This is a genomic window from Phormidium sp. FACHB-1136, assembly GCF_014697375.1.
GTDB lineage: Bacteria > Cyanobacteriota > Cyanobacteriia > Phormidesmidales > Phormidesmidaceae > Nodosilinea.
The window spans coordinates 1-44,104 of the sequence record NZ_JACJRS010000047.1; the positions used below are offsets into that span (position 1 = coordinate 1).

The 44,104-nt window shown below is 53.9% G+C and carries 30 protein-coding genes and 1 pseudogene; 16 read left to right on the top strand and 15 right to left on the bottom strand.

All coding sequences use genetic code 11. From position 1 onward, the window contains the following. The 11 genes from H6G62_RS14925 to H6G62_RS14975 all read left to right on the top strand — a co-directional run. Positions 1-1,453: PAS domain S-box protein (locus H6G62_RS14925; protein WP_190496508.1), on the top strand; the 1,453-nt coding region annotated here is incomplete at its 5' end. 1,240 nt (positions 1,454-2,693) lie between these two features. After that, positions 2,694-7,823 carry a DUF4114 domain-containing protein gene (locus H6G62_RS27370; protein WP_347239362.1) on the top strand — a complete coding sequence of 1,710 codons (5,130 nt, stop codon included), beginning with the start codon at positions 2,694-2,696 and terminating at the stop codon, positions 7,821-7,823. A gap of 158 nt (positions 7,824-7,981) precedes the next feature. Further along, complete coding sequence (locus H6G62_RS14935; protein ID WP_190496510.1) at positions 7,982-8,524, top strand: hypothetical protein; 543 nt, start codon at positions 7,982-7,984, stop codon at positions 8,522-8,524. 118 nt (positions 8,525-8,642) lie between these two features. Next, complete coding sequence (locus tag H6G62_RS27890; RefSeq protein WP_190496512.1) at positions 8,643-17,234, top strand: LamG domain-containing protein; 8,592 nt, start codon at positions 8,643-8,645, stop codon at positions 17,232-17,234. A 144-nt stretch (positions 17,235-17,378) separates the two neighbouring features. Further along, on the top strand, positions 17,379-17,834 hold the full coding sequence (locus H6G62_RS14945) for a pentapeptide repeat-containing protein (RefSeq protein WP_190496513.1): 456 nt from the start codon (positions 17,379-17,381) through the stop codon (positions 17,832-17,834). A gap of 110 nt (positions 17,835-17,944) precedes the next feature. Further along, positions 17,945-18,310 carry a pentapeptide repeat-containing protein gene (locus H6G62_RS14950; RefSeq protein WP_190496515.1) on the top strand — a complete coding sequence of 122 codons (366 nt, stop codon included), beginning with the start codon at positions 17,945-17,947 and terminating at the stop codon, positions 18,308-18,310. 110 nt (positions 18,311-18,420) lie between these two features. Continuing rightward, entirely contained in the window at positions 18,421-18,750 is a 330-nt protein-coding gene (locus tag H6G62_RS14955; protein WP_190496517.1) for a pentapeptide repeat-containing protein, read from the top strand. An 80-nt stretch (positions 18,751-18,830) separates the two neighbouring features. Then, the gene (locus H6G62_RS14960) at positions 18,831-19,316 is read left to right on the top strand and encodes a pentapeptide repeat-containing protein (RefSeq protein ID WP_190496519.1); all 486 of its coding nucleotides are present in this window, start codon (positions 18,831-18,833) and stop codon (positions 19,314-19,316) included. A gap of 110 nt (positions 19,317-19,426) precedes the next feature. After that, positions 19,427-19,900, top strand: coding sequence for a pentapeptide repeat-containing protein (locus tag H6G62_RS14965; protein ID WP_242052043.1), 474 nt, complete (start codon positions 19,427-19,429; stop codon positions 19,898-19,900). A gap of 110 nt (positions 19,901-20,010) precedes the next feature. Next, on the top strand, positions 20,011-20,301 hold the full coding sequence (locus H6G62_RS14970; RefSeq protein ID WP_199325008.1) for a pentapeptide repeat-containing protein: 291 nt from the start codon (positions 20,011-20,013) through the stop codon (positions 20,299-20,301). Positions 20,302-20,532: 231 nt separating this feature from the next. Continuing rightward, positions 20,533-20,898: a pentapeptide repeat-containing protein gene (locus H6G62_RS14975; protein ID WP_190496525.1), complete on the top strand. Its 366-nt coding sequence runs from the start codon at positions 20,533-20,535 to the stop codon at positions 20,896-20,898. A gap of 327 nt (positions 20,899-21,225) precedes the next feature. On the opposite strand, the gene H6G62_RS14980 is transcribed toward H6G62_RS14975, so the two are convergent. Then, positions 21,226-21,882: a helix-turn-helix transcriptional regulator gene (locus H6G62_RS14980; RefSeq protein ID WP_190496527.1), complete on the bottom strand. Its 657-nt coding sequence runs from the start codon at positions 21,880-21,882 to the stop codon at positions 21,226-21,228. A gap of 407 nt (positions 21,883-22,289) precedes the next feature. On the opposite strand from H6G62_RS14980, the gene H6G62_RS28350 reads away from it, so the two are divergent. Together H6G62_RS28350 and H6G62_RS14985 are read left to right on the top strand one after the other, a co-directional pair. Beyond that, positions 22,290-22,415, top strand: a complete 126-nt coding sequence (locus H6G62_RS28350; RefSeq protein WP_277883030.1) for a hypothetical protein — start codon at positions 22,290-22,292, stop codon at positions 22,413-22,415. 436 nt (positions 22,416-22,851) lie between these two features. Next, the gene (locus tag H6G62_RS14985) at positions 22,852-26,574 is read left to right on the top strand and encodes a PAS domain-containing protein (protein WP_190496529.1); all 3,723 of its coding nucleotides are present in this window, start codon (positions 22,852-22,854) and stop codon (positions 26,572-26,574) included. 35 nt (positions 26,575-26,609) lie between these two features. On the opposite strand, the gene H6G62_RS14990 is transcribed toward H6G62_RS14985, so the two are convergent. From H6G62_RS14990 to trxA, 3 genes are all read right to left on the bottom strand, one after another. Beyond that, positions 26,610-27,227: a CP12 domain-containing protein gene (locus tag H6G62_RS14990; RefSeq protein WP_190496531.1), complete on the bottom strand. Its 618-nt coding sequence runs from the start codon at positions 27,225-27,227 to the stop codon at positions 26,610-26,612. 51 nt (positions 27,228-27,278) lie between these two features. Next, complete coding sequence (locus H6G62_RS14995; RefSeq protein WP_199325009.1) at positions 27,279-27,566, bottom strand: hypothetical protein; 288 nt, start codon at positions 27,564-27,566, stop codon at positions 27,279-27,281. 78 nt (positions 27,567-27,644) lie between these two features. Continuing rightward, positions 27,645-27,968 carry a thioredoxin gene (trxA, locus tag H6G62_RS15000; protein ID WP_190496534.1) on the bottom strand — a complete coding sequence of 108 codons (324 nt, stop codon included), beginning with the start codon at positions 27,966-27,968 and terminating at the stop codon, positions 27,645-27,647. Positions 27,969-28,054: 86 nt separating this feature from the next. On the opposite strand from trxA, the gene H6G62_RS15005 reads away from it, so the two are divergent. Together H6G62_RS15005 and H6G62_RS15010 are read left to right on the top strand one after the other, a co-directional pair. Further along, positions 28,055-28,453, top strand: a complete 399-nt coding sequence (locus H6G62_RS15005) for a recombinase family protein (protein ID WP_242052045.1) — start codon at positions 28,055-28,057, stop codon at positions 28,451-28,453. Positions 28,454-28,661: 208 nt separating this feature from the next. Continuing rightward, on the top strand, positions 28,662-29,876 hold the full coding sequence (locus H6G62_RS15010; RefSeq protein ID WP_190496536.1) for a CBS domain-containing protein: 1,215 nt from the start codon (positions 28,662-28,664) through the stop codon (positions 29,874-29,876). Positions 29,877-30,113: 237 nt separating this feature from the next. Here the strand turns inward: H6G62_RS15010 and H6G62_RS15015 are convergent, their stop codons facing one another. From H6G62_RS15015 to H6G62_RS15060, 11 genes are all read right to left on the bottom strand, one after another. Continuing rightward, on the bottom strand, positions 30,114-33,875 hold the full coding sequence (locus tag H6G62_RS15015; protein ID WP_190496538.1) for a PatA/PatG family cyanobactin maturation protease: 3,762 nt from the start codon (positions 33,873-33,875) through the stop codon (positions 30,114-30,116). Between the two features lie 200 nt (positions 33,876-34,075). After that, positions 34,076-34,243: a DUF5837 family cyanobactin class RiPP gene (locus tag H6G62_RS15020; protein ID WP_190496540.1), complete on the bottom strand. Its 168-nt coding sequence runs from the start codon at positions 34,241-34,243 to the stop codon at positions 34,076-34,078. 148 nt (positions 34,244-34,391) lie between these two features. Beyond that, on the bottom strand, positions 34,392-36,692 hold the full coding sequence (locus H6G62_RS15025; protein ID WP_190496542.1) for a TOMM precursor leader peptide-binding protein: 2,301 nt from the start codon (positions 36,690-36,692) through the stop codon (positions 34,392-34,394). A gap of 388 nt (positions 36,693-37,080) precedes the next feature. Next, on the bottom strand, positions 37,081-37,251 hold the full coding sequence (locus tag H6G62_RS27895; protein WP_242052047.1) for a DUF5837 family cyanobactin class RiPP: 171 nt from the start codon (positions 37,249-37,251) through the stop codon (positions 37,081-37,083). A gap of 402 nt (positions 37,252-37,653) precedes the next feature. Further along, on the bottom strand, positions 37,654-37,836 hold the full coding sequence (locus H6G62_RS27900) for a DUF5837 family cyanobactin class RiPP (protein ID WP_242052048.1): 183 nt from the start codon (positions 37,834-37,836) through the stop codon (positions 37,654-37,656). Between the two features lie 226 nt (positions 37,837-38,062). Then, positions 38,063-38,491, bottom strand: coding sequence for a DUF5837 family cyanobactin class RiPP (locus tag H6G62_RS28620; protein WP_347239363.1), 429 nt, complete (start codon positions 38,489-38,491; stop codon positions 38,063-38,065). 11 nt (positions 38,492-38,502) lie between these two features. Further along, positions 38,503-38,853: a hypothetical protein gene (locus H6G62_RS15040; protein WP_190496543.1), complete on the bottom strand. Its 351-nt coding sequence runs from the start codon at positions 38,851-38,853 to the stop codon at positions 38,503-38,505. A gap of 570 nt (positions 38,854-39,423) precedes the next feature. After that, positions 39,424-40,257, bottom strand: a complete 834-nt coding sequence (locus H6G62_RS27905; RefSeq protein ID WP_242052050.1) for a cyanobactin biosynthesis PatC/TenC/TruC family protein — start codon at positions 40,255-40,257, stop codon at positions 39,424-39,426. A 29-nt stretch (positions 40,258-40,286) separates the two neighbouring features. Then, positions 40,287-40,502 carry a cyanobactin biosynthesis system PatB/AcyB/McaB family protein gene (locus H6G62_RS15050; protein WP_190496545.1) on the bottom strand — a complete coding sequence of 72 codons (216 nt, stop codon included), beginning with the start codon at positions 40,500-40,502 and terminating at the stop codon, positions 40,287-40,289. 223 nt (positions 40,503-40,725) lie between these two features. After that, a complete protein-coding gene (locus H6G62_RS27910) occupies positions 40,726-40,929 on the bottom strand; it encodes a DUF5837 family cyanobactin class RiPP (protein ID WP_242052058.1) in 204 nt (67 codons plus the stop codon). Positions 40,930-41,076: 147 nt separating this feature from the next. Continuing rightward, the gene (locus H6G62_RS15060) at positions 41,077-43,008 is read right to left on the bottom strand and encodes a PatA/PatG family cyanobactin maturation protease (protein WP_190496547.1); all 1,932 of its coding nucleotides are present in this window, start codon (positions 43,006-43,008) and stop codon (positions 41,077-41,079) included. Positions 43,009-43,840: 832 nt separating this feature from the next. Here H6G62_RS15060 and H6G62_RS15065 point away from each other — a divergent pair. Further along, a pseudogene (locus tag H6G62_RS15065) lies at positions 43,841-43,993 on the top strand (IS1 family transposase); the annotation flags it as partial. Between the last annotated feature and the right edge of the window lie 111 nt (positions 43,994-44,104).

The window sequence follows — 44,104 nt, forward strand, 5'->3', positions numbered from 1 at the left end:
ACCGCTGTTTTGTGGCGACGAATTGTGGGGTCTGCTCAACGTTGCCGAAAGCACCCGCCCCCGCGATTGGCAGCCCGACGAAATTGAGTTGCTCCGCAACCTCACGACCCAGATCACGATTGCCATCCAACAGGCTTCCATCCACGAGCAATTGCAGGCTGAACTGCAAGAACGCCACCACATCGAAACCCAACTGCGCAAGGTCATTGAGGGCACAGCCGCCTTCACCGGGCAAGCGTTCTTTCCGGCCTTGGTGCGCCACATTGCCGAAGCCTTGGGCATTCGCTATGTGATGGTTTCCCAAGCCCTGGAAGCAGGGTTTCAGGTGCTCGCCTTCTATGCCGATGGCGAACGGCAGCCTCCCCTATTCTTGCCCTACGAGGCGGTTCCCTGCTGCCGTCAGTCGTTTCAAACGGGGCGCTGCTGTCATCCCGCCAATCTCCAAACCCTGTATCCCGACCATGACCTCTTTGCCGCATTAGATGCCGAAAGCTACCTGGGGGTTGGCCTGCGCAATGCAGCGGGGGAAGCCACGGGCAACCTCTGTATCCTCCACGACCGCCCCCTAGCGGATCCGGCCTGGACGGAAACCCTGCTCTCTATTTTTGCGGCCCGCGCCGGGGCCGAGCTAGAACGTCTGGTCACCGCCCAGGCGCTAGAACAACTCAACGCCGATCTAGAAACCCGCGTTGCCCAGCGCACCGCCGAACTGGTCGAACGGGAAACTCTTCTGCAAGACTTTTTAGACAACGCCAACGACCTGATCCAGATGGTGGATGTGAACACCGGGCGGTTTGAGTTTGTCAATCGGGCGTGGCGCGAGGGGTTGGGCTACACCGCTGCCGAGGTGGATCACCTGACGCTGTTTGATGTGTTAGCGCCCCACTGCATCGCCCATTGCCAACAGGCGCTCGAACACATGCGCGCTGGCACGATCACCCAACTGGAACAGGTGGAACTCACCTTTATTCACCAGTCGGGGCGGCCCGTGGTGGTAGAAGGCAGCATCAACTGTCGGCTTGAACGCGATGCCGAGGGAAATCAGCGCCCCCTTTCCACCCGCGCTATTTTGCGAGATATCACCGCCAAAAAAACTGCTGAACAAGCCCTGCGAGACACCGAAGCCAAATATCGCCAGATTATCGAAACCGCCCAGGAGGGCATTTGGATCATTGATGCAGAGGCAAGGCATCAATTTGGGAACGATGCCCTACTCAGGATGCTGGGCTACACCGCCGAGGAAATGGAAGGGCGCACGTTGTTTGATTTCTTCCCGCCCTCCTTACATCCCCATATCCAAGATCTGCTCCAACGGCGACAGTCTGGTATCTCCGAGGCCAACGAGGTGCCGTTTTTGCGACGCGATGGCACTACCCTATGGACGATCTCCTCGGCAACGCCCCTGTTTGATGCGGCTGGGCACTATGTTGGGGCGATGGCCATGATGGCTTAGTTTTAGCAGCGGAAAAATTGTGGTCGTTAAGACTGAAACTCTTATACAGCATGGGGTCTAGTCGCCAACACTGTCTGAACTGACTCAGCCTACGACTGTCCCAAATTAAACCCTAAATGGGACAGTCGAACACACAACCAACGTATTTGCGTTGTTTCAGCCCTGTGATGAGGAAACTACCAGGCCTCGTAAATGGGACAGTTCATCTTATCGGCCTACTAACGACCAGAATTTTTCTTCTGCTATGACCAAGCCGTATAGCTGTAACCATTTTGATTGAGACCCGTTCGGGCTGAGCCTGTCGTTGGCGTAGCCTCTCCAGCGGAGAAAGCCCATCACCCAGCCCCAGCCTAAAACCCTCCCCTTTCCCCAGGGGGGACGCATGGCGAACGGCAAGCTCAGGGCAAACGCACTGTCCTTGCCCTGACAAAGTTGGCTATCGCTATAGTTGTCAACCTGCGGAATTAGGCTTTACAAGTAAAATTAGGGAAATGTCATCAAAAAAGCTCAGCAAATACACGCAAATAATTATCTAAAAAAACCAAGTAATTCCTACCTATTCACCTAATTGGAATTATAAAAAGATGTTTATGGCAAATTTCGCTCAGGTAAAGTAAATTGCGATGCTTCCCCTTAATAAGGAAGATTACAGAGTAAAACTTAGGCAGCTAGGCACTAAGGGGATCTAGAACCTCGCCATGGTGTACCTCACGCCATCGAGAACCGCCATAGGCTAAATAATGTTTGGTGCAGTGGTGACTACCTGGACTGACAAAACTCGCTAGAACCCATATCTGTCAAAAGGTCAAGAGACCTGACCCCTACATGAAAGCAACACTGTAGGGGCGTAGTTTTCGCGCCCGATACAGAATCCTTTGTCAGTTAACTAGGGTGACTACTGGGCACCTAACTTAACTGGGTAACTGGGTTGGTTTTGTGTGTGCCTAGGTAGCCCTTGATCTCGTCTTGCCAGCCTGCAAGAACCGATACGTGCGTTAGGTGAGTTAAGTATTGTGAAACTTATGAAAATCGTCTAAACGCCTATGCAATATTGCGTATTGCACAACCTATTAAAGAGTATCTTTTGTAACTATTCTGAACTACGTGTTTAGACGCCTGCAAGAAATAAATGCTTGTTTTTCAGGGGTTTTATGGCCTTGATCGCTCCAATGGCCATGCTTCTTTCTGGTAGCACCTCGATAGCAGCACTATCCCTCATCCCGAAGGAGAAAACTTAGTTGTGTCTCAAATTAGTAGCTTTATCTTTCACACCCTAAACGCGGACGGCAGTATCTATGGAACGGGTTGCTTCTCCTACGAAGGGCCACCGGAAGGGGTAGATATCCAATACAACTCCGGCACCTCGGCAGGGGGAACCGCCAACAAAATGCGGTCTTTCTGGTACCACGACCCGGTGGTGGGCACCCTCGATATTAGTGCTCTGATTAACTTTAACTGGACAAATGGTTGGCAAGGGGCGCACTATCGCTTTGACTTCAACCTGTGGAACTTCCCCCAAAATAGCCACGGCCTCACGGCAGGCCAAGCTCAACCCAATCGTCTAGGGCCAATTTCCGGCCACCGGGGCAATGGGGACATTTCTGGCCAAAAGACTCTGCAATGGCCCAGCATAGCGCCCGCAACCGTGACTACGGGTAAACCAAAGCCTATACCGCCAACTAGATCTACAGAAGTTGATTTCGCCTTTGAATCAGGCTACTTCACAGTGGGAAGTCGGGGAGAAGTCACCATCGACTTTCTGTTTGATGGTGGCTACTACCAGGGTGAACTGGCAATGTTCAGCTTGGAGGAAATGGGCACAATTGAACTGGGATCAGAAGCCTATATTCGAGAGGCAGCACGACGATCACTGAGTAATACAAGCCTAGGCTATGTGGTGATTTCTGATCAGCGGGAAGCAGCGCGTTTCAGTGGATTATTACTCGGAGAAGGTAAGGACTGGAACAGTGGGGAGTATCTAGGGCCAAAGACGTTTCAGATGCGGGCTGGTGATCGCTTTGGCTTTATGCTGATCCCCCATGGCAAAGTACAACAAGTCTTTGAGAACCCCACAGCTACAGGAGCCCTACGTCCCCTATTTTCTATGGCTACGGCTACCCCCGATGACCTATTTGCCGTAGGTCAAATTGCCAATATTTTTGGGGATGGCAATATTTTTGCCTTTGAAGATAAGCGAGTTGATACTGGCTCTGATTTCGACTACAACGACATTGTCTTTCAAGTCCGGGGAGCCACGAGCAACACCCTAGCCATGCCCAGTCTTGTTGATCCCAGCAAAGATTGGCGCAGTACCGATTTTGGCCAAACCATCTATACCTATGCCATCTCCGTAACCGACCCAGACTCCGATGTTCTTGACTCCCAACCGTTCTGCTGCTGCCAAGCCTTTGTTGAAGAACAGGCGATCCCTAATGGTGGCGCTATTCCCGATACCAGTGGCACTTCCATTCCCGATGGTGGTGCTATTTCCGATGGCAATACTATTCCTAATTCCGAAGGAGAAAATTTAGCCGTGTCTCAAATTAGTAGCTTTATCTTCCACACCCTGAATCCTGACGGCAGTGTCTATGGAACGGGTTGCTTCTCCTACGAGGGGCCACCGGAAGGGGTGGATATCCAATACAACTTTGGCACCTCGGCGGGGGGAACCGCCAATAAGATGCTGTCCTTCTGGTACCACGACCCGGTGGTGGGCACCCTCGATATCAATGCCCTGATTAACTTTAACTGGACAAATGGTTGGCAAGGGGCGCACTATCGCTTTGACTTCAATCTGTGGAACTTCCCCAAAAATAGCCACGGCCTCACGGCAGGCCAAGCTCAACCCAATCGTCTAGGGCCAATTTCTGGCCACCGAGGGAATGGGGACATTTCTGGCCAAAAGACCCTGCAATGGGCCAGCCTAGCGCCCAATGCTCAACCATCCTGTTGCTGCCAAGCCTTTGTAGAAGGAAAAGTCATCCCTGGTGACGGAACGGTTCCCAGCAATATTCCTGATGGCGATAGCACGCCTAACACTAACGTCATCCCTGATGGCGGCGATACCCCCGGTGGTGGTGTCACTATCCCTGAGGCTCTGGTAGTAGGACCTGGCGGTACTCCCAGTGGCGAGGTTATCCCCGATGGTGGCGGCGATACTCCCGGTGGTAGTGTTACCATCCCTGAGGCTCTGGTAGTGGGGCCTGGGGGTACTAATCCTAATAGCGGCGGCACGATTCCTGACGGTGGCAGCCCTGTTCCCGATGACAGTGCTAATCCTAATCCCGAAGGAGAACCCTCAACCGGAACTCAAATTAGTAGCTTTATCTTCCACACCCTCAATGCTGACGGTAGTATCTACGGCACGGGTTGCTTCTCCTACGAGGGGCCACCGGAAGGGGTAGATATCCAATACAACTCCGGTACATCGGCAGGGGGAACCGCCAACCAGATGCGGTCTTTCTGGTACCACGACCCAGTGGTGGGCACCCTGGATATCAGCGCCCTGATTAACTTCAACTGGACAAATGGCTGGCAAGGGGCGCACTATCGCTTTGATTTCAACCTGTGGAACTTCCCCCAAAATAGCCACGGCCTCACGGCAGGCCAAGCCCAACCCAGCCGCCTAGGGCCAATTTCTGGCCACCGAGGGAATGGGGACATTTCTGGCCAAAAGACCCTGCAATGGCCCAGCCTAGCGCCCGCAACCGTGACTACGGGTAGCAGCCAAGCCCCCGATTCAGACTCTACCGACCCGACTGAGACCCTGGTGATTCCCCAGGTAGACCTAGTGGTGGTGATTGACAGTAGCGTGTCGATGAAGGACGAGGCGGCGGCCCTCAGTGCAGCGGTAGACACCGCCATTGCAGCGGCCCGCACCAGTTGTCCCTCAGACCTGCGGGTAACCTACCTAGGGATTGAAGGCGTCTTCAAAGAAACCTTGTTTAACCGGACGGTGCGCGATTACCTGACGGAAGTGGGTGCAGCGGAGTCAGACCTTCGAGGTCGTAAGCGGGGGACGGTGGCTGAGGGTGGAGCCCAAGAAGATGGGGCACGAGCCATTGAAGATGTCTCGTTGCACTTTGACTGGCGTGCCCATGCCGCGCGAACGGTGTTCTTCCTAGGGGACGAAGCGCTGGAAGGGGGAAATGAGAATGGCAAGCAGGATCAGGCCGACATCGAAGCAGCGACTCGGGCCATTGAGGTGGCCAGTGAAGCGGGGGTGCGGGTGCATACCTACCTGGGCACGTCCGGCGTCAAAGCCAGTGTGAAGCAAGCGATTCAGGCCGAGTATGCCCGTGTTGCCGAGCAGACAAAAGGTCAAGCCTTCACGTCTCAGGATTCGATTAGTGGCTTTGCGGAACTGCTAAAGACGATCATTTGTGGTAGCAAGCAACCGGTCAAGCCTCCCGCCCCAGCACCAGTCCCGGCTACGGAACCCTTCTGTTGTTGCCAAGCTTTTGTTGAAGGAAAAACTATTCCCGGTGGTGGCGGCGGTACTCCCGATGGCAGTAGCGGCACCCCCGATGGCGGCGGCGATACCTCCGGTGGTGTCACTATCCCTGAGGCTGTGGTAGTAGGGCCTGGGGGTACTAATCCTAATAGCGGGGGTACCCCCGATGGCAGCGGCTCTGTTCCCGATGACAGTGCTAATCCTAATCCCGAAGGAGAACCCTCAACCGGAACTCAAATTAGTAGCTTTATCTTCCACACCCTCAATGCTGACGGTAGTATCTACGGCACGGGTTGCTTCTCCTACGAGGGGCCACCGGAAGGGGTAGATATCCAATACAACTCCGGTACATCGGCAGGGGGAACCGCCAACCAGATGCGGTCTTTCTGGTACCACGACCCAGTGGTGGGCACCCTGGATATCAGCGCCCTGATTAACTTCAACTGGACGAATGGCTGGCAAGGGGCGCACTATCGTCTGGATTTCAACCTATGGAACTTCCCCCAAAATAGCCACGGTCTCACGGCAGGCCCAGCCCAGCCCAATCGCCTAGGGCCAATTTCTGGCCACCGAGGGAATGGAGATATTTCTGGCCAAAAGACCCTGCAATGGCCCAGTCTAGCGCCCGCAACCGTGACTACGGGTAGCAGCCTAGCCCCCGATTCAGACTCTACCGACCCGACTGAGACCCTGGTGATCCCCCAGGTAGACCTGGTGGTGGTGATTGACAGTAGCGTGTCGATGAAGGACGAGGCGGCGGCCCTCAGTGCAGCGGTAGACACCGCCATTGCAGCGGCCCGCACCAGTTGTCCCTCAGACCTGCGGGTAACCTACCTAGGGATTGAAGGCGTCTTCAAAGAAACCTTGTTTAACCGCACAGTGCGCGATTACCTAACGGGCGTGGGTGCAGCGGAGTCAGACCTTCGAGGTCGTAAGCGGGGGACGGTGGCTGAGGGTGGAGCCCAAGAAGATGGGGCACGAGCCATTGAAGATGTCTCGTTGTACTTTGACTGGCGGGCCAATGCCGCGCGAACGGTGTTCTTCTTAGGGGATGAAGCACTGGAAGGGGGAAATGAGAATGGCAAGCAGGATCAGGCCGACATCGAAGCGGCGACCCGCGCCATTGAGGTGGCCAGTGAAGCGGGGGTGCGGGTGCATACCTACCTGGGCACGTCCGGCGTCAAAGCCAGTGTGAAGCAAGCGATTCAGGCCGAGTATGCCCGAGTTGCTGAGCAAACAAAAGGTCAAGCCTTCACGTCTCAGGATTCGATTAGTGGCTTTGCGGAACTGCTAAAGACGGTCATTTGTGGCAGCAAGCAACCCGTCAAGCCTCCCGCCCCAACACCAGTCCCGGCTACGGAACCCTTCTGTTGTTGCCAAGCTTTTGTTGAAGGAAAAATCATGGAGACTCAAAGTCTACCCACTTACGTGATCGAATTGCAGGGTGTCTATGGTGACGATACCCATACCATCGGTGAGGGCAGTGCTGTCTATTTTCAGGCATTCACTCGTGAAGACCTTGAAAAGATCAACGATAGTCTAAAGTCAACGGCAACGAGTTGTCTCCGGCAATATGCTAGTAGCCTTTGGGACAGGGAACAGGATGATGGAAGTATTTGTCCTGGTGAAGAAGTTTGGGGAATGAATCTCATCTATCAGCGTTCTAGCAATAACATGGGTATTGTGGATGAGATCAATCAACTTCTAGATCAACATTTCTCAACAATAGCCCCAATCGTTGATTTCTTTCGAGGCGAACAGCTCTATACAGATGTGATGCATCGTGCGTTCGATGATCCTTCTGTGGTGCTTTTGCAGTGCTATCAGGTGAGTGACTCTGAAGTATTTGATGGCTTGTTAGTTGCGGCTTGTCGTGCTAATGGAGAAGTTGTTGTTTGGATTTTTCTACAAGATTAGGCCATTAATTTTGACGGCCTAATCATCCTAATCCAGGCAAGGTTGATCGACGTAAACTTGGCAGATATCGATTTAGATGGGGTCAAAATGAACATAGTAAAGTTCGTCGAAGGCCCCATCTAGATTGATTGTCAAAATATTTGAGAAGGAAAAACACAATGGAAGTTCAGAATTTGCCTGCTTACGTGACCGATTTACAAAATGTCTATGGTGACAATACCCAAACTATTGGTAATGGTAGCGCTGTCTATTTTAAGGTGTTCACCAGTGAAGACCTCGAAAAGATGACTGACAGCCTAGAGTCGGCGACTATGGGTTATCTCCGGCAATATGCTGGCAGGATGTGGAGCCGCGAGCAGGACGATGGAAGCATTTGTCCTGGTGAGGAAATTTGGGGAGTTAGTCTACTTTATCAGCGTCCTACAGATTCTAAAGAAGATAGTCTTGGGGACATGGACATCGTCAATGTCCTAAAGCACTTGGCGGATAAACCTGGTCTTTTGGGCACTGTGGCAGGAGCTCTTGATTTCTTTCAGGAAGATCCACACCACGAAGGGGTACTTCATAGTGCATTCGATGATCCTTCTGTGGAGCTTTTGCAGTGCTATCAGGTAAGTGACTCTGGAGCATTTGATGGCTTACTAATCGCAGCCTGTCGTAGCAATGGAGAAGCGACTTTCTGGATTTTTCTACAGGGTTAAAACCATTTTTTGGTCTGACCTGATTAGCAACGTTTAAGACAGCGGACTTAATCTTATTGATCAAGGCCGAATAGATTCCAAAAAACTCATAGACTTCAATTTCCGAAAGGGGAATTCCATGTACCTAGCCCAAGACAAAATACAACATATCAACACCGTGTCCCACGAGGGCAAGGTTGTGGTATTTGGCACAGATAATACAGGCAGGGTTTTCTATACCGTCAAGCAGGATGGCTTTGAAGATAGCTACTTGAATACCCCTGCCGACCAAAGAACTGGATGGGAAACCTGGCAACCTCTGGAATTTCCCAATGAGGCGGATGATCAATCGGTGATGGATCAGGAAAAAGCTGAGCTCACCTATCAGAATGATCCAAATCGCTATTTGCTACGGTCTCGCTACTCGACCCAAGGCATGACAGCCGTTGCCCCTGTTCAGGTGATTGCGGCTCTCGATCATATTTATGTGTTCCGTCAATCTACAAACAATACGCTATTAGTGGATCGGTTTGTGTTGGATGGCATGACCAACAAACTGAACCGCAAGCTGGAAGTTCGGTTTAAGCGGAGTCGGCAAAAGCACACCCCGACTAAAACCATGGCAATGGGCAATAACGGCCTCAACAACGTCGATACCCTCGACTTCCGGGATGCCAATGGCAACTTTTTCTATGAACCAACCACGGAACTTTGTTTAGTCAACAACCTGCACAAGGGCTGGTTTTCTGTGGTGCTTGTACCCACCATTGAAAATGATGTTCATCGGTGGCATGTTTTTGCCTACAATAGCCAGACTAAAAAAGTTGAATTGACGACCCTACGCGCCTCAAAGGAAGGTCTCTTCGACCTCAAAGACTACACCATTTACGAAGAGGCGGAGGGTAGCCTGGTGCCCAAGAAGATTCCAGGGGTTATCCAGCGCACATTGGATATTGACGGGGTTTCCATTACCAATGGTCTGTCAGCCACCAAGTACGATCTTCAACAGGAACAGGAAACCCAATCCGGGGATACCCAACTCCTGCGGAGCGCCACGAAAATCATGGTCGCTATCCCTACCGATAAAGGGGTTGCAGCTCTGAGCTTTGCCATTGCTGGAGATGGCACCCTCTCTGAAATTGATGAAACCCCTGAACGCACCATCGCCCGCAGTCGTCAGCGGGAAATTTTGCTGCCCCTCAATACCCTGGATGAAATCAAGGCTCTAGCTGACAAAACCCCACCACCCCAGGGAGTGATCCGTGGATTGGCCCTGGGTACCGATGCCGATGATGCCGAAGACCTGGTGAAGGTGTCTACCGAAGGATCGGCGGGCCAACTGGCCAACGGTGACCTAGTGAAAATCACGGGAACCCCTGATCTACACGGGCTCTATGCGGCTCAGAAGATCGACGACCGTACCTTCGAGATTACGCTACCCAGTCCTGCCGATAATTTGGGCTATTGGGAAAAAGAAGATCTGGAAGAAGCGGGCTTAATTTTCGATGGCATGATTGCCGCCTATGAAAAGACCGCCGACGGCAAACTGCGCGTTACCTGCGATTACCACGGTCTTGAAGATGGGGATGAGGTGCAAATCATTGGCACCGACAGCTACGACAACACCTATCCCGTGCAGACCGTTGATGATAATCACTTTGTCATCGAGCGGCGGTGGGCTAAAGGGGAAGCCGTCAACATCAAAGTTGTCTCTCGCAAACGGCGCGGCATTGTGCTGGATGGCGTGAACGACTATATCGAAATTGCCGATCCCTTTGGCAAAAACAAGAACTTCACCCTTTCTGCCTGGATTAAGCCGATGCAGATCAATACTGGGGCAACCCAAGCTGTGATGGGCAATGATCTATGGAAACCTTCGTTGTGGATTGCGCCTGACAACGGCGGCTTGCACTACATGGCGTTTGATGCACCCAGCCAAGAGTCTGTCTTGAGCGGCACTTTCGACAACTTTTTTGACCAGGCGGAGACTTGGGTTCATGTAGCCTGGGTGAAAGATGGCAACCGTTTCAGGTTCTATAAAAATGGTGTGGAATTTGCTGTTGTTGAGGATGTACCGGAGAAGCTTTACAGTGATCCATCCAGCAATTATCAGTTCGGAAAAGTAGGCCAAGACTTTTTCTCTGGGCATCTGGCCGAGGTACGGATCTGGTCGCTGCCCCAAAGTGCGGACACCATCAAAAACAATATGTACCTGCAACTGCGGGGCAAAGAGGTGGGCCTGGAAGGGTATTGGCGCTTGGGTGGCATTGCCGAAGGTAAGGTGAGCGACTTCTCTATCCATGGCAATGAGGGCACCGTTTATGGCGATCCCTATGTCAGTGCCGCTACCCTCAGCCGCAAGCTGGCCAGCGGAGCCAATGCGGTGAAATACAGCAATGCTGACCTGTTTGCCGTCAGCCAACGCGCTACCTATGAAGAAAGCTTTGAGTTCAAAGTCAATGCTTCCAAACCATTGACGCTGGCGGATCTGAACAATGCCGATGGTCGGGGGCAAGGTACCAAGATCTTCACCTTCTCTCACTGGGGCAAAACCAGCCGCAGCGCTAACGACACTATTGCGGTCTCGGCGGTGCAAGATGAATTTGAAGATCTGGGGAACGGCTGGTATCGGGCTTCCTGTACCCTAACGATTCCTGACGAGATCAGTCTGCTGCGCTCCTTTGAGATTACCAATGTTCAAGGCAATTGGAATTCTCTAGAAATTCGCAACCACCGCATTCGTCTACTGTCTGATGCGATTACAGCAGCAAAATACACCGATGGTATTGCCCTCACAATCTTGGCGGATGAACAGGCTGGATTCATTGCCAAGCAGAAAGAATTAGTTCTCAAACAGGCAGAAGAAAACGTCCTACGCAAAGAAAGGCAAGACCTAGAAATAAAAATCGCTGCCTATCATGCTCAGGATGGGACTCGGGCTGAGATTGATAAGCTGAAGCAGCAGGTTGCATTGCTCATTCACAAAGAGCAAAATCTGTTGTCTCGATTGCGCGATGAAGGAGAAAAAAAGGATAATTTCTATTTTAAGATTTTTCATAAGCAGTACACAGAAAATGTAATAACTTCGAAAACCGTCTGGGGTGTTACCGTTGCGAAGGATGAGCATCTTGACTCCCAGCTTTGGCAACCCTTGTCTATTTCGGCATCAGAAGTTCCTATCAACGACTACGGAACCCCGGACATAATGCGTGAATTGTGGTCTGAAGATCCTGATAGATTTTTTGTTTTACAGTGCAAGGACACTCAACATTATGGTGAAAAGTTTCTGAGTTTTAGTTCGGGTTTTGCTCCGGCTACATTTACGCTTACTAAAACAAAAGACGATAGCGCTTTTTGCACATTTAGACTATCTGAGGATGGTTTTGGTGCACTATACATTTTTCAAAGAAGCGGTCGATATAGCTGGGAATACACATGGAAGCTAGGCCGACTTCGCGCATCGGCTAACTACTTCGAGGCATTCAATCACGATTGGGGCGATTGGCGCCGCGATCCTGAGGCACTATGGAAGATCGTGAAGACTGCCACATACACTAATGACGAAATTCCCAATCTCTCCTCTGCACTAAACCAAACGCAACAAGATCTAGCCGCAGCACGGAAAGAGCTGGCTGGTCGAGAAACGTTGTTGACGGCGACGGCAGATGATTACGCCGAATGGGAGCAGCGTTTGGTCGAGGTGACGGCCTTGATCTCTGTGATTCAAACAGAGATCAATACCCTCAACACGGAACTTCTCGCCGCCATCAAAGGTATTCAGGCAACCCCACAGACGATGTCTGCCATTGTCACTGATGCCCGAGGATTGGCGAGCCATGGGGCAATACTGGGATTTGTACAATCAGCCGGTCGGCTCCATGCCCTGGAAACCTGTGAAGGTAATGTGCAACTGAGCTACTTCGATACCCAGGGGCGGATGCGGCAAACCAACTACGATGCCACCGCTGATAGTCGGAATGCGGCCTTTGAACAGTGGCTTCCGGATGCCCCACAGGCCTGTCTCAACTTCAACCGTAACAACAGTGTTGTGACGTTGAGCACCACACTATCCCTGCCTACAGAGTGGAGTATTGAAACCTGGTTTGTCTATCCTTTACCCAACACAGAAGAATGGAACACCCTGGTTGGGGGAGACGGTGGCAGCCATGTTGTGGTCAGGCAGGGCCACCGGTTGGGTATTTATCTGCCCGATGCTATCCAGGATCAGCACTTTTTTGATAGCGGATGCAATCTAGATCGGTTAACTCCCGGTTGGCATCATCTAGCGGCGGTGGGTAACGCGGATACCACCCTGTTCTATATCGACGGCCAAAAGGTAGGCGACACCAAAGCCAAAGCTCTGGCCGATGCCGAAAACAAACTCCGGAAAACGCCCGATGATGAGGCTGCCAAGCAGGCTGTTGATGCTATCAAGAAGGCGACGGTTAAAGTAAGTCGCAGTGTGCGCGTTATTGGCAATGCCCAAGCCGGGGATCAACCCTTTGGCCAATTGTCCGAAGTCCGTATCTGGGGAATCGGTCTCAGTGCAGATGAAATTGCCGTCAACAGCAAAACCTTACTGAGTGGCAATGAACCAGGGTTATTGGCCTATTACCCCATGGGCGAAGCAGATGGAGAGAACGTGCGTGACCATTCTGGCAACGGCAACAATGGCAACGTATCCGGTGCTAGTTGGTGGGCTTCCGCTGCACCCATCGGTAGCCTAGCCAAGCGTGTAATGCAGTTCGATGGGTTCAACGACTATGTGGAAGTGCCTTACGAACCAGCCCTCAACCCTAGCCAATTTACGGTCTCCTTGTGGGCAAAAATTACCGGCGAAGAAGGTGCAGGACGCTCTTTACTCACCTCCTCTGATGCAGATGCAAAAAGCGGCTATTCTATCCAAGCCAATTCAATCAACAAGTGGGAATTGACTGTCGGCCATGGCAACTGGTCAACCATTATCGGCCCCGATGTCGTTTCCAACCTCTGGACACATATCGCCAGTACCTATGACGGCAACATGCTCAGGCTCTATGTAGATGGTGTTCTATGCGGGACGTTGGAGACGGCTTATACCCCCAATGGCAGTTGCCCACTACGCATTGCTGCGGCTGGATCAGGGGGGAGTCCAGTACACTTCTTCCCCGGTCAAATGGCCGAGCTTCGCATCTGGGATGTTGCCCGCACCCAGTCCGATATTCAGGCGGATATGCACAACCGCGTGAGTGAGCAATCGCCTCACTTGGTTGCTTACTATCCTCTGGATGAAATCAAGCCAGGAAGCACAGCCCGTATGCTTCCAGACCTAGTTGGCAACCATCACGGTACGGCAATGGAAGCCTTGACGGCGCACAGTCCCGTCCTCTTTGAGGATCAACAATCTCCTCTGAGTTCGATCCATAATGTCTGTCTCGACTTCAATGGGACGAAGGATTATGTAGAAGTTCCTTATAACCCATCACTAAACCCTGGTCGTTTCACCGTTTCTTTTTGGGTGAAAGTTACGGGAGGACAAGGTACTTACCGTTCGCCATTGAACTCGCGAGATAATGATTATTTGAGAGGCTACTTCGTCTATGCAACTTCAGATAACAAGTGGGAATTGCTTGTCGGCCATGGAAACTGGTCGTATATTAATGGCCCAGATGTTGTGATTGATAAGTGGACACATATTGCTGGCACTTATGACGGCAACACACTCAGGCTATATGTAGATGGCATGTTATGTAGCAGCTTGAAGACGGCCTATATTCCAAATAGCCGATATTCTTTACGAATTGGTACTGGGAACGGGGGTGGGGACACCCCAGAGTACTTCTTTCCTGGTCAAGTGTCTGATGTCCGAATTTGGAGTGTTGCCCGAAATGCGGATGAAATCCAAGCGGATATGTACACTCGCCTAGGCGGGAAAGAGTCGAAATTATTGGCTTACTATCCCCTCGGTGAAGCTACAGGCTCCCAAGTTCAAGATCTTTCACCCAATTGTAACCACGGCAGCTTAAAAGGTGGCCGTTGGCAGACATGTACCGTTCCTATCTCGGTTGAGAACACCGTGATGCAATTTGATGGGGTAGATGACTATCTGGAACTAGCACGGCCACTGCCCATTTTCTCAACTTCGTTCACCGTTTCTATGTGGGTAAAAATTCCGACTCATAAGCGGGGAATCTTGCTAGGAGACTATGGTCTGGAAAACACACTCAATATCAACTTTGAGATCGCTGCGGATGGAAGATTGAGATTTTTCTGGTCTGGCTCACCAGACCTTTATGGCGTTCTAAAGCTAGAGATCAATGAATGGCACTTTATTAGCTTCGTCAGAGATCGCGAAAACCAGAAAATTTACACTTATGTGGATGGTGTTCTAGACCTGGAACACTCCGGAGCGATTGATGACAAAACTGCGTCCGTTGCTCACCGCATTGGGCGCGATGTACGGGGCAGTGACCACGGCACTGTGTTTGAGGGGCGTATGGCTGATCTTCGGATCTGGAATGTCGCCCGTACCCAGGATGAGATTCGGGCAGACATGTACACGCGCCTGAGCGGAAAAGAACCAAACCTGGTCGCGTATTTCCCGCTCGATCAAATCCACCTGGAAGGTACAACACCGATTGTGAAAGATTTGACCGGCAACTATCACGGCACCCCAAGGAGTGGGGTACAGCCAGCCGCAGACAATGTTCTGCCTGCGATCCGGGAAAATGTTCAGGCAATTATGAACAACCAGTCCCCTAGCAACCGCAATCGCGGCATTGTTAGCCAGGTATTGACCGCCGAGGATAACACCCTACCCATTGGTGGCGATGCCCTGGTTTCTGCGGAGTACAGCACCGTTACCCTGGATCCAACCGCCAAGCGCAAGGTCGCGATCATGCGGCGCTTCCTGGGTTCACCCACCACCCATGGGGCCACGCTGCTATCGGATAAGCGAATCGAAGCCCTGGAACTGAAGTGGATTGGCAATGCGCAGTTTGCACCGACCCTGCTGGGGTACATCGAAGGGCCACCCCCCGTTCCTAGCGAGAACTTGACCGTCGAAGAAGACTACAACGGTGCCACCTCGGTGGAACTCACCATGTCGGAGGATGTGGACTTTAGCTGGAACCGCGCCCAAGATAGTGGATTAGGGGCAGCGGCAGAGATTTTTGCCGGGGCAGAGACTGAAGCCGAAGCGGGTCTCGGCTTCACAACCCGAGTGGCCACCATGCGGGCAGGGTTCAAAGGCAACTTTGACTTCAGCTACCAGTTCTTAAATGAGAGCAACATCACCTCCAGTTCATCCCTCAGCTTGACCGACAAACTCGAACTGCGGGGAACCCCTGAAGCGACGCCCCACTTCCCTCATCTGGGTACCCGCTTTATTCCCAAGAATATTGGCTATGCCCTAGTAGTTTCGGCCATCTCCGATGTGTTTGTGACCCGCCTAGCCCGCAGCGGCAAAATGGTGGGCTACCAGGTGCGTCCCGTCGAAGGTCTGCCGCCAGATGTCAATACCATCACCTTCTTAATGAACCCGGCCTACACCATGAACGGCAGTCTGGATGGGATGACCGGCAGCAGCGCCACCAGTGATCGCTTCTTCAAACATGTTCCCGAAATGCGATCCCAATACGGCTCTCTCTATCCAGCTAGCTATTACCGTCTCAAAGAAGCCTACAACCTGAAAGAACAGATCGAAGCGGAGGATAAGCGCCGAGAATCCTACTTCTCTAACTTCAATGTGCGCCTCTTGGATGAAACCTCCCTGAATCGGAACATTGACAGCGGCCCAGCGCCTAGTACGATTGGCGTTAATCGAGCGGAAGACCAACCCGCCACCGAAATGACAGAGGAGGAGAAGAAAGCCGCCGACGCGGCAAAGCTTCAAAATCTCCAAGCCAATGCCAATGCCAATGTGGATAAACAGAGCCAAGCTACCCAAGCTAAACAAGCAGAGATTCAGAGCAAAATTACCGACCAAGAGAAGCGAGTCCATGCCACAGAAAGCTTTGCTGGATGGCAGAAACGGATGGAAGATCTGCAAATTCGTGCGGCTAAGCGCAACATCGTTAACACCTATGTCTGGGATGCCGACGGTGGATTACGCTCAGAACAGCAGAGCTTTGCAAGCACAGTGGAACATACCATTGGCGGTTCATTTGCGATGAATGCAGCCTTGGGGGCAGAGGCTAAGTTTGGGGCCATGGCTACCGCAGAGCTCACCGCCCAAGCAACGGTCAACCTGACCCAGACGATGAACAAAACTGAAGCCCGCAGTAAGGGATTTGAGTTGACGGTCGATCTGAGCGGTTTGGAGTATAAGGGGATCACCGACTACAACGATAACCCCATTCTGCCGGGGGAAAAAGTAGACCGCTATCGGTTTATGAGCTTCTACCTAGAAGGCAGCACCGATCACTTCCAAGACTTCTTCAACTATGTGGTTGATCCTGAATGGCTACGCAGCAATGACGAAGAAGCGCGGGCACTGCGCCAAACCCAGGCGGGCAAACCCAACAAAGCGTGGCGGGTGCTGCACCGAGTCACCTATGTAGAACGTCCGGCCTTGATGGGCTTTGGTCGCGATGTCCGCAAGTTGCGGGCCGCGTCAGAGGAAAGTGAACATCAAGCCGTGTTGGCCAAAATTGCCAAGCTAGAGGAGGCAAACCATGCGCTTGAGCAGGCAAATCATGCGCTTGAGCAGAAACTTGACACCATCCTCAACTTTCTGAAAGGACAAAAGTAAGCATTGTCCTTAGCCCTTGGTAATGAGTCCGTCACAGAGAAATTTTGCTCAAAAGACGGACTCAAAACGTTTTTAAGACGAGCTTTAACGATCAATCAATTTGTAAGTTTTTTACCGTTAAACAGAGACACAAGGAGAATAGTGATGGCAGACCAAACGCAACTTGATCGACTCAAAGCGGGCGTTGATGATTGGAACGCATGGCGAGAAGCCAATTCAGAGGTGAAAGTTGACCTGGAGCGTACCGACCTGAGCGGTGCGAACCTGAGCGGTGCGAACCTGAGCGGTGTCAACTTGCGCCGTGCCGATCTGAGCAGTGCCAACTTGAGCAGTACCGACTTGAGCGGTGCCGACTTGAGCTATGCCGATCTGAGCTATGCCAACCTACACAGGGCCAACCTGAGCAGTGCCAACCTGAGCGATGCCGACCTGCGCAGTGCCGACCTGAGCAGGGCCAACCTGAGCAGTACCAACCTGTACGGTGCCGACCTGCGCAGTGCCGACCTGCGCAGTGCCAACCTGAGTTATGCCGACCTGAGCAGTGCTGACCTGAGCGGTGCCGACCTGGAGGGTGCCAACCTGCGCGGTGCCATAAGGTAGGCGATGGAGCCCTAGACAGGGCATATGAGACGGCGCTGGGGGGAATCGTTTATGAGCACGACTGTAGTCCCGTAAGTTTTTTATTGAACAGAGACACCAGGAGAATAGTGATGGCAGACCAAACGCAACTCGATCGACTCAAAGCGGGCGTTGAGGAGTGGAACGAATGGAGAGCAACCAATCCAGAAATGGCAGTTGACCTGAGCAAGGCCGACCTGAGCGGTGCCAACTTGCGCCATACCAATCTGAGCGATGCCAACCTGAGTTATGCCAACCTGAGCGATGCCGACCTGAGCGATGCCGACCTGCGCAGGTCGGCACTGCGCAGGGCCAACCTGAGCGGTGCCAACCTGATCGGTGCCGACCTGAGACGTGCCGACCTGCGCAGTGCCAACCTGAGTAATGCCAACCTGCGCGGTGCCAACCTGATCGGTGCTGACCTGGAGGGTGCCAACCTGCGCGGTGCCATAAGGTAGGCGATGGAACCCTAGATAGGGCACAGGGAACGGCCCTGGGGGGAATCGTTTATGAGCATGACTGTAGTCCCGTAAGTTTTTTATTGAACAGAGACACCAGGAGAATAGTGATGGCAGACCAAACGCAACTTGATCGACTCAAAGCGGGCGTTGAGGAGTGGAACGCATGGCGAGAAGCCAATTCAGAGGTGGAAGTTGACCTGCCCCAGGCCGACTTGAGCGGTGCCGACCTACGCCGTGCCGATCTGAGCAGTGCCGACTTGAGCGGTGCCGACTTGAGCTATGCCGATCTGAGCTATGCCAACCTGAGTTATGCCAACCTGCGCAGTGCCAACCTGCGCGATGCCGACTTGAGCGGTGCCGACCTGCGCAGTGCCAACCTGCGCGATGCCGACCTGGAGGGTGCCAACCTGCGCGGTGCCATAAGGGGGTATAGGTGACGGCCCTGGGGGGAATCGTTTATGAGCACGACTGTCGTTCCATACGTTTTTCGTTAAACAGAGACACCAGGAGAATAGTAATGGCAGACGAAACGCAACTCGCTCGACTCAAAGCGGGCGTTGATGATTGGAACGCATGGCGAGAAGCCAATTCAGAGATGGCAATTGACCTGGAGCGTACCAACCTGAGCGGTGCGAACCTGCGCCGTGCGAACCTGAGCGGTGCCAACTTGCGCAGTACCGACCTGAGCGGTACCAACTTGAGCGGTGCTAATCTGTGCCGTGCCAACCTGCTCGCTACCTTCCTGAGCGCCGCCAACCTAAGCAAGGCTGACCTGAGCTTCACTGACCTGCGTTGTGCCAACCTGCTCGGTGCCGACCTGCACAAGGCTGACCTGAGCGGTGCCAACCTGTGCCGTGCCGACCTGCGTGACGCCGACCTGCGCTTCACCGACCTGTGCGACGCCGACTTGCGCTTCACCGACCTGCGCGACGCCGATCTGAGTGATTCCAACCTGGATGATTCCAACCTGCTCGGTGCCAATCTAGAGGGTGCCATAAGGTAGGCGACGAAACCCTAGACAGGGCATAGGGAACGGTGATGGGGGGAATCGTTTATGAGCACGACTGTCGTTCCATAGGTTTTTCGTTGAACAGAGACACAAGGAGCATGGTGATGGCAGACCAAATGCAACTTGATCGACTCCAATCGGGCATTGAGGGGTGGAACGCATGGCGAAAAGCTAATCCAGAGTTGGAAGTTGTTGACCTGAGTAAGGCCGATCTGATCGGTGCCGACCTGCGCGGTGCGAATCTGAGTGGTGCCGACCTGAGTGGGGTCAACCTGAGTGGTGCCGACCTGAGTGGGGTCAACTTAAGCAAGGCCGACCTGCGCGGTGCGAACCTGCGCGGTGCCGACCTGAGCGGGGTCAACCTAAGCAAGGCCGACCTGCGCGGTGCGAACCTGCGCGGTGCCTTCCTGATTGGTGCGAACCTGCGCGGTGCGAACCTGAGCGGGGTCAACCTGAGCGATGCCGACCTGTACGGTGCCGACCTGAGCGATGCCGACCTGTACGATGCCTTCCTGCGCGGCGCGAACCTGAGCGGTGCCGACCTGCGCGGTGCAGACCTGCGCGGTGCCATAAGGTAGGCGATGGAACCCTAGATAGGGCATAGAAAACGGTGATGGGGGAAATAGTTTATGAGCACGACTGTCGTTCCATAGGTTTTTCGTTAAACAGAGGCACAAGGAGAATAGTGATGGCAGACCAAACGCAACTTGATCGACTCAGAGCGGGCGTTAATGATTGGAACGCATGGCGAGAAGCCAACCCAGAGGAAGATATTTACCTGAGCGGTGCCGACCTGAGCTATGCCAACCTGAGCTATGCCAACCTGAGCTATGCCGACTTACACGGTGCCAACCTGATCCATGCCGACCTGAGCGATGCCGACTTACACGGTGCCAACCTGATCTATGCCAACCTGATCGGGGCCAACCTGATCGGGGCCAATCTAGAGAACACCGACCTGATCGGGGCCATAAGATAGGCGACGGAGCCCTAGACAAGGCATAGGGAACGGCGCTGGGGGGAATCGTTTATGAGCATGACTGGGTAGTGCATTAATCTACGGGTCAGAGAAAAAACAGCCAAAAACAGCAATCTACTGCTGTAAGGTCTCTAGGGTAGCCTGATTATTCTCTAGCCTGTACGAAATAGGACTACCCATGACTGTAGTCCCATACATTTTTCGTTGAACAGAGACACAAGGAGACTGGTAATGGCAAACCCGACGCAACTTGATCGACTCAAAGCGGGGGTTGAGGGGTGGAACGCATGGCGAGAATCCCATCCAGGAGAGGCAGTTGACCTGCGCCGTGCCAACCTGCGCCGTGCCAACCTGCGCCGTGTCAACTTGATCGGGGCCAACCTGGGTGGTGCCAACCTGATCGGGGCCAACCTGCGCAAAGCTGACCTACGCAAAGCCGATCTGAGCAATGCCGATCTGCGTGGTGCCGACCTGCGCCGTGCCGATCTGCGTGGTGCCGACCTGATCGGGGCCGATCTGGGCGGTGCCGACTTGATTGGGGCTGGGCTCGGCGGTGCCGACCTGCGCCACGCCAACCTGATCGGTGCCACAAGGTAGGCGACGGAGCCCTAGACAGGGCATAGGGAACGGCGCTGGGGGGAATCGTTTATGAGCACGACTGTAGTCCCATACGTTTTTCGTTAGCAGTCCAGTGCCAACTCAGCAGCCCTATGCCCTGGCAATGTAGCTTGCTTCCCGTTAGGGTGGGCTAAGTACAAGCTGGCAGTAGGTTTCTCAAGATTGAAGTGTTTTGCTTATCCCGAACTGAGGTTAACGATAGGCATTCTGATGGTATTCCGAACTCAGGTTTTGCAAACATCCTCGCAAACATTCCTCTAGAGGCCAGAGGCGTGCAGAGTAGCGTGGGCTTCCGATGGTCTGGGTTTATGCCCCCACAAAGCGGTTGGCTAGAGCGGCTCCATCGAGGCCCAGGGCCATCGCGTATTTTCGTAAAAATGCGCGAATGTAAAATGGCTCCGGTAGCGGGCGCAGATCACCCGACTCCAGGGCATTCACAATGTAGGGCTGGATAAAAGTCATCTGGTAGATCTCCTCTACCGACCAGCCCTTCGCCAGACGATGCTGCCGCAGTTCGGCCCCAACCTGTTGCAAATTGGCCGACATCTGAGCCAACTCCTCCGCATGGGCCTGCCGCTTCGCCGCCAGTGGCCCATGGAGATAGGGCTGAGGCGGGGCCACGCGGGCCGAGGGCACCTGGATTTCTGCGGTACTGGCAGACCGATGGACACAGGTTTCTGGGCGCAGGGCCGTCAGCATCCGTGGCGATATGGAGGGCATCTCTGTAGCTTGGGCGGTTCCGGTTTCTAGGGGGTGTCCCGCCGACTGGCTCTGCTTAAGTTGCTGATCGAGCCGATGGCGGTTCAGTAGCCCCAGTGCCACCAGGGCCGTTAGGGGAGGCAGGGCCGTCACCGCCACCTGTTGGGTTGCGATGGATGCCGCCGCCGCCGCCCCACTGCCCACAATCAGCGCATATTCCGAGGCCATGGCGAGATTTGGCTTGGAGGGTTGGGTATGGGTCATGGCAGCCGATAAACCTTTTGTAGGGTGATTCTGTTTATCTTGTACGACGGTCAGAGAGGGTAATCCGTACAGTTTGACCTCTAATTGGTATTAATTATGCTTCATCCCTAAGGGTAGAACCCTCCGTAGTTAGGGTAGAACAAGGTACGGAAAGCATGGTCGAGGGCATCCCACAGGTCATCAAAACTTTTGGGCATAAAAAGCCCGCCAGGAAAACCAGCGGGCGCAACGTGGAGTGATTGGCAAAGGAGCGTTGAGGGAACCATCCCCGTCGGATTTGCCCCCCGACAGGGATTACTCATTCTCCTTGCCCGTTCTGGTTGCCTATTCTATAAGAAGATGTTCAGAACGTATCAATTAGCACAGGGTAATTTGATCACATAGACAAAGACGCCTTCAAGATCTTGATGGATGCCGTTGCCTATGTGCTGGAGGTCGTGCTGCGGTTCCTAAAAGCCCAAGGCTTTGTCCTACTCCCTTGGCGGTGGGTGGTGGAGTGCCCTATCGCTGGCTTCATGAGTATCTTCGGTTGACGATGGAGGACGGGCGCTTGCCTGCATTCTTTAAGGCGTTTATAGCGGTTCTCGATAGAGTCAGGTACACCGTTGCTGGGCTCTCAATCCCTCCAGTTCCTAGCGGCCTAAGGCTCACTCTGTACCCCCCTTGATAAGGGGAGCAGGGGGGATCATCGCAATGTACTTTAACCGAGTGCAATCCGCTATATTTACGTCGTTACAATTTACGTTAAAATACGGATACTTATGTAAGTTATATTTCATTAATTTCCGTATTCTCAAGTTTTTAAATATCCTGTAGTCTTCCCCATGACGTAGTCAATTTATACGGATCTGGGAAGTGCATGGTCAAAATTCTATTGATTCATGCATTTAATCTTTCTCAGATTTGCTGAAATTCTGGCTGGGCTCAGGTATTAGCCAGACTTAAGCCTAGGCTCTGTGTGGGATTTCCATGAATATTGATGAGTGTAAACAGGCCGAACTCGAATTACAAGCCCAGAAAAAGTTCATTGAAATCGCTATCCAGACTGACCCAGACCTGGTGGTTTATCTGTTTGATGTACCCAGCCAAAGCCTGCTGTTTGTCAGTGATTCAGTGGCCAATTTATTAGACTATACCGCCACAGAAATCCTGGCCATGGGGGCCGATCTGGTGTCCACCCTCGTGCATCCCGACGATCACCTGGGTTTTGCCACCTATATCGAGCAGCTTGACCAAAGCCCGCCGGGAACCACCCTCACCTTTGAATATCGGGTGCGCCACCGCGATGGCCGTTGGCTATATGTACTGCTGCGGGGGCAAGCCTATACCCGCGACGAGCAGGGACATATTCAGCAGGTTGTAGGTTCGTTAACAGACATTAGCTGCCGCAAACGAACCGAAGCCAACCTCCAAGCCTCTGAGGCCCGCTTTGAGGCCATCGCCAACCTCGTTCCTGATTTTCTCTGGGAAAGCGAACCCGATAGCTTCAACACCTGGTGCAACCAACGCTGGCTCGACTACACCGGGCAAACCCTAGAGCAAGCCTTGGGCCTGGGCTGGCTAGAGGCCATTCATCCTGATGATCGAGCCACATCGCTTCTGATTCAGCGAGAATCTGCCGAAACGGGAGAACCCCGACGCGAAGAACGCCGCATCCGTCGCCACGATGGCGAATACCGTTGGTTTGTCTCTAATTTTGTCCCTATCAAAAATGCAGAGGGCAAGGTGATCAAGCTGTATGGTTCCGTCACCGACATTCACGAAGGACGCATGGCGCTGGAGGCATCCCAGGCAGCGGCAGAAATTGACGCTTTTCGGGTCAGATTGTCGGATGTGCTGCGATCCCTCACCAACCCGATCCACATTCAAGCCGAGGCTTGCCATCTGCTGGGCGAACAGTTGGGGGTTGATCGTGTCTTTTATGCCGAAATCAATGAGATCGAAGGCTATGCCCAAATCAATCACGAATATACCCAGGCGGGTTTGCCCTCCCTCCTTGGCCGCTATTCCCTGGCAGACTATGGTGCTAGTCTGCCCTATCTGCGCCAGGGTGAAACGGTCATTGTGGCCGATACGCAAACCGCCGTCTTTGTCCCTGAACGGGATCGCCTAGCCCTGGCTGATCTCGGCCTGGTTGGCATGTTGTCTCTCCCGCTGATTAAGGATGGCCGATTGGTGGGAGCCTTTACCGCCACCACCACCACACCCCACGACTGGACAGCAGCAGAGGTAGACCTGGTGCGCGAAACCGCTGAGCGGCTGTGGACAACCATGCAGCGGGCCGAAGCCGAAGCTGCCGTGAAAGACCTTTCCGAGCGTTTAGCCTTGGCGTTGCAAGCTGGATCTATTGGCACCTGGGATTGGGATTGCGTCAATGAGGCGCACTGGGATGACCAAATGTACGCCCTCTACGGGACGCAAAACCGAAGGGAACAGGCAGGTTATCCCACCTGGCGCGATAGCTTGCACCCCGACGACCGCGACCGGGTCGAAGCGCTGTTACAGGCGGCACTACGGGGCGAGGCCGACTACAATACCGAGTTTCGCATTCTGCGCCCGAATGGAGAGATCCGGTGGATACAGTCCATTGCCCAGGTACAGACGGATGACCACGGCAACCCCAAGCGGATGGTGGGCATTCACCAAGACATTACCGAGCGAAAACGTGCGGAGAGTGAGCTGAAAGAGCAAACCAGTCGCCTTAGGTTGGCCTTACATGCGGGCTCCTACGGCATTTGGGAATGGGATTTGGTCAACGACCCGATCTGGGACGAGCGTATCTATGAAGACTATGGCCTGCAAAACCTAGGGCGACCCGTCACCTACCAAGACTGGCGTAATCGCATCCATCCCAATGACCTTCCTTGGGTCGAGGCCCAACTGGAGACCGACTTGCGGGCCAGAATTCCCTTTAGTGCCGAATTTCGCATTTGCCGCCCTGATGGCGAACTGCGGTGGGTCTCATCTACGGCCAAGTTGTATTGCGATGGCCAAGGCCAGCCGATGCGGATGGTGGGCATTCACCAAGACATTACCCACCGCAAACTCGCCGAGCAGGAGATTTGCAACAGTCAGGCCAAGTTTCAGCGCTTGGTGGATGACATTGGCGATAAATTCGTTGTCTTTAGCATTGCTGGAGGCACCCTTTTCACTTACGTCAGTGGTGGGTTTCAGACCGTCTTTGGGGTGCCGCCAGAGGCCATTTTGGGTCGGTATTGGGCCGATACGATCCAGTGGTTTCCAGAGTCCATAGAGTTGGCCCAATCTGAAGATGAGACACTGCGAACTGGGCAGGTGTCGTCCCAGGAATTTGAGATGTCCTTTGTCCACCCCGATGGAAAAGCCCGAACCGTTCGCGTGGTGCAGCATCCCGTTTTGGATGGAGCGGGTAACCTTCTGGCCATTGAGGGAGTGCTGGAAGACATCACTGAACGTAAAGCTGCCGAAGCTGAATTATGCCGCACCAATGCCGAACTGGAACGCGCCACCCGCCTGAAGGACGAATTTTTGGCCAATATGAGCCACGAACTGCGGACGCCCCTTACCGCCATCCTCGGTATGACCGAAGGGTTGCAAGAGGAAATCTTTGGCCCCCTCACCGAACGCCAGCAGCGCAGCCTAGCCACCATCGAGCGCAGCAGCAGCCACCTGTTGTCTTTAATTAACGACATCCTCGACCTCTCTAAAATTGAAGCGGGCCAGGTGGATCTAGACTTCAATGCCATCAGCGTCAGCCTGCTCTGTAGCGCCAGCATCGCCTTTGTGAAACAGCAGGCCTACAAAAAACGTCAGCAGATTACCACCCTCATCCCCGACGGCTTACCCGACCTCTACGGCGACGACCGCCGCCTGCGCCAGGTCTTGATTAACCTGCTCACCAACGCCGTCAAATTCACCCCCGAAGGGGGCCACATTACCCTCGCCGCTAACTACATTACCCTCGCCCAAAACGATGTCCAGGCCGAAATCTTCATTCACCCCCAGGCCAACCCTGGCGATACCCTGGGTCTGTTGTCTATCTCCATTACCGATACGGGCATTGGCATTAGTCCCGAAGATGCCCAACGACTGTTTCAACCCTTTGTGCAGGTCAACACCGCCCTCAATCGCCAATACGAAGGCACCGGGCTGGGCCTCTCCCTGGTCAAACGCCTTGTGGAAATGCACGGCGGCGAAGTCACCTTCACCAGTGAAGTCGGCAGCGGCAGTTGCTTCACCGTACAACTCCCGATCATCGCCCTCCCCAACACCGACGGCTCCCCAGTCCATGTCACAGAATCTATCGAGGCTGCTACTCCGATAGACTCCGCCGAGGCTCCCCTGATTTTGCTCGCTGAAGACAACGAAGCCAACCTCAGCACCACCAGTTCCTACCTAGGGGCCAAGGGCTATCGCCTTGTCATCGCCAAAAACGGCCTAGAAGCCATCGACCTAGCCACCACGGCTCAGCCCAACTTAATCTTGATGGACATCCAAATGCCCCACCTCAATGGCCTAGCGGCCATCCGCCAAATTCGGCAAAACCCTGCCCTGTCCACGGTGCCTATCATCGCCCTCACCGCCCTCGCCATGCCCGCCGACCGTGAGCGCTGCCTAGAGGCCGGAGCCAACTGCTACCTCAGTAAGCCCATCCGCCTCAAGCAACTCTCCCAAAGCATCACCACCTTGCTAGCCAAGGGTTCCCCTCCGTAGAGAGGAAGCATGGGGCGGACAAAGCTCTTGTTCGTTCAGTCCTCATAGATCCGGCATTCATCGGCCTCTGGATTCGCGTCGCAGTAGTTTTGCAACGAGTTCTTCTGTTTTTCCGGTTCCCGCTGGTGAGCCGTTTCCGCCTGAAGTTCCTCAACAACATCCCAGGCGGCGGCACAGGCGGGAGACGTGGCTCCTTGCTCGCTGCAAATGAGGCGGGCTTCTTCTCGTGCCGCTTCAATGCGATCTTCTAAAAAGAGTGATTTCGATAGGGTCACAAAGTCACTCTTAAACAAAATGTCGCTAATCGATACAATGCCGAGAAGTTGCTGGCCATCCACAACGGGGGCACGGCGAATGCGGCTTTGGGCAAAGAGGCGCGCCAAATACTCAACGCCAAGTTCTGGGTAGACCGTAATGCAGGGCTTGGTCATCACTTCATAGACCCGGACTTTTTTAGGATCATGGCCGAAGGCTGCAACGTTATAGACAATGTCAGACTCGGTAATCGTGCCGAAGGGATCCTGGGCACTGCGGGGTTCAACAATTAAGGCGCGGAGCTTTTTAGCCTTCATCAGTTCTACGGCCTCGGCCACGCTGGCGGATCCTCGAATGGTCACAACCGTGGTGGTCATAATGTCCTTGACTTGCATCATGATTTCTCTTTCATCCTTCATAGGTGTGGGCACAAAGCGACCGTGAGCTGGCTATTTCACCCTTCCCGCTAAGGCATGGGAAAGGCTGTAAGTCGGTGTGGGACGGTAGGTTGGAGCAAAGACAGATGGCCGCTTGACCTCGCCAACCGTTCCTGGAGCGTAGGCTTCGAGAACTCGACCATTGCCCCAGCACATGGTGAGCAGGTAGTCGCAGTGAGGACATTCCGTTGTGGCCACCCGTGAATCGGAGCAGCCTTGGCACGCCGTTCCCTCGTCATCAAAGTGACGCTGGGCCGAGCGGCCACAGTTAGGACAGTAAATCTCTAAGGAGGTAAGCATGATAAACCCTCGCCATGGAGTGGGGAAGAAGGCCGAACTCGAAGCAACTTGCCGTCATTGAGTTAGAGATACTTCTCGTTAGAGATATTTCTCGACAGCGGCAGTAAAGTCCTCATAGGGTTTCACCCCAATCAGGGTTTCGAGGTGTTCCCCGCCCTTAAACAACATCACCGCTGGAATACTGCGAATCCCGAATCGCTTAGCAACGGTGGGGTTGGTGTCGAGGTCCAACTTAAAGACCTTGGCTCGATGCTCAAAGTCTTGGGCCAGTTTGTCCATGAGGGGAGCAACGACCTTGCAGGGGCCGCACCAAACAGCGGTGCAATCGACCACGAATAGAGAACCTTCAGCTAATAGAGTGTCGAATTCCTGTTCGCTCGCAATCGAAGAGGCAGTAATCATGACCAAGTAATGTCTCAATAAATGACCGGACAAAAGACAGAGAAAACCGTAAAACTCGCTTTGGCAAGGCCGAGCCATGGGCTAAAATGGCAAGCACCACTGTTCGTCATGGCCACGGTACTGTGATGGTTGATCCTGCCGCTTACCAATCTCCTACGCCCTGGGAACGATTAGAACAAGGGCGACAAGCGAAGGCAGCCAGGGGAGGCTATGCGGGCTATGGATCCCCCGCCTTTGGGCAACAGGCCGTGAATGGTGAGTTGATCGCCAACCCCCAAGAAGCGGAGGTGGCTGACCTGATTCGGCGGCATCATCGGTCGGGCAAGTCGTTGCAGAAAATTGCGGACTGGCTCAACCAGCGAGGCTACACCACTAAGCGGGGTCATCAGTGGCAGCGGGTTTCGGTAAAACGGGTGCTAGACCGCATCTACGGTAGAACGCCGAGAATGTCTGGAGTGGATGACTCTCGTTCCGAGCATTCCTAACGTCAGGGCAGCTATTCGTCTAAAGGGAACCTAATCAAACTTAAAAGCTTTATTCATCGGAGTTTCAGGGAATATTCTGTTACATCCCTCATAATAGCACCAGAGAGGCTTACGTCAATTGATATCGGTAGGTTTTACCGATATTTCTGTTACATCCCTCTTGTGCTGTTCTGTCCCTCTCTGCTGCTAAGCCCAGCGCCTGCGCTCTATGCCCTCTGCCGGAACTTTAGACTACGAGTCCTTCGACAACCCTCTACGCTGGTTTCCCGATCTGACGGCAGCCATTGAGCGGAATCCCATTATTGTGGCCCCAGACACCCCCCTCATCCAGGTGATCAGCCTGATTAGTCAGGCCCACGACCGTTGCGCCCTCGGCCCCCTCTCTCCCCTAGATTCCGAGGATCAAGACTGGGCAGGCCCCGAGCGGTTGGCCGGGTGTGTGCTGGTCATGGAGGGATCGGAGCTGCGGGGCATTTTGACCGAGCGCGATGTGGTACGACTCACCGCTGCGGCCATCGACTGTCGCACTGTGACGGTGGCAACCGTGATGACATCTCCGGTGGTCACGCTGGCAGAACAGGCGATACAGGACGTTTTTGCGGCGCTCTTTCTCCTGCGGCGTTACCGGATTCGTCACCTGCCCGTTTTAGATGCCGATGGGGCCGTGGTGGGGGTCATCTCCCATGCTAGTCTTCGCCGAGTGCTCAAGCCAGCCAATCTACTGCGGTTTCGGCGGGTGGCGGATGTGATGTCTACCCAGGTGGTGCAAGCTTCTCTGACGACACCAGTCTTGACCCTGGCTCGGCTCATGGCCAACCATCACGTGAGTTGTGTGGTCATCACCCAACTGGATGATGAAGGCTATGCACGTCCGGTGGGCATTTTGACCGAGCGCGACATTGTTCAATTTCAATCCTTGCAACTTGATCTGGTGAACACCCCAGCCTATGAGCTGATGAGCACGCCCTTATTTTTGCTGAGTCCCCAAGATTCTCTATGGGTGGCCCAGCAGGAAATGCAACGACGCCATGTAGGACGGCTGGTGGTGTCTTGGGACTGGGGCCGGGGCATGGGCATTGTGACCCAAACCAGTTTGTTGAGGGTGTTTGACCCCATGGAAATGTATAGCGTGATTGAAAATCTCCAGCAAACCATTCAGGAACTCCAAGGTCAGTCGTCGCCCCACACCCTAGAGGATCGACAGGATCCTTCCGCCCTTTTCCTAGATTCTCCCACCCTCACCCCGCTGACGGCTGGCCCTGGAGCCTCCCCTTCCTCCACCCACCCGGATGCCGCTACTCTGCAAGAGCTGCTGGCCCATGTCGTGTCTACCCTCGATGCCCTGATCGCCGAGCCCAACCCGTCATCGCAGACGATGAAAACTCGCCTGATCCATCTGCTGAATCACATCAAAAAAGCCTGAACACCGGAGGCTGATTTGGGGCGGACAATTGGCAAGGGGGGACGGATTGAGTGACAGATGGCGTATCGACTATAATTGTATTTTCAACTACCCCATTTAGGGTTGATTTTAGGACAGTTGTAGGCTGATTTAGTCCCGAAAGGTTTGACCGCTAGAACTCATGCTTCATGACCGTTTCAGTCTTAACGACCAAAATTTTCCCATTGCTAAAACTAAGCCTAACGGCAATAGATGAATTCAACCTGCTGTTGCGTTTTTACCAGGTTTTGCCCAGCGTTTGATACGCCCTACCGTCACGGGCATTGTATCGGCTACGTCGAGGGTAAAGCGAAATACCTGACGAGATCGCCGACCATGATCAGGATCAAAAAAGGTGAGTAAGACATCCCAGCAATCACTATTCAGACGACAGTAGGGACTTTTTTCGACCTCGATGGTATCAAGCTGTCGACCTGAGGCAATAGCTTCGGCAAAGGTTGCGGCGGCCTGAAAGGTATTGGTAACGGCGAAGTTGAGGGCGCGATCCCGTGATGTTTGTCCGACATTATGGAGGTCGTAATAGACTCGGTTGAGGAATGCCGTAAGACTGAGGCGAATGTCTTCTAGGGACGTCTCTTCAGTGCCAGAGAGGGTATTGATGGCGGCATCCACGAGGGTATTCACATTCCAGCCATACATTCCCCTGGGGTTGCTGACATTCAACACAGGCACCACCTCACCCGAGAAGAGTGTTACCGTGCGGTTAGTTTGTCGTCCTGGAATACTAATTCGCTCAATAAACTCATGGCTGATTTCGGGTGCGAGTTGTCCGTTGAGCATTAGGAGGAACATTTCATAAATGTCATCGGCAAAGGGGCCTTTTGGGTCGAGGGCGTAGAGAGTATTTTGATCAAGGTTTAATGTCCAAATGAGGGCATGAGCCGCATCTGGGTGACGATCCAAGTGCTCAACCATCTGACGAGCATCGTAGGGATTCGGGGGAACCATGCCCCCATTGGGGTCTGCCGGAGCCATGGTTTGTTTGAAGGTATCGCGACGGGCTTCATCGCCAAAGTCATAACTCAGGGTCCCCAGGGCGTAGACATGGCCAGAGTAGGCGGTGGAGGGGGTAATAGAGGAGGGAGAGAGGGGAGGAAGGGAAGCAGCGGAAATAGAGGAAGCGAAATCATCCAGAGTTTGGCTGCTGACAGTTGACTCCTGCTTCTGATTTCTGACTTCCGACGGAGCGATTGCCTCATAATCCTGCCGGGTGACCTGGTTGCCAGTGAAGGCGATGGTCATCGATGGGCCGAATAGAAGCTCCATGGCCCCGGGGAGGTTCACTTTGCCATGCAGACAGCGTTCGGGTTCATCGGTGTCGTCGGGGGTGCAGGGTAGGGCGGTGTTGAGTAGGGCGGCGCGAATGGCTTCCGCATCGACGGGCTTACCCTGTTGAAGTTGCAGGCTCATCAGTAGACCACAGAGCCCGGTCATCACAGGCGCAGCCATACTGGTGCCCTTGAGGCGTACCGGCTCTTCGTTGGCGGGTTGGGCACCGAGAATCTCACCGCCGGGGGCCATGATCCCTTCTAGGGCGTTATTACCGCCCCAGTTGCTGAACTTATAGGGCTTACCGTCAGGCTTAAGAGCTCCCACCGACAGCACCCCCGGTAAGGTAGCGGGCATACACCAGCATTCCCCTTCGTTGTTGCCAGCAGGGGCGACAATCAGGATGTTGTTATCCAGGCACTTCCGTAGGGCTTGGAGTAGAAACTCTTCCCCCTCGCCGGTTTGGGTGGGGCGACAGGCAGCACAGTGGATGATGTTGGCTCCTAAATCTAACGCCAGCTCAAAGGCTCGAGCTAGGTTGAGGGGGGAGATAAACTCTTCGTTGTCGCTGGTGGTGTTAAGGGGGACGTTAATTACCCGACAGCGGGGGGCCAGACCAGGAGAAGGGGTATTTTCTTGACCAACGATGGTGCTGGTGATGTGGCAGGCGTGGTTGTCGCCGTGGATACGATGGAGTAGCGAATCTGGAAAAGTCGCCTTCATCGCTTCGTTTTTTTGGTCTTTATCTAGGTCGTCGTTGTTGTCAATTTCCTGGAACTGAAGATAGGCCACCTGGGGTACGGGTTCGGCGGGGGGGTGCCAGTAGGGAAAGACCTTGGAAATTTCCGCCCCATCGAAACAGGATAGGCTGTGGTCGGGGTTGCCATCCAAAATGACAATGGTGATGCGGGGATCACCCAGGGTGTGATTGCGCAGGTCGGCGAGGCCAGGAATGCGATCATCGAGATCGTGGGGATGCTGGGCTGGGGACGCGGAGGAGGGAAGAAATGCTGTTGGCTGAATTGCGTCTTCGCTCAATCCAATAGAATCCGATTCAACTTCACTGGCTTCAAGCTTTGAATGAACGTCGGAGGGGTCAGCCTTCTCTTCAGAAGTCCATTCTTCCTGACTCATCTCACTAGCATCTAGGGCAGATTCGCTCACTTCGATGGTCAATTCTTCGGAAGCGTTAGTGTGATCTACGGTGGTCACTTCAGAGCTGCTTGCCTCAACTTTCCCTGTCGGCAGTGACCCCAGCATGAATTCACCCACAGAGGATTCCACCACATAATCTAGTCCGGTGGCTTGGGCGAAGCGATCACTATCTCCTGTTCCTAGGGCGCAAGGAGCCAGACTCATATTTGTAGCCACCAAATAAAAGTTCTCGTACAGCACCCCTACGTGCTTCAGCACCAGGGCGTAGGCCAGGGAACGATATTTGCGAAACAGGCGGCCAAAGCGGGCGGTGATAATCAGCAAAACTTGGGGCATCCCCTGTTCACCACTCGCCTGGTGAGCATCTTTAAGTAATGCTTGAATATCGGCAGCAGCAGCATCAAGTTGAGCCAGGTGGTGGTTGAGGGGATCGTAGTGGTACAGGCCAGGACTGACCCCAGCACAATGGCGCACCACCGGGTAAATCTCCAGCTCGTACATGGCTCCGCCGCAGGGGTAGGGGCGGCGGCTTAGCTCGCCCCAGTCAAAGTCCTCACCAAACTCCGCCTTCAGCAGAGCCTGTTGCTCCGCCTCCAGACCATAAATCTCCTTGATCCGGGCGGTGCGATAGAGAAATTCCCCCAGTTGTTCAACGGTGATAGGCTGGTGGTCGTCGTACTCGCGAATCGACCGCCGCGTCTCCAGGGCGGTGGTCAGGGTTTTATCCCGCTGGCGAATCGCCTCAATGCTGAACTGGGGTAGGGGAACAATTTGCCCACTCATCGGCGGTTTCACCACCGGAAACTGCTCCCAAACCCCTACACTGGCGGCGATATTCGCCGTTGAGTAGTCGTGGCGGTAAAGGCGGCTGCGGCTGTGGAACAGCAGATTGTGAAATTCCCACAGTTGCAGTTCCGGGGCTTCGGCAGCTTCTAAGCTCAAAAAGCCCGTAGCCCAGAGTAGGTTTAAGAACTGATAGGCGGTTTCTGCTCCGATCTGCGGGGGGGGAGTGACCCGTCGCAGGGATTGGGGCTGGGCAAGCTGGGCCAAAATGGCGCTGGCTCGCCAATCGGTGAGCCGCACCCGAAATTTTGACAGAGGCGACTCCAGCACCATGCCGCCCTCGTGGCTGCGCTGGTAGGCAAAGCGCGACAGACTTACCTGGACTTGACTCCAGTGGGGGAGGGCGAGGTTGAGTTCGGTAGACTCCACCATCGGCTCCGCGATTGCCAGGGGTAGCACGGCGTAATTTAACCAACCCTGCTGATCAAGCTGTTGTAAAGTTACCGCCAACTGTTCCGCCGCCGCTGGCCCCTGCCGATCTACCAAGGTTTGCATCAGGGCTTCTGCCGTTGCCCCCCCCTCCTGCAATTGAGCCAGGGCATCCCCCATGCCGGTGATCGAAGGGATAGTTACCTTGGAAGGGGGCACCTCCGGACTGGCGTTAGCCCCCTCCAGGGTGAGGCAATAGCCATCGGTGCCAGCATGAACCTGAATAGCGGTATTGAGGGACAGGGCAAAGGGGTAGGCGGGCATGGGTTTTGGTCAGTAGGGTTTATAAAGGGAGGGCGGTGGCAGATATGCTATCTTGCGTCACCCCCTCAGGGTGCCAGGTATCAGAAGGCCCTGAGATATCAACGGTTGCCCGTCAAATTATCGAGGAGAATCATGCTCCTTGGCGGACGTAATCGCCCTGGTGGTGGTCTAGAATCGTCTGTTCTAAAATTAAGCCGTGACTACTCGTCGTCGCCATCGTAGGAACATCTACCAATGTGCTCTCCCAAGTGATTAGAAGGGCCACAAGTAGCCACTTCGCTGAGTTCGGCGAGGGCGCTGGGTAGCTGGCCCGTGGGTACCCGGTCTACGGGTTGCTGGGGGTTTGGGGTAATCGACTTGTTGTTCATTTGAGTTTCCTCATTAGGTTTACAGTTGACCCCTTAGGGGGGGCAGTCCCTTCCTGTTGTCAAGAAGCCTGTGGCGTGGCCCGGTGTGGCGAGGGGGCGGCAAATAGGGGATGGGGAGAACCTGACTCAACATGCTCCCCGTCGCCCTCTAAAACGGCATCGCCATTGGGTTCATCTCTTCCTCCGGCGTGGGTGCTTGCCGCCAGCCCAGGTTCACTGGCACGTCGTAAAGTCGTCCGGGGCCGAAGCGTGACCAGAAGTGGCGCAGTCCCGGCACAATTACCTTGACCACGTTGAGCCCGATATCTGGGCGGGTTTGGTCGAGTACCAGGGTTTCTAAACCGGCTTGCTGCACGATATTCACACAGGTCATGACGTCATCGCGGATATCGTCGCCCCAGCGTTTTGGGTAGTCCTGGATTGTCTTCAGGGGTTGAGCTGGATCGGGTACGAGGTAGGGTTGATTGTCGAGGGTGGCCTCTAGCAGCCAGAGCTTCGCGTCGCCATCGAGTTGGTCATCGGGTACCCGGTCGAGTTCTAGCCCCAGTTGATTGACCTCCGTCAGGGCTCGCAGAATGGCGATGGTGGGGTCGAGGTGAGCGCCAAAGCCCAGGATGAGCCGTTCAGACTCGCCCACGGTGCGGCGGGAGACCCCGGCAAAGGCCGGGATGCCTAGGTCGGCGGTGAGATCGAGCACCCACAGTTCCCGGTCATGGTCGGCATAATACTGTTGCAGGTCGGTAAAGTAAGGCTCGTCAAAGCTGGTCAGATCGACGGCGGGTCGCTGCAAGCGGTTATACCACCAGAGGGCAACGCTGTCCCGCTCTACCAGTTCAAAAAAGCCCTGCAAAATGGCCTCCTCCAGGGTATTGCCAGCGGCGTTGCCGTTGGAGTCGGCTCGACAGAAGGCTTGATCCTTGGGTTGGGGGGCGTTGTAGTAGCAAAAGGCGGTGGGCAGGTACTTATGACGCTGCTCCGTTAGCGACCATACCGGTGTCCAGTCCATGCGCTGATCAGGGTCAAAGCGCTGGGGAATCCAATCGTGAGCGGCCTGGCGGTTTTCGTTAATGGCGTCTCGACGGGCATACTGGCTGTCGCTGATGCAAAGACAGGCTTCGGGATTGATCGCCAACTCGCCTAGCTCGGTGAACGTAGCCTGTTGACGGGGTTCATCCCCTTGATAAATACCGGAGTAGCGCTCCACCGCTTCGCAAAAGCCACTGGCGCGGGATTGGCTGTCGGTTTTGCCCTTGCCCGAACTCTTGTGTTTTAGGGTGCTGCGTAAGCCACGCAGGGAGGTGGCACCACCAAAGGCATGGCCTGCCCGGTAGGTATGCACCAGGGGGTTGGCGGGGTCGGTGACTCGCACCAGCTCAGTGACCACTCCGGTGATGGGGCTGATTAAATGCTCGTGCTGTTGCACCGTTTGCTGGGGGGTGATGGCGCGGTGGCCACCGTCGCGGGTGAACTGCTTTTGACGGGGTTCCAGCACCAGCGGCTCGAATCCTCGCGCTGTGAGGATATCGGGGTCGCCGCAGGTAGGGCATTGGGGGCGACGACTCAGGGTGTGGGTCTTGAATTCGAGGGTGCGGTGATTGAGGGTTAGCAGTCGCCCTTGGAGCGATGGGGTATGGCTGATGACAAGGTGTTTGGCGATTTCGGTGGCGGCGAACTGGAGGGCGGTCTGCACGGTGGAGGGTAAGGCGGCACGGGCCGTGGGGAGGTAGGCGCTGGGTGGCGCTGTCTCGGTTGCTGAGGACGGGGTGGAGCCATTGGAGGATGCAGCGTGTTTTTGGCGCTGTACGGAGGTTTCCACTTCGCGATTGCCCGCTAGGCGCTGGGCCAGACAGTGCCAGCAACCGGTTTCACCGGGCTTAAAGACGGGGCCTAACCAGAGGACACTACCCAGGGGTTTAACCAATAACCAAGGTTGCTGGTGTTCGATGTGTTGCTGGTTGAGGCGGGCTAGGTCGGGGTGTAGGTAGTCGTCGGTGAGGACGATGGTCAAGGCGGTGTCTGAGTGGGAACTGGTTTCCACTGGGATACCCACATCATGGAGGGCCGTCGAGAGGATATCCACCAGCTCTGGGTTGATCCGATCCCCAACCGGGGTGACGACAACGGGGCGCTGTAAGGCCTGGGCCGCTTCGGCGGGGGCTATCCCCAGTTCGCTCCAAAAGGCAGCGACTTCAGGGGCCATCTCGGGGGCCGCCGTGGTCAAGTAGCCCTTTTCCATCAGGCGGTTGAGCACAAAGTCGATGTAATCCAGGGGCACTTCACCGTTGAGTTTCTCGGCGATTTGCTCCCGGCTGTGGTGGCCATCCAGAAAGGGGAGAATCTGGCAGTAGAGCTGGCCGGTGAGGGCATGGTTGTCTTGCTCACCCAATAGGTAGACCTGTTTGGGTTCGATGATTTCAATGTGGTAGTGGGGTTTGATTTGGAAGGTCATTTTTCTACGAGTTGAGCAACTATGGCCGTGATAAAACACTCACCGACGACGGTTTGATTCAGTAGTATTCAGTCTTTTGGCAATTAGAAACGATCTAAGAAAATTGCGCTCAAAACTATCGAGGATTTGGTAACTGCTATCACCCGAAAAGCAAGCTCGCCAATGGGGGAAGAAGACTTGGAGAGGGGGAGACCGAGAGACAGGGAGAAACTGAATCAATTTTCTCTCCTGCTTCCTTTCTCCCCATTACCCCGCCAGGGTGCCAGGTATCGGAAAGCCTTGAGGTATCAGCGGTTGCCCGTCAATTTATCGAGGCCAACCAGGCTCCCTGGCAGCCGCAGCCGCCCCCATGAGGGTCGAAAAGCATCCATGCTAGGATTAGCGATGACTACTCGTCGTCCCCATCATAGGAACACGTACCATAATGAAACCAGTCTTGGGGAGTACATCCATCTACGAGTGCTGCTTCGCTCAATTCGGCGAGGGCGCTGGGTAGCTGGCCGGTGGGTACCCGGTCTACGGGCTGCTGGGGGTTGGGGGTAATCGACTTGTTGTTCATTTGAGTTTCCTCATTAGGTTTACAGTTGACCGCTTAGGGTGGTCAGTCCCTTTTTCGGTTCAGAAAAAGTCTGTATAGGGGCAGAGAAAAAGATCTGGTGACAGGGAAATGAGTCAGCATTTCTATTCATTTCCCCGCCACGCAGTCTCGCAAGGGTGCCAGGTATCGGAAAGCCCCGAGATATCAACGGTTGTCAATTTATCGAGGCCAACCAGGCTCCCTGGCAGGCGCAGCCGCCCCTTTGAGGGTCGGGTAGTGCATTAATCTACGGGTCAGAGAAAAAAACAGCCAAAAACAGCAATCTACTGCCGTAAGGTCTCTAGGGTCGCCTGATTATTCTCTAGCCTGTACGAAATAGGACTACCGAGGGTCGAAAAGCATCCATGCTAGGATTAGCGATGGCTACTCGTCGTCCCCATCATAGGAACAAATACCCCAAAACCTACTACCACCCTCACTTGGACCAACTTCTGCACTGAGTGCTGCTTCGCTCAGTTCAGCGAGGGCGAGGGCGCTGGGTAGTTGGCCGGTGGGTACCCGATCGACGGGTTGCTGGGGGTTGGGGGTAATGGACTTGTTGTTCATTTGAGTTTCCTCATTTAGGTTTACGATTTGACCGCTTAGGGCGGTCAGTCTCTTCCTGTTGTCAAGAAGCCTGTGGCACGGCCCGGTGTAGAGATGGGCGGCGAATGGGAGAAGACTGGGAAAGGGAGGGAGGAGGCAAGCAAGATATCTTCGGTCACCCCGTCCCCGCCTTACTTACAGTTGCCCCCATGAGAGTCGAAAAGCATTCATATATGTGTTTCTATGACTACTCGTCGTCGCCATCATAGGAACAGGAACAACTACACATTATACTCACTACCTTGAAGGGTAGTACTCCTGCACTGAGTTCTGCTTCGCTGAGTTCGGCGAGGGCGCTGGGCAGTTGGCCGGTGGGTACCCGGTCTACCGGTTGCTGGGGGTTGGGGGTAATGGACTTGTTGTTCATTTGAGTTTCCTCATTGAGGTTTACAGTTGACCGCTTAGGGGGGTCAGGCCCTTCTTTTTGAAAGAAGCCTGTAGCGCGGCCCGGTGTGGCGAGGGGGCGGCGATGAATAGGGAAGAGGGAGGAGATGAGGGGGTAGAGGAAGCTGGGGGAGAGGGGGATGATGAGGAAGAGGGAAGTGTAAAGGACAGATTCTTGGGACTGTTCGGATTTTTGCTCCGTTTCTTCCCCTGCCCCCTTTCTCTCCGTCACCCGTTCTTCCCTTAACGTCGCTCCCAGCGAGTACCGTTATCCCACTCGATGGTGTTGAAATCCTCTGAGACCAAACCTCCAACGAATACTCCTGTATCAAAGAAAATATCAATCTGAACCCTATTAAGATCGTCCTGAGAATCTATACGGACAGTGGCATCGCCGTAGGACCAGTGTTGCTTAGCTAAATCCCTCGCCACAATCTGATCGAAAGCATCACCAGACTCAATCACAATCTCCGATAGAAAATTGCCAGGATAGGACCAGTTACCGATGAGTTGGTTGATCGTATCGGTGACATTAGGCCCTGGTGATACTTCGTCTACCGGCTCTTCTCCGTTGATTAATTCTTCTTCACTCATCGGTTGTTCTCCCTACGGTTTAGTAGTTTTTGCATGGTTTCTTGTTCAAGTTAGGGATAACCATCCCAGCGGAGGGGGTGACAGGAAGAAAATGTTAAAAAGTGATTTTTACTCCATTTCTTCCTCTGCTCCCTTGATCTGTTTCTTTCTCAGTTGCAGCCTAATCTGCATCGTCCCCATCGTAGGAGCACAAATACTCGGTACAGGTCCTTGTCGCCAGATCAGATGGCAACACAGCCGCCATACCGTTAGCTTCGGACCGTTCTAGCGACAGTTGACCACTGCTAATGCGGTTAATCGGCTTTACCTGGAGAGGCATCAGTTTGTGATTCATGGGGATTTCTCCTTAGTTTAAGTTTGTGAGTAAATGTCTGGTTGTCGAGCGAACACTCAATCGGTGAGGCTGATCGCTTTTCCTTTGCGATGAGCAGGGAAGACGGGGGCTGAAATGGCAACCCGATCAGCATCTTTTCCCTTATAGGAACAGGGGGATGATGAGGAAGAGGGAAGTGTAAAAGATAGATTTTGGGACTGTTCAGATTTTTGCTCCGTTTCTTCCCCTGCTCCCCATCACGTCCAAATACGTCCCCGACGAAAGTCCTTCACCCCCTTCCCCTTCTTGGCCTGTTTCCGGGCGTACTCCCACCAGTAGGCGTAGTCCTGTAATCCGGTCTGGGTGGTGGGCAGGTAGGATTTTTGTGGGGTAGTGTCGGCAGGGGCGGGGGTGTCTTTTGTAGCCATGGCAGTCTCCTTGTGAGAGTCGGTAGAAAGGGCAGTGTGGTGGTGGCCTAGGATAGCCACTAAAGCGGCCACAAAATCCGTGGGGGCAGCGGCGCTGGCGGCAAAGGCCAGGCCCCCCGTAGCCGTGGCAACTCGGGCATATTCCTGAGCTAGGGCATCCCGGTGGCGACTTTTCGAGAGACCCAGATGGGTATGTACCCTGACACCAGCGGTTTGGGCCGCCTGAATGGCCCGATCCGCTGCGGCCACATCGGCGGCCTCAGGTTTCTCCCCGCCAGCCTCTAGAGCTTCGTCACCGAGATAGAGCAGGTGGCGCTGGGCTTGTGATCGCCAATCTAGGTGGGTAGTGGCATCCTCAATGGCCCGGGCGGCATCTTCCTGCGCCCCCCCATCGGGGAGTTCGCCCCGTTGGCGGCTGCGTAGGAGACCAGGGTCAACCTGGCACTCCTGGGTTAGATAGGTGCGGAGGGTTTGGGTAAAGGCGGTCTGACGCCAGCGCCCCTCAATGCCCAGCCACACCAGCCGGATATCTAGGGGCCACTGACCTTGGGCAATCGCTAGGGCAGACTCAGCCGCCTCGCTGATCGCCCGGGCATCGGCTTTCAGCGTCGGGCTGGTGTCGGTCAAAATCACCAGATCCACCAGGGGCAGGGAGGGAGCCATACTCACGCCTCGTTAAGGGTTGACAGGACTTAAAACCAGCGACCCAGGGCACTAAAGCCCGAATGCATCACCTGGTTATAGCTGCGTAGGGCATAGGCCGACGGGTCGTTGTAATTCGCCCCGTGCAGCAGCTTCATGCGAACACTGACCAGGCTCTCTACACTGCCATGTTCCACATCCACACAGGTAGCTGGCTGCAGGAAATGGGGGCGTTTAACGGGAGGGGTTTGTTTGGGTAAGGTCATGATTTTTTGTGGGGAGAGAGGGGGGCAGAGGGGGGCAGAGGAAGCGGAAGTTCTAAAGACAGATTCTTCCCCTGCTTCCCTCTCCCCCCTCAAGGGTGCCAGGTATCGGAAAGCCCCGAGTTATCAACAGTTGCCCGTCAATGTATCGAGGCCAACCAGGCCCCCTGGCAGGCGCAGTCAACCCTTTAAGGGTGAAAAAGCACCCGTGTTATGATGGACACAACTACTCGTCGTCGCCATCATAGGAACACACACACCCACAAAAGGCCACGAAACACATCGGCTCGCCTCGGGAATTCTCGCCAGCGGGTGCAACAGCTCCTCCCAACACTTCTTCGCTCAGTTGAGCGAGGGCGCTGGGCAGTTGGCCAGCAGGAACGCGATCCACGGGTTGCTGGGGGTTGGGGCTAATAGACTTGTGGTTCATTTGAGTTTCCTCATTCGGTTTACAGTTGACCGCTTGAGGCGGTCAGTCTCTTCTTGGGTTAAGAAGCCTATGGGGGGAGATGGGAAGAATGTTGAGGCCGTGTCTCCCGGTATTGAAGTGTCCTAGTCTCCCCTGTCTTTCTGATTCCTAATAGGGTGAAGACCAGCTCTTCACTTCACCCAAAGTCACCGGAATCAGGTCGCTGACATCAATCGTGAAGCGGAAAATCTTCTTAGCACGACGGCTATTTTCAGGGTCAAAGAACTTCAGCTTCACATCCCAGCAATCGCTATCTAGGCGACAGAAGGGACTTTTCTCAACGGTGATGCTATCCAGTTCCATCCCTTCCGCCACAGCCTGACTAAAGGTAGAGGCCGCCTGGAAGGCATTGGTCACCGCAAAGTTCAGAGCCCGGTCTTGGGAGGTGGTGCCCAGATTCCGGAGATCGTAGTAGATCCGATTCAAGAAGCTATCCAGGGTGCGGCGCATCGCCTCTTCGTTGGCATCTCCCTCAGCCGCCTGCACCTGGGCAAAGGCGGCATTGACCAGATTATTGACCTTCCAGCCATAGAGACCACGGGTGCTTTGGGGTTCAATCACCGGAACCACTTGACCCGAAAACAGTTTGATGGTGCGTCCCGTTAAGAGACCCGGAATACTAACCCGCTCGATATAGCTATCGCTGCTTTCAGGTTGAATTTGCCCTGCTAGCAGTTCTTGTAGCGCTAAGTAGGATTCCCGGGCAAAGGGGCCTTTGGGCTCAATGGCATAGACCGGGGTCAATTCAATATTCAGCGTCCAAATCAACGAGCGAGCTTCAGAAATATCGCTGGCCAGGTAATCCACCATTTGACGGGCATCGTAGGGGTTAGCAGGCACCATCGTGCCGCTTCCTAGGTCAAAGGGGGGCATTAATTGCTTGAAGGTATCGCGGCGAGCCTCAGATCCAAAGTCGTAGCCGAGGGTACCCAGGGCATAGACCAATTGGCTAGAGGCGAGATCGCTAGGCGCTTGGCTGGGGGTTACTTGATGGGTTGTCATGGGAGAATTTGGGTTAGAGATAGATGGATGGGCAAGGGTGGTCGCTGCCTCAAGGGCAACATCCGGCTCGGACGTGCTTGTGGTCACAAACCTTTCGGCTTGAGGCTCCGTAGGAGCGCTAGTGGTGACTCCTGGGGAGGCTACCACTGCTGTTCCACCACAACCGCAGCCACCAGACGCTTCAATACCAGAGGCTGCCAAGGCAGTCAGTTCATCAGACATGGGATCTCCTGTGAGTAAAGTGAATGCTCCAGGTAGGTTCAACCTACCTGCTAGACATCGGCGAGTGCCCTCAGGGATATCGACATCGCAGGGTAGAGCACTCTGTAACAACAGTTGGCGAACTTTTTTGGGGTCGGGAATCTCCCCCCGACGCTCTTGTTCAGTTAGCAACAATGCAACTGCACCAGAAACAATAGGGGTAGCAAAGCTTGTCCCGCTAAGGCGCTCTGTACCACCACCGGGTTTAGCTCCAAGAATGTTTTGGCCAGGGGCCAAAATACCCTGCTGCTGATAGGTGATGCCCCAATTGCTAAAGTCCAAGGGATGCCCACGGGCATCCATCGCCCCAACAGCCAAGACATTGGGCATGGCAGCGGGTACATGTAAGCAATCGCAGCCATTATTTCCCGCTGCCGCCACAATTAAAATATTTTTTTCTTGGCAGAGGCGTACGGCATTGGCCAGCCAACCATCGGACTCCCCAGCATCGGTCAGTTGACCACCACTGATATTAATCACCTGGGCTCCGGCATTGGCCGCCTGCTCAATGGCTCGCGCCATATCTAACTGCGTAGCACTGTTTCGCTCATCCGAAAAGATAGGCACTATCAGCCCTCGACACTGAGGCGCAATCCCTGCAATACCGCTACCGGGCTGGCCAAAGATAATGCTGGCAACGTGGGTCCCATGGCTAGACATCTGGCCATCCCGGCGAACCGTATCGGTCACGAGGGTGGGTAGCGAGACGAGATCTGCTCCATCAAAACAAGCATGGCCTGTATCGACAGGACCATCTAAGACAGCAATGGTGATCATGGTTGATTGTAGTAGTACTTGAATACAGCGGTTGTAGGGCTGCTTCACAAAAAGTCGTAAACGGTCAGGCGTTTTTCCGCTTAGAACAGAGACTTTGAATATCTCTAAAACTAACTGCTGACCTAAATTGATCTGAGACAGATAAATAAACCTTACGTAGATGCTTAGCCTAATTGTGGCCTTAGACTCTGACTGTCTCTAGAGCAATAGTGAAGAGTGGATGGATATTTACATTCTTAACTATCAACAGTAGTATAAAACGAACAATACATGGTCTTTGTGAAGCATAAAACCGTCAAAATACGATACGTTTTTCAGATATGAGAGATGAATATACTTAGCCTTCCTTAAAAAAATTAACATTTTGCAGAATGACATTGACTTTTTTCTATGTACTACCTAAAGCATTATTGATGATAATGCCTTCAACAAGCTTTAGGAATGGGTCGTTTTTTACTCTAGACAGCCGCTTAACGACTCGCAATCAATAATGCCGTGAACTCGAAAAACTAAGATCGCCATTTATCAAGGATTTCGGGAAGCGCAAAATCAATGCATACGAAAAAAGATTTGTCAACCTGTAGAATGACGGAAAAACAGTACGTTGTAAGTGGTTTTATGCAGGCTCGAATATTTTTAGCAAGGGTTCACAGGATGGCTCGTCGATTACTTGAATTGCCTTATTACGAATTCCTGGATTCCCAAATTATTGACTCTTTCGGGATTATGGTGATAACCTGGGCTGATGCCTAGGAATGACAGAACTTTCAGCTATTTTCAAAAACGCAAACCACATACTGCTATACAACTCTAGTCACAAACCCAGAAGAGCCAAAACACGCGATTACGCCATTATCTAGCCCGCCCGCATCGCAAAACGCTGTGTTATTCCAAGTCAGTGGATATGCTGACCCACTCAGTGCGATTGTTACTGCACTGCCTTAAGTTTGGTGATATCCCGGTTCCTGAAGGGTTCATCTCTTAATTCACAACACTCCGGACAGTTTTTTGGGGTTGGGTTGGAAAAAAGCTATCCACCGCATAGAGTGCAGGTGCAAGTAAAACACGGTGCACCGATGGATAGCCTCAACAGCAT

Bases quoted from the DNA above. Each gene is read 5' to 3' on its own strand.
- H6G62_RS14935 (WP_190496510.1), top strand. From the start codon at position 7,982: ATGGAAGTTCAGAATTTGCCTGCTTACGTGACCGATTTACAAAATGTC.
- H6G62_RS27890 (WP_190496512.1), top strand. From the start codon at position 8,643: ATGTACCTAGCCCAAGACAAAATACAACATATCAACACCGTGTCCCAC.
- H6G62_RS14945 (WP_190496513.1), top strand. From the start codon at position 17,379: ATGGCAGACCAAACGCAACTTGATCGACTCAAAGCGGGCGTTGATGAT.
- H6G62_RS14950 (WP_190496515.1), top strand. From the start codon at position 17,945: ATGGCAGACCAAACGCAACTCGATCGACTCAAAGCGGGCGTTGAGGAG.
- H6G62_RS14955 (WP_190496517.1), top strand. From the start codon at position 18,421: ATGGCAGACCAAACGCAACTTGATCGACTCAAAGCGGGCGTTGAGGAG.
- H6G62_RS14960 (WP_190496519.1), top strand. From the start codon at position 18,831: ATGGCAGACGAAACGCAACTCGCTCGACTCAAAGCGGGCGTTGATGAT.
- H6G62_RS14965 (WP_242052043.1), top strand. From the start codon at position 19,427: ATGGCAGACCAAATGCAACTTGATCGACTCCAATCGGGCATTGAGGGG.
- H6G62_RS14970 (WP_199325008.1), top strand. From the start codon at position 20,011: ATGGCAGACCAAACGCAACTTGATCGACTCAGAGCGGGCGTTAATGAT.
- H6G62_RS14975 (WP_190496525.1), top strand. From the start codon at position 20,533: ATGGCAAACCCGACGCAACTTGATCGACTCAAAGCGGGGGTTGAGGGG.
- H6G62_RS14980 (WP_190496527.1), bottom strand. From the start codon at position 21,882: ATGACCCATACCCAACCCTCCAAGCCAAATCTCGCCATGGCCTCGGAA.
- H6G62_RS28350 (WP_277883030.1), top strand. From the start codon at position 22,290: ATGGATGCCGTTGCCTATGTGCTGGAGGTCGTGCTGCGGTTCCTAAAA.
- H6G62_RS14985 (WP_190496529.1), top strand. From the start codon at position 22,852: ATGAATATTGATGAGTGTAAACAGGCCGAACTCGAATTACAAGCCCAG.
- H6G62_RS14990 (WP_190496531.1), bottom strand. From the start codon at position 27,227: ATGATGCAAGTCAAGGACATTATGACCACCACGGTTGTGACCATTCGA.
- H6G62_RS14995 (WP_199325009.1), bottom strand. From the start codon at position 27,566: ATGCTTACCTCCTTAGAGATTTACTGTCCTAACTGTGGCCGCTCGGCC.
- trxA (WP_190496534.1), bottom strand. From the start codon at position 27,968: ATGATTACTGCCTCTTCGATTGCGAGCGAACAGGAATTCGACACTCTA.
- H6G62_RS15005 (WP_242052045.1), top strand. From the start codon at position 28,055: ATGGCAAGCACCACTGTTCGTCATGGCCACGGTACTGTGATGGTTGAT.
- H6G62_RS15010 (WP_190496536.1), top strand. From the start codon at position 28,662: ATGCCCTCTGCCGGAACTTTAGACTACGAGTCCTTCGACAACCCTCTA.
- H6G62_RS15015 (WP_190496538.1), bottom strand. From the start codon at position 33,875: ATGCCCGCCTACCCCTTTGCCCTGTCCCTCAATACCGCTATTCAGGTT.
- H6G62_RS15020 (WP_190496540.1), bottom strand. From the start codon at position 34,243: ATGAACAACAAGTCGATTACCCCAAACCCCCAGCAACCCGTAGACCGG.
- H6G62_RS15025 (WP_190496542.1), bottom strand. From the start codon at position 36,692: ATGACCTTCCAAATCAAACCCCACTACCACATTGAAATCATCGAACCC.
- H6G62_RS27895 (WP_242052047.1), bottom strand. From the start codon at position 37,251: ATGAACAACAAGTCGATTACCCCCAACCCCCAGCAGCCCGTAGACCGG.
- H6G62_RS27900 (WP_242052048.1), bottom strand. From the start codon at position 37,836: ATGAACAACAAGTCCATTACCCCCAACCCCCAGCAACCCGTCGATCGG.
- H6G62_RS15040 (WP_190496543.1), bottom strand. From the start codon at position 38,853: ATGAGTGAAGAAGAATTAATCAACGGAGAAGAGCCGGTAGACGAAGTA.
- H6G62_RS27905 (WP_242052050.1), bottom strand. From the start codon at position 40,257: ATGGCTCCCTCCCTGCCCCTGGTGGATCTGGTGATTTTGACCGACACC.
- H6G62_RS15050 (WP_190496545.1), bottom strand. From the start codon at position 40,502: ATGACCTTACCCAAACAAACCCCTCCCGTTAAACGCCCCCATTTCCTG.
- H6G62_RS27910 (WP_242052058.1), bottom strand. From the start codon at position 40,929: ATGAACCACAAGTCTATTAGCCCCAACCCCCAGCAACCCGTGGATCGC.
- H6G62_RS15060 (WP_190496547.1), bottom strand. From the start codon at position 43,008: ATGATCACCATTGCTGTCTTAGATGGTCCTGTCGATACAGGCCATGCT.